Source organism: Pseudomonas fluorescens group sp. PF-69 (assembly GCF_054481235.1).
This window is the reverse complement of the sequence record NZ_JBTMNC010000001.1, coordinates 6,244,776-6,300,152: the sequence shown is the minus strand read 5'-3', so window position 1 is coordinate 6,300,152 and position 55,377 is coordinate 6,244,776. Positions and strand designations below refer to the sequence as shown.

The 55,377-nt window shown below is 60.3% G+C and carries 54 protein-coding genes and 2 pseudogenes (2 of these 56 running past the window's edge); 22 read left to right on the top strand and 34 right to left on the bottom strand.

Annotation, left to right across the window (positions count from 1 at the left end; all coding sequences use genetic code 11):
• On the top strand, positions 1-838 hold the 3' portion of the coding sequence (locus ACX3YF_RS29365) for a pseudouridine synthase (protein WP_458945751.1). 53 nt of this gene lie to the left of the window's left edge; the window shows 838 of its 891 coding nt (coding positions 54-891); the start codon falls outside the window, past its left edge; it ends in the stop codon at positions 836-838.
• Positions 839-999: 161 nt separating this feature from the next.
• On the top strand, positions 1,000-1,278 hold the full coding sequence (locus ACX3YF_RS29360) for a hypothetical protein (RefSeq protein ID WP_130210431.1): 279 nt from the start codon (positions 1,000-1,002) through the stop codon (positions 1,276-1,278).
• 95 nt (positions 1,279-1,373) lie between these two features.
• Here the strand turns inward: ACX3YF_RS29360 and ACX3YF_RS29355 are convergent, their stop codons facing one another.
• Positions 1,374-1,595, bottom strand: coding sequence for a YgdI/YgdR family lipoprotein (locus ACX3YF_RS29355; protein ID WP_047527245.1), 222 nt, complete (start codon positions 1,593-1,595; stop codon positions 1,374-1,376).
• A gap of 77 nt (positions 1,596-1,672) precedes the next feature.
• The gene (mobA, locus tag ACX3YF_RS29350) at positions 1,673-2,272 is read right to left on the bottom strand and encodes a molybdenum cofactor guanylyltransferase MobA (RefSeq protein WP_130210429.1); all 600 of its coding nucleotides are present in this window, start codon (positions 2,270-2,272) and stop codon (positions 1,673-1,675) included.
• A gap of 90 nt (positions 2,273-2,362) precedes the next feature.
• Between mobA and moaB the strand changes: the two genes are divergently transcribed.
• Both moaB and ACX3YF_RS29340 read left to right on the top strand, forming a co-directional pair.
• On the top strand, positions 2,363-2,902 hold the full coding sequence (gene moaB, locus ACX3YF_RS29345) for a molybdenum cofactor biosynthesis protein B (RefSeq protein ID WP_047527249.1): 540 nt from the start codon (positions 2,363-2,365) through the stop codon (positions 2,900-2,902).
• Positions 2,886-4,112 (top strand): molybdopterin molybdotransferase MoeA, encoded by a 1,227-nt coding sequence (locus ACX3YF_RS29340; protein ID WP_458945748.1) that lies wholly within the window; start codon positions 2,886-2,888, stop codon positions 4,110-4,112. Before moaB ends, ACX3YF_RS29340 begins: the two co-directional genes overlap by 17 nt.
• A 64-nt stretch (positions 4,113-4,176) precedes the next feature.
• Here ACX3YF_RS29340 and ACX3YF_RS29335 read toward each other — a convergent pair whose 3' ends face one another.
• Positions 4,177-4,488 carry a hypothetical protein gene (locus ACX3YF_RS29335; protein WP_458974735.1) on the bottom strand — a complete coding sequence of 104 codons (312 nt, stop codon included), beginning with the start codon at positions 4,486-4,488 and terminating at the stop codon, positions 4,177-4,179.
• Between the two features lie 227 nt (positions 4,489-4,715).
• Between ACX3YF_RS29335 and yegS the strand changes: the two genes are divergently transcribed.
• Positions 4,716-5,627, top strand: coding sequence for a lipid kinase YegS (gene yegS, locus ACX3YF_RS29330; RefSeq protein WP_458974734.1), 912 nt, complete (start codon positions 4,716-4,718; stop codon positions 5,625-5,627).
• Here yegS and ACX3YF_RS29325 read toward each other — a convergent pair.
• From ACX3YF_RS29325 to ACX3YF_RS29315, 3 genes are all read right to left on the bottom strand, one after another.
• Positions 5,611-6,270, bottom strand: coding sequence for a response regulator (locus ACX3YF_RS29325; RefSeq protein WP_130210421.1), 660 nt, complete (start codon positions 6,268-6,270; stop codon positions 5,611-5,613). The two genes, yegS and ACX3YF_RS29325, sit on opposite strands and share 17 nt — an antisense overlap.
• On the bottom strand, positions 6,267-7,160 hold the full coding sequence (locus ACX3YF_RS29320; RefSeq protein WP_103406307.1) for a sensor histidine kinase: 894 nt from the start codon (positions 7,158-7,160) through the stop codon (positions 6,267-6,269). The genes ACX3YF_RS29325 and ACX3YF_RS29320 overlap by 4 nt, the downstream gene beginning before the upstream one ends.
• A gap of 492 nt (positions 7,161-7,652) precedes the next feature.
• On the bottom strand, positions 7,653-8,120 hold the full coding sequence (locus ACX3YF_RS29315; RefSeq protein WP_130210419.1) for a hypothetical protein: 468 nt from the start codon (positions 8,118-8,120) through the stop codon (positions 7,653-7,655).
• Between the two features lie 462 nt (positions 8,121-8,582).
• On the opposite strand from ACX3YF_RS29315, the gene ACX3YF_RS29310 reads away from it, so the two are divergent.
• Entirely contained in the window at positions 8,583-9,518 is a 936-nt protein-coding gene (locus ACX3YF_RS29310; RefSeq protein WP_130210417.1) for a chemotaxis protein CheV, read from the top strand.
• 141 nt (positions 9,519-9,659) lie between these two features.
• Positions 9,660-10,466: an MOSC domain-containing protein gene (locus ACX3YF_RS29305; protein WP_198132560.1), complete on the top strand. Its 807-nt coding sequence runs from the start codon at positions 9,660-9,662 to the stop codon at positions 10,464-10,466.
• A gap of 68 nt (positions 10,467-10,534) precedes the next feature.
• Here ACX3YF_RS29305 and ppnP read toward each other — a convergent pair whose 3' ends face one another.
• The 8 genes from ppnP to ACX3YF_RS29265 form a co-directional block, all read right to left on the bottom strand.
• The gene (gene ppnP / locus ACX3YF_RS29300) at positions 10,535-10,819 is read right to left on the bottom strand and encodes a pyrimidine/purine nucleoside phosphorylase (RefSeq protein WP_130210413.1); all 285 of its coding nucleotides are present in this window, start codon (positions 10,817-10,819) and stop codon (positions 10,535-10,537) included.
• A gap of 69 nt (positions 10,820-10,888) precedes the next feature.
• On the bottom strand, positions 10,889-11,431 hold the full coding sequence (locus ACX3YF_RS29295; protein WP_130210411.1) for a 3'-5' exonuclease: 543 nt from the start codon (positions 11,429-11,431) through the stop codon (positions 10,889-10,891).
• Between the two features lie 71 nt (positions 11,432-11,502).
• Positions 11,503-13,464, bottom strand: a complete 1,962-nt coding sequence (locus ACX3YF_RS29290) for an acetyl/propionyl/methylcrotonyl-CoA carboxylase subunit alpha (protein ID WP_458974733.1) — start codon at positions 13,462-13,464, stop codon at positions 11,503-11,505.
• 116 nt (positions 13,465-13,580) lie between these two features.
• Entirely contained in the window at positions 13,581-14,378 is a 798-nt protein-coding gene (locus tag ACX3YF_RS29285; protein WP_198132558.1) for an enoyl-CoA hydratase/isomerase family protein, read from the bottom strand.
• Positions 14,375-15,532: a citronellyl-CoA dehydrogenase gene (gene atuD / locus ACX3YF_RS29280; protein ID WP_047527267.1), complete on the bottom strand. Its 1,158-nt coding sequence runs from the start codon at positions 15,530-15,532 to the stop codon at positions 14,375-14,377. The genes ACX3YF_RS29285 and atuD overlap by 4 nt, the downstream gene beginning before the upstream one ends.
• Positions 15,533-15,554: 22 nt before the next feature.
• Positions 15,555-17,171: a geranyl-CoA carboxylase subunit beta gene (gene atuC, locus ACX3YF_RS29275; RefSeq protein ID WP_458974732.1), complete on the bottom strand. Its 1,617-nt coding sequence runs from the start codon at positions 17,169-17,171 to the stop codon at positions 15,555-15,557.
• Between the two features lie 3 nt (positions 17,172-17,174).
• Positions 17,175-18,044, bottom strand: a complete 870-nt coding sequence (locus ACX3YF_RS29270; protein WP_458945741.1) for an SDR family oxidoreductase — start codon at positions 18,042-18,044, stop codon at positions 17,175-17,177.
• Between the two features lie 12 nt (positions 18,045-18,056).
• The gene (locus tag ACX3YF_RS29265; protein ID WP_448646126.1) at positions 18,057-19,859 is read right to left on the bottom strand and encodes an acyclic terpene utilization AtuA family protein; all 1,803 of its coding nucleotides are present in this window, start codon (positions 19,857-19,859) and stop codon (positions 18,057-18,059) included.
• A 163-nt stretch (positions 19,860-20,022) separates the two neighbouring features.
• Between ACX3YF_RS29265 and ACX3YF_RS29260 the strand changes: the two genes are divergently transcribed.
• Together ACX3YF_RS29260 and ACX3YF_RS29255 are read left to right on the top strand one after the other, a co-directional pair.
• On the top strand, positions 20,023-20,649 hold the full coding sequence (locus ACX3YF_RS29260; protein ID WP_448646127.1) for a TetR/AcrR family transcriptional regulator: 627 nt from the start codon (positions 20,023-20,025) through the stop codon (positions 20,647-20,649).
• A 90-nt stretch (positions 20,650-20,739) separates the two neighbouring features.
• Positions 20,740-21,570: a substrate-binding periplasmic protein gene (locus ACX3YF_RS29255; protein WP_448646128.1), complete on the top strand. Its 831-nt coding sequence runs from the start codon at positions 20,740-20,742 to the stop codon at positions 21,568-21,570.
• 169 nt (positions 21,571-21,739) lie between these two features.
• Here ACX3YF_RS29255 and kdpE read toward each other — a convergent pair whose 3' ends face one another.
• Genes kdpE through kdpF form a run of 6 tightly spaced genes read right to left on the bottom strand, consistent with a single transcriptional unit; the run spans position 21,740 to position 29,687 of the window.
• The gene (kdpE, locus tag ACX3YF_RS29250; RefSeq protein WP_130210393.1) at positions 21,740-22,429 is read right to left on the bottom strand and encodes a two-component system response regulator KdpE; all 690 of its coding nucleotides are present in this window, start codon (positions 22,427-22,429) and stop codon (positions 21,740-21,742) included.
• Between the two features lie 2 nt (positions 22,430-22,431).
• Positions 22,432-25,125 carry a two-component system sensor histidine kinase KdpD gene (kdpD, locus tag ACX3YF_RS29245; protein ID WP_458974731.1) on the bottom strand — a complete coding sequence of 898 codons (2,694 nt, stop codon included), beginning with the start codon at positions 25,123-25,125 and terminating at the stop codon, positions 22,432-22,434.
• A 26-nt stretch (positions 25,126-25,151) separates the two neighbouring features.
• A complete protein-coding gene (kdpC, locus tag ACX3YF_RS29240; RefSeq protein WP_196585593.1) occupies positions 25,152-25,724 on the bottom strand; it encodes a potassium-transporting ATPase subunit KdpC in 573 nt (190 codons plus the stop codon).
• Between the two features lie 12 nt (positions 25,725-25,736).
• Complete coding sequence (gene kdpB, locus ACX3YF_RS29235) at positions 25,737-27,815, bottom strand: potassium-transporting ATPase subunit KdpB (RefSeq protein ID WP_130210387.1); 2,079 nt, start codon at positions 27,813-27,815, stop codon at positions 25,737-25,739.
• Between the two features lie 10 nt (positions 27,816-27,825).
• Positions 27,826-29,598 carry a potassium-transporting ATPase subunit KdpA gene (gene kdpA, locus ACX3YF_RS29230; protein ID WP_458974730.1) on the bottom strand — a complete coding sequence of 591 codons (1,773 nt, stop codon included), beginning with the start codon at positions 29,596-29,598 and terminating at the stop codon, positions 27,826-27,828.
• A complete protein-coding gene (kdpF, locus tag ACX3YF_RS29225; RefSeq protein WP_130210383.1) occupies positions 29,595-29,687 on the bottom strand; it encodes a K(+)-transporting ATPase subunit F in 93 nt (30 codons plus the stop codon). The genes kdpA and kdpF overlap by 4 nt, the downstream gene beginning before the upstream one ends.
• An 817-nt stretch (positions 29,688-30,504) precedes the next feature.
• Here kdpF and ACX3YF_RS29220 point away from each other — a divergent pair.
• Positions 30,505-31,317: an alpha/beta fold hydrolase gene (locus ACX3YF_RS29220; RefSeq protein WP_196585591.1), complete on the top strand. Its 813-nt coding sequence runs from the start codon at positions 30,505-30,507 to the stop codon at positions 31,315-31,317.
• 94 nt (positions 31,318-31,411) lie between these two features.
• Here the strand turns inward: ACX3YF_RS29220 and dsbG are convergent, their stop codons facing one another.
• Genes dsbG through dsbD form a run of 3 tightly spaced genes read right to left on the bottom strand, consistent with a single transcriptional unit; the run spans position 31,412 to position 34,745 of the window.
• Positions 31,412-32,179, bottom strand: coding sequence for a thiol:disulfide interchange protein DsbG (gene dsbG, locus ACX3YF_RS29215; protein ID WP_047527275.1), 768 nt, complete (start codon positions 32,177-32,179; stop codon positions 31,412-31,414).
• Positions 32,155-33,009 carry a TlpA disulfide reductase family protein gene (locus ACX3YF_RS29210; protein WP_047527276.1) on the bottom strand — a complete coding sequence of 285 codons (855 nt, stop codon included), beginning with the start codon at positions 33,007-33,009 and terminating at the stop codon, positions 32,155-32,157. Before ACX3YF_RS29210 ends, dsbG begins: the two co-directional genes overlap by 25 nt.
• On the bottom strand, positions 33,009-34,745 hold the full coding sequence (gene dsbD, locus ACX3YF_RS29205; protein WP_448646132.1) for a protein-disulfide reductase DsbD: 1,737 nt from the start codon (positions 34,743-34,745) through the stop codon (positions 33,009-33,011). Before dsbD ends, ACX3YF_RS29210 begins: the two co-directional genes overlap by 1 nt.
• A gap of 154 nt (positions 34,746-34,899) precedes the next feature.
• On the opposite strand from dsbD, the gene ACX3YF_RS29200 reads away from it, so the two are divergent.
• From ACX3YF_RS29200 to ACX3YF_RS29190, 3 genes are all read left to right on the top strand, one after another.
• The gene (locus tag ACX3YF_RS29200; RefSeq protein WP_047527280.1) at positions 34,900-35,580 is read left to right on the top strand and encodes a response regulator; all 681 of its coding nucleotides are present in this window, start codon (positions 34,900-34,902) and stop codon (positions 35,578-35,580) included.
• Entirely contained in the window at positions 35,577-36,902 is a 1,326-nt protein-coding gene (locus ACX3YF_RS29195; RefSeq protein WP_458945725.1) for an ATP-binding protein, read from the top strand. The genes ACX3YF_RS29200 and ACX3YF_RS29195 overlap by 4 nt, the downstream gene beginning before the upstream one ends.
• A 205-nt stretch (positions 36,903-37,107) precedes the next feature.
• On the top strand, positions 37,108-37,593 hold the full coding sequence (locus ACX3YF_RS29190; RefSeq protein WP_130210375.1) for a GNAT family N-acetyltransferase: 486 nt from the start codon (positions 37,108-37,110) through the stop codon (positions 37,591-37,593).
• A gap of 83 nt (positions 37,594-37,676) precedes the next feature.
• On the opposite strand, the pseudogene ACX3YF_RS29185 reads toward ACX3YF_RS29190, so the two are convergent.
• From ACX3YF_RS29185 to ACX3YF_RS29170, 4 genes and pseudogenes are all read right to left on the bottom strand, one after another.
• A pseudogene (locus tag ACX3YF_RS29185) lies at positions 37,677-38,003 on the bottom strand (hypothetical protein); the annotation flags it as partial.
• Positions 38,000-38,542 (bottom strand): thiamine pyrophosphate-binding protein, encoded by a 543-nt coding sequence (locus ACX3YF_RS29180; protein WP_196585584.1) that lies wholly within the window; start codon positions 38,540-38,542, stop codon positions 38,000-38,002. The gene ACX3YF_RS29180 and the pseudogene ACX3YF_RS29185, both read right to left, overlap by 4 nt.
• Entirely contained in the window at positions 38,539-39,738 is a 1,200-nt protein-coding gene (locus ACX3YF_RS29175; RefSeq protein WP_458945720.1) for a PepSY-associated TM helix domain-containing protein, read from the bottom strand. Before ACX3YF_RS29175 ends, ACX3YF_RS29180 begins: the two co-directional genes overlap by 4 nt.
• Positions 39,739-39,982: 244 nt before the next feature.
• Positions 39,983-40,441 (bottom strand): VOC family protein, encoded by a 459-nt coding sequence (locus ACX3YF_RS29170; protein ID WP_130210370.1) that lies wholly within the window; start codon positions 40,439-40,441, stop codon positions 39,983-39,985.
• A 315-nt stretch (positions 40,442-40,756) separates the two neighbouring features.
• Here ACX3YF_RS29170 and ACX3YF_RS29165 point away from each other — a divergent pair, with 315 nt between their 5' ends.
• From ACX3YF_RS29165 to ACX3YF_RS29155, 3 genes are all read left to right on the top strand, one after another.
• Positions 40,757-41,971, top strand: coding sequence for an SfnB family sulfur acquisition oxidoreductase (locus ACX3YF_RS29165; protein WP_458974729.1), 1,215 nt, complete (start codon positions 40,757-40,759; stop codon positions 41,969-41,971).
• Positions 41,972-41,973: 2 nt separating this feature from the next.
• Positions 41,974-42,639, top strand: coding sequence for a methionine ABC transporter permease (locus ACX3YF_RS29160; RefSeq protein ID WP_130210366.1), 666 nt, complete (start codon positions 41,974-41,976; stop codon positions 42,637-42,639).
• Positions 42,640-42,713: 74 nt separating this feature from the next.
• The gene (locus ACX3YF_RS29155; RefSeq protein ID WP_448646137.1) at positions 42,714-43,484 is read left to right on the top strand and encodes a MetQ/NlpA family ABC transporter substrate-binding protein; all 771 of its coding nucleotides are present in this window, start codon (positions 42,714-42,716) and stop codon (positions 43,482-43,484) included.
• 210 nt (positions 43,485-43,694) lie between these two features.
• Here the strand turns inward: ACX3YF_RS29155 and ACX3YF_RS29150 are convergent, their stop codons facing one another.
• The 4 genes from ACX3YF_RS29150 to msuE all read right to left on the bottom strand — a co-directional run bounded on the left by ACX3YF_RS29150 (position 43,695) and on the right by msuE (position 47,876).
• Positions 43,695-44,798: a sigma-54 interaction domain-containing protein gene (locus ACX3YF_RS29150; RefSeq protein ID WP_047527301.1), complete on the bottom strand. Its 1,104-nt coding sequence runs from the start codon at positions 44,796-44,798 to the stop codon at positions 43,695-43,697.
• Between the two features lie 24 nt (positions 44,799-44,822).
• Complete coding sequence (locus ACX3YF_RS29145) at positions 44,823-46,010, bottom strand: acyl-CoA dehydrogenase family protein (RefSeq protein ID WP_448646138.1); 1,188 nt, start codon at positions 46,008-46,010, stop codon at positions 44,823-44,825.
• Positions 46,011-46,156: 146 nt separating this feature from the next.
• Positions 46,157-47,302 carry an FMNH2-dependent alkanesulfonate monooxygenase gene (gene ssuD / locus ACX3YF_RS29140; protein WP_458974728.1) on the bottom strand — a complete coding sequence of 382 codons (1,146 nt, stop codon included), beginning with the start codon at positions 47,300-47,302 and terminating at the stop codon, positions 46,157-46,159.
• 10 nt (positions 47,303-47,312) lie between these two features.
• Positions 47,313-47,876 carry an FMN reductase gene (msuE, locus tag ACX3YF_RS29135; RefSeq protein WP_047527304.1) on the bottom strand — a complete coding sequence of 188 codons (564 nt, stop codon included), beginning with the start codon at positions 47,874-47,876 and terminating at the stop codon, positions 47,313-47,315.
• A 490-nt stretch (positions 47,877-48,366) separates the two neighbouring features.
• Between msuE and ACX3YF_RS29130 the strand changes: the two genes are divergently transcribed.
• The 4 genes from ACX3YF_RS29130 to ACX3YF_RS29115 all read left to right on the top strand — a co-directional run bounded on the left by ACX3YF_RS29130 (position 48,367) and on the right by ACX3YF_RS29115 (position 52,590).
• On the top strand, positions 48,367-48,636 hold the full coding sequence (locus ACX3YF_RS29130) for a hypothetical protein (protein ID WP_130210358.1): 270 nt from the start codon (positions 48,367-48,369) through the stop codon (positions 48,634-48,636).
• 101 nt (positions 48,637-48,737) lie between these two features.
• Positions 48,738-49,352 carry a LysE family translocator gene (locus ACX3YF_RS29125; RefSeq protein ID WP_130210356.1) on the top strand — a complete coding sequence of 205 codons (615 nt, stop codon included), beginning with the start codon at positions 48,738-48,740 and terminating at the stop codon, positions 49,350-49,352.
• Between the two features lie 204 nt (positions 49,353-49,556).
• Positions 49,557-50,714 carry a cysteine desulfurase family protein gene (locus ACX3YF_RS29120; RefSeq protein ID WP_130210354.1) on the top strand — a complete coding sequence of 386 codons (1,158 nt, stop codon included), beginning with the start codon at positions 49,557-49,559 and terminating at the stop codon, positions 50,712-50,714.
• A gap of 64 nt (positions 50,715-50,778) precedes the next feature.
• Positions 50,779-52,590, top strand: a complete 1,812-nt coding sequence (locus ACX3YF_RS29115; RefSeq protein WP_458945712.1) for an aminopeptidase P family protein — start codon at positions 50,779-50,781, stop codon at positions 52,588-52,590.
• On the opposite strand, the gene ACX3YF_RS29110 is transcribed toward ACX3YF_RS29115, so the two are convergent.
• Positions 52,583-53,503 (bottom strand): LysR family transcriptional regulator, encoded by a 921-nt coding sequence (locus tag ACX3YF_RS29110; protein ID WP_189340468.1) that lies wholly within the window; start codon positions 53,501-53,503, stop codon positions 52,583-52,585. The two genes, ACX3YF_RS29115 and ACX3YF_RS29110, sit on opposite strands and share 8 nt — an antisense overlap.
• Positions 53,504-53,603: 100 nt before the next feature.
• Between ACX3YF_RS29110 and ACX3YF_RS29105 the strand changes: the two genes are divergently transcribed.
• On the top strand, positions 53,604-54,602 hold the full coding sequence (locus ACX3YF_RS29105) for a zinc-dependent alcohol dehydrogenase family protein (RefSeq protein WP_458974727.1): 999 nt from the start codon (positions 53,604-53,606) through the stop codon (positions 54,600-54,602).
• A 40-nt stretch (positions 54,603-54,642) separates the two neighbouring features.
• On the opposite strand, the pseudogene ACX3YF_RS29100 reads toward ACX3YF_RS29105, so the two are convergent.
• A pseudogene (locus ACX3YF_RS29100) lies at positions 54,643-54,852 on the bottom strand (SDR family NAD(P)-dependent oxidoreductase); the annotation flags it as partial.
• Between ACX3YF_RS29100 and ACX3YF_RS29095 the strand changes: the two are divergent.
• The gene (locus ACX3YF_RS29095) at positions 54,846-55,361 is read left to right on the top strand and encodes a TetR/AcrR family transcriptional regulator (RefSeq protein ID WP_458974726.1); all 516 of its coding nucleotides are present in this window, start codon (positions 54,846-54,848) and stop codon (positions 55,359-55,361) included. The pseudogene ACX3YF_RS29100 and the gene ACX3YF_RS29095 overlap by 7 nt on opposite strands.
• A gap of 15 nt (positions 55,362-55,376) precedes the next feature.
• Here the strand turns inward: ACX3YF_RS29095 and ACX3YF_RS29090 are convergent, their stop codons facing one another.
• On the bottom strand, position 55,377 holds a 1-nt sliver of the coding sequence (locus tag ACX3YF_RS29090) for a hypothetical protein (protein ID WP_130210344.1). The gene runs 281 nt beyond the window's last position; only 1 of the gene's 282 nt is visible here; its start codon lies beyond the right edge, outside the window; the stop codon is cut by the window's right edge — 1 of its three bases falls inside, at position 55,377.

Genomic DNA, 55,377 nt, shown 5'->3' with positions numbered 1-55,377 from the left:
GCCCCCTGGCCCGTGGCAGACCGTGCTCGACTGCCTGTGCGAGCACTTCAGTGCCATCGGGCGTGAACAATGGCTGGATCGAATTGCCCGCGGCCGCGTCCTCGACGGCCAAGGTGCGCCCATCACCGTTGATCTGCCTTACAGGGAAGGCCTGAAAATTCACTATTTCCGCGAAATACCGGACGAAAAAACGATCCCGGTGGTCGAGTCGATCTTGTACGCGGATGAGCATCTGGTCGTGGCAGACAAGCCGCATTTTCTGCCTGTGACTCCGGCCGGGGAGTATGTGGAGCAGACCTTGCTCAGACGGCTGATTCGTCGGCTGGATAACCCGCACCTGGTGCCCTTGCATCGAATTGACCGGCATACCGCGGGGCTTGTGTTGTTTTCTGCCAACCCGCAGAGCCGATCGGCGTATCAGTCGTTGTTTCCTGCGCGGCAGATCGAGAAACGGTATGAGGCCATTGCCGGGGCATTGCCTGATCTCTCATTTCCCTTGGTGCACAAGAGCCGTCTTGTCGATGGCGAGCCTTTTTTCCGCATGCAGGAAGGGCCGGGCGCCTGCAATACCGAGACAGCCGTCGAGGTCAGGGAGAAAAACGGGGATCTCTGGCGTTATGGACTTTACCCGGTGACAGGCAAGAAGCATCAGCTGCGGGTACACATGACGGCGCTGGGTGCGAGCATTTGCAATGATCCGTTTTATCCCCGGGTGCTCAAGGATGTCGAGGATGACTATGCCAATCCTTTGAAGCTGCTGGCCCAAGGACTGAAATTTGTCGATCCGGTCACGGGGCAGGAACGAGAGTTCGAGAGCGCCATTACCCTTCAATGGTGATGAGCCAGGGCGTTTTATTTAGCCATGCCTGCAAAAAATATCGAATTTAAGGGCCGCTCTACAGTCAGTTGATAAGGCCTCGCGATCGTGGCTTTCAACGACCTCGGCACAGCAGCCGGATCGCCCGGTAACACCGAGACCTTTCGTGCAAGGAGACACCCATGAAACGTACCGCTTTCGCTGGAATATTCATTTGCGCTGCAATGTTGGCCTCTCCTGCATTCGCCGCAGACAACAATCTCTGCACCGCCAAGCTTCAGGAGCTCAAGGACAAAGTCACGAGCCTGCCAGCCACCTCTGAAAACACCACCATGGAAGTCAGGCGGTTGTTGGCCAGTGCCGAAGCGTCCAAGCGCGCCGGGGATGACACGAAATGCGTTACCGAAGCTACGCAAGCCCTGTCACGCGCGGATAAGCTGAGCAACGAGCCGAATCCGTAATCGCGTCAATCCGGTTTGGCTTCATGATTCTGATGCAGACAAAAAAATGCCCCGACAAATCGGGGCATTCTTGTATCCAGTGTCCGCTGCGCAAATTACAACTCTTTAACGGTGCGAACCTGATCCTTATTGATGCGGGTCTGTTTGCCATCCAGTTGTTCGAATTCGTAGAAGCCCGAATCCTTGTCATAGTGTGGCGTGTCGACGGCCTGGATTTCGCGACCGTCGTTCAAGGTGATCACTGCGGGCGACGCGCAACCGGCCAGGGTAGCGAGACCCAGTGCGAGCATGAAAGTGGCCAGGATCCGTTGAGTCATGGGTGTATCTCCGAAAATGAATTCTTTTGGTTACTGAGCTTGAGACGTATGCAGATCGTGCAAGTTCCTTGATAGGTTCAGTCTGACACAGTGTTGTGCGCGCTTAACAGTTCCGGTGTGTTGAGATTGGCCAGGCGTGGATCATTATCAGGGCACTGCAATGCGGTAGCCCCCAGTTTGCGCATGAGTCGGCCCGGGCTGCGCTCGCCGTCGTTCCAGGCGCTTTCGAAGTCAGCGCGAAGTGCCACGGGAATGACGCACAGAAGAGGTTCCCAATGATCGCCATGGCGCAGCATCAACGGCTTGTCGGGATGCTGGTTGGCGGTTACGCGCATGCTGTTGAGCAGCGCGGCATCGATGCGCGGAACATCACACGGCAAGACCAGCAGATGTGTATGGCGAGCGGCTTTCAATCCCGCACGAATGCCGGCCAACGGCCCGGGAAAGTCACCTTCGTCGTCATGTACCAGTTGGTCGGCATAAGGCGCGTATTTTTCCGGGTTCCGGTTGCAGGAGATGATCAGGTCATCGCTCAGTGGCCGTGTCTTGCGATGCAGATGTGCAATCAGCGGTTCACCGTGCCAGTCCAGCAACCCTTTGTCCTGCCCTCCCATGCGCTGGCCGCGACCGCCTGCCAGGAGCAGAATGGAGCAGGGCGGCAGCTGATTCGAAGTCATGGCAGTTCTCCATCAGACATGGGAGGGCGGCGAAAAAATGAGGCGCTGTGATATAACACCGGGCTGTTTCTCCTACAACTGGACGAGCCTATGAAAGCCAAGGCTGATGTACCTTTCGCGCCGCTCAACATTGCGGTGCTGACTGTCAGCGATACCCGTACCCTGGAAACCGATACCTCAGGCCAGGTCTTCGTCGACCGCTTGACGGCTGCCGGCCATAACCTGGCCTCCCGGGTATTGCTTAAAGATGACCTCTACAAAATTCGCGCGCAAGTCGCCAACTGGATTGCCGATGATGTGGTGCAGGTCGTGCTGATCACCGGCGGCACCGGTTTTACCGGTCGCGACAGCACCCCGGAAGCGGTGAGCTGCCTGCTCGATAAACAAGTCGATGGGTTCGGTGAGTTGTTCCGGCAGATTTCGGTGGCGGACATCGGCACCTCCACTGTTCAGTCCCGCGCCCTGGCCGGTCTGGCGAACGGGACGCTGGTCTGCTGCCTGCCAGGCTCGACCAATGCAGTGCGCACCGGTTGGGATGGCATTCTTTCCGAACAACTGGACTCGCGCCATCGCCCCTGTAATTTCGTGGCTCATTTGAAACAGGCGGCACCCTGTGAATCCCGTGGGTAAACCGGGCAAGACCGGCAGCCTGATGCCGGTCGAGGTGGCGCTGGCACGCCTGCTGGAATTGGCCGACAACTCGCGGATTCATGAGCGTGAACGCTTGCCGTTGGCGCAGGTTCAGGGCCGTGTGCTGGCGGACGATTTGGTGTCGACCCTTGATTTGCCCCCGTGGCCCAACAGCGCCATGGACGGTTATGCCTTGCGCCTGGCTGACTGGACGGGTGAGCCGTTGGTTGTCAGTCAGAAGATATTTGCCGGGCAGGCACCCGAGCCATTGCAGTCGGGTACCTGTGCCAGGATCTTTACGGGTGCCCCTGTACCGGCGGGTGCTGACTGCGTCGAGATGCAGGAAAACGCGGTCATCCAGGCGAATGAGCGAGTACATTTCACCGAAACCATGACCCTTGGGCAAAACATTCGTCCACAAGGCCAGGAAACCACCATCGGTGAACTGATTTTGCCGGCGGGGACTCGTCTGGGGCCTATCGAGCAAGGCCTGGCAGCTTCGCTGGGGTGTGCCGAGCTGGACGTGATTCGCAAAGTTCGTGTTGCGGTTCTTTCCACCGGGGACGAATTGATTGAACCCGGGCAGCCGCTGGGGCCTGGCCAGATCTATAACAGCAACCGTGTGCTGCTCTGCAGTTGGTTACAGCGTTTGGGTTGCGAAGTGATCGATGCTGGCATTCTGCCGGATGACCTGACCACCACGCGCGCGCGCCTTGGCGAGTTGAAGGATGTCGATCTGATTCTCTCGACGGGGGGCGTATCGGTAGGTGAGGCGGACTTTTTGGGCATTGCCTTGCGGGAAGAGGGAGAGTTGGCATTATGGAAACTCGCCATCAAACCCGGTAAACCACTGACATTCGGGCACTTCCGTGGCGTTCCGGTCATTGGCTTGCCCGGCAATCCGGCATCGACCCTGGTGACCTTTGCCTTGCTGACACGGCCCTATCTCCTGCGTCGTCAGGGGGTAAAAGAAGTCGAGCCGTTGAAAGTGCAGGTACAGGCGGGATTTGACTGGCTCAAAGCCGGCAATCGACGCGAGTATTTGCGCGGTCGCCTGGAGAATGGTCGGGCGATCATCTATAGGAACCAGAGTTCCGGGGTGTTGCGCAGCGCCGCCTGGGCCGATGGACTGGTTGAGGTGCTCGAGGATCGTACGCTTGTCGCAGGTGACAGTGTGTACTTCATACCGTTGAGCGAAGTCCTGGGCTGACCCGGTGAACAATCTTCGCCTTGCAAGCCCGGTTGATCGAACCGGGTTTTGCGTTGATGAGGCTTTAATTCGCCAGAAGCAGTGTCACGAGCTGCTCGAAACGACTATTGGCGATCCAGCCGAGAAGCCCGAGGACTACGGCTGTTCCGCCAGCTGAATAGGCGAGTCGGTGCTTGATGGATTTGACGTCACTGCGAATGTCTTCCATGTCCCTTCGGATGGACTTGAGGCGTGTTTCCAGTTCAATGACGCGAGGTTCCATATCAACTTCTCCGTTGGATTTCATGCTGTTTTTGATTTCAGCCGGCTGGTTGGCCTGTTTCTCTGCGAGCGGTGCGACCGGAAACACCGATAGGCTGAAGTGATGGCTCTGCATGGCACGTCCTTGCGTTTGTGTTGCTGATCACTAAAAGCCGAAGGCACCAAAGTGGACCAATCACACTTTCTGGTCAATTGAGCCGATTCCTCACGTTTTGTAAGAAAAATCCCGCTACATAGGGCTCAAGTCGACTCGACTGGAAATAATTCAATGTCCTGCGACTTTTATCGGTAGCGTCGCGGTCAACATCTCCCATAGGCCAATCAATTTCGGGAGTGACACCGATGAGCGAACGCAAGGCGCTGTTGATATTGCATGGTAAACAGGCGCTCAACGAGGCAGTGCGTGCTGCCGTCGAAAGCAAGCGTGAGCAGGGTTGGGAACTGGCTGTCCGGGTGACCTGGGAGGCCGGTGACGCGCAGCGGCTGGTGAATGAAGCACTGACCGCCGGCTACCGGCGAATCGTTGCTGGCGGTGGCGATGGCACGTTGCGTGATATTGCCGAGGCCATGGCGGCGCATTCGACCGAGGCCAGTCTGGTGCTGATGCCTCTGGGAACCGCCAATGATTTTGCCCGCGCCGCCGGTATTCCTCTGGAGCCGGATCAGGCACTGGAACTTCTGGAGCGTGCGCCCAGCGTCATCGATCTGGGGGACGTGGGCGGGCAAGTGTTCCTGAACATGGCCACGGGCGGTTTCGGCAGCCAGGTCACCGCCAATACCTCGGAGGAGCTGAAAAAAGTCCTCGGTGGCGCTGCGTATCTCTTCACGGGCCTGTCACGTTTCAGTGAGTTGCACGCGGCTTATGGCGAGTTGCACGGGCCGGATTTTCACTGGAGTGGCGAGCTGTTGGCGTTGGGCATCGGGAATGGCCGGCAGGCGGGAGGCGGCCATGTGTTATGTCCACAAGCGTTGGCGGACGACGGTCTGCTCGATATCAGCATTTTGCCGGCACCGCAGGAACTGGTGGGCACCTTGAAGAACCTGCTGGCCGATGGCTTTGGTATCGACAATATGTTCGTGCGGGCACGCCTGCCATGGGTCGAGATCAAGGCCTCTGAAGGCCTCTACATCAACCTCGATGGCGAGCCGCTGGAAGGTGACAGCCTGCGATTCTCGGCTCGACCGGGGGCGTTACGGGTGCATTTGCCCGAACATTCGCCGTTGTTGGGCGCCAGCGTTAATCGTCCAGGCTGATGATCTGCTCGCGCACGGCGAATAAAACAAGGCCTGCCACATCGAAGATCTGCAAGCGTTTCATGATCTGCGAGCGATGGGTTTCGACAGTCTTGACGCTCAGGCCCAGGCCGTTGGCGATTTCCCGGGTGGATTTTCCTCGAACAATCAAACGAAGGATTTCCAGCTGACGGGGCGTCAGGTTGTGCGAGTCAGCGGATTCCGTCTGGTTTTTCTGGGTTCGGGTCAGCGCCTGGTTGATAACCGTATGGGCGATGGCCGGGCTCAGGTAACGTTCGTTGTTTCGCAACGCCTCCAGCGCCTGTTCCAGTTCAGTGGCTGTGGTGTCCTTGAGCAGGTAGCCATGGGCGCCCGATTCCAGCGCCTGCATGATCAGTGCCGGGTCGGTGTGCATCGACAGGATCAGCACCTTGGCCTGAGGGCGTATACGCTTGAGCTGCTGCAAGGCTTCAACGCCGCCGATTTGCTTCATGGAAATGTCCAGCAGTACGATATCCGGGGACAGATGCTCGACCATCGCGAGCAATTGCGAGCCGTCATCGGCTTCGCCAATGACCGCGTAGCCAGGAAGGTCGAGCACCAGGGCGCGTACGCCAGCCCTGATCAGCGAGTGGTCATCCACCAGAAGTAAGTTACAAGTCAATGTATAACCTTTTTCGTACTGGCCCGTTCGAGCGCGCGAGGTGCCCAAGGGAGGAGAGCTTCGATTTGAGTGCCTTTGCCCGGTTCGCTGGTCACGGTCAGTGTGCCACCCAACTGAGCGATCCGTTCCGACATCCCGGCCATACCGCGTTGCCCCTCGCGACCGGGATCTGTAGCCGGCGCAAACCCCAGGCCGTCGTCACTGATCAGCAGCGACAGGCCTTGCGGCAAGCGCTGGAGGCAGACCAGAAGGTTTTTCGCTTCGGCATGCCGCAGTATGTTGGTGATCGCTTCCTGAGTGATTCGAAAAGCGGCCACTGCCATTTCTTCCGGGATGCCCGTCAGGCGTTGGTGGCATTCGAGGCTCCAGTGTACCGACGTATTGGTCAGCGTCTTGAGTAAATGCGCACGCAGGCTGGCTTCCAGCCCAAGGCTGGTCAGTTGTCGGGGATTGAGGATGGCCGATACATCGCGAACTTTGGTCAGGGTTTCGTCCAGCGTATCGCAGAGCACCGAGCATTGTCCCTGCAGGTCTTCCGGCATCCGGCGCCTGAGCCAGTCACTTTGAAGCTTTGCTGCCGTCAGCAACTGACCGATGTCGTCATGCAGTTCCCGGCTCAGTCGATGACGCTCGTTTTCCTGAACCTGCAACAAGCGGTCGGCCAACTCCTGAGGCTGAAATTTGATCGACTTGCGCGACAGGTGATACTGCATCCAGACGCAGCCCAGTGCCGCTATGTTGAGCACCAGCAAACCTGGTGGCAGATACGCGGACAGGCTGTAGATCAGCAGATTGCCGAGCGTCGAGGCGGCGCACAGAGCAAGGGTGAACCGACTTGCATTTTCTCTGGAAGGTGGCCACTTGGCGATGGACTTGAGGCTGGCGTGCATAGCGGATGGAGCCAATGGATGTTCGCTGCGGGCAGACCGGTCATGCAAGCTGACGGGTCTATGTTTTTTAGTATCAGGCATCGACTTCAACGGGGCGTATTCTGACTAAGAATCCAGTCTTGAACTTGATCGGATTACGACCGTCTGCAATCACGGTGCCATTACTTGACGCAAACTATTGGGCGGCATAATAACACTTAAGATACCGTTGGTCGCGTACGCGATAGATGTCCTTGGAGTCAGGAAACACGAGTCCAAACCCTGGCTCCAGCCAGCAAAAAGGAGGCTGTTTCGTCGGCGCAGGGGGTGCCGTTTGTCTATAGGTTTTTGTCATTTAATATCAGGCAAAACCCTAGGCTGTCGGCTGTCGAGGAGATTAGTTATTTGTTGGGGGTTGTCGCTTAAATATGCAATAGCCAGTTGCGATGTGTGTTTGCTCAAGTTGCTGAGTCGTCATTGGGGAAAAAAGAAATACGGGGCGTTCTGTCGTTCTTAAGTCTGTTCAGCATAGGAAATGATTGTGAAGGGTTTGGAATTAACCGGTGGCCGAAACTGACTTTGTCCAACCTGACAGGCAAACGCTTCAATCAGGGTGGTCTGTTCACTCTCATCAAGGCTGAGCTGGCCGGTTTTCTGGTCGATGAGTTCGAGTTGCCAGGCAATCAGTGTCAGGCAGTCTTTCAGCGCGCTCAGGGCCTCGTCATGCAGGTCCATATGATTCTGCGCATGATTCAGCAAGCCGTGTATGTGTAAGGAGAATTCCGAAACAGCGGCCAGCGCCAGGGCATCGGCCTTGTTGGCCAGCTTGAGGAGGGTACTGAGCATGCAGTCGATCGCGTCCTTGTCATTGCTGATCAGTTGCAAATGACTCAGGCATTCCTCGGTCTTGGCCAGGAGTGTTTCAGCTTCGACGATAAATTCAGGGATCCGCTGTGCCCATTCATTGCGATTGTTCGGCATGCTTATCTCCACAACGTCATGACTAATGAGGGGATGTCGCGCGTGTCGATCAGGACGGACAGCGTCCCGACGTAACCGTTTGGTCGTGGGATCGCGCTACAGCCGGCTGGAGTGCGGGCAGTAGTAATAGAAAGGGTGGCTGGCCACTTACCTGCAATCGCACACACAAGCCTGACTCCATTCATGCAATGAGAATGGCGTCACATTAATGGCTATTGGATATTGCGAATATCAGGTTTTACCTGATTGATGCTAGGGGAATCCCTTACGCAAAGGAACCGAACGCGAAAGCTGTGGTCGCGTTGCAGGAGTGTAGCAGATGAAATCACAACGCCAGTAAAGCATGATGTTAATGTGACATCAATGCCTGTGCGTGGCATTTTGCAAGGGGTCAAGCTCCGGCAAAAACAGCCGATAACCCTCTATTAGTGAATTCATCAGAACAAGCCCAGGAGTCATTGAATGGCCGGCATTCTCGATACGGTAGACCAACGTACGCAACTGGTGGGTGAGAATCGCCTGGAAATTCTCATGTTCCGGCTGGCCGGACGGCAATTGTTTGCGATCAACGTCTTTAAAGTGCAGGAAGTCCTGCAACTGCCGAAGCTGACCCTGATGCCTCAGCGTCACCCGTTCGTTTGTGGCGTGGTCAACCTGCGTGGCCAGACCCTGCCGGTGATTGACCTGTCCCAGGCCATCGGCATGCGTCCACTGGTGCCGGGCCCGAACAGCACGATCATCGTCACCGAGTACAACCGTTCGGTACAGGCATTCCTGGTGGGTGGTGTGGACCGTATCGTCAATATGAACTGGGAAGCCATTCTGCCGCCGCCGACCAGCGCCGGTCGTCAGCATTACCTGACCGCCATCAGCAAGGTCGACGATCAGTTGGTGGAAATCATCGACGTTGAAAAAGTCCTGGCGGAAATCGTCCCGTACAACGCCAAGGTATCCCGCGACAAACTCGACGATCCGGTGCTGGAGCGTGCCCGTGGTCGTGAAGTGTTGCTGGTGGATGACTCGAATGTGGCCCTGGCGCAATTGCGTGACACGCTCGGGCAGTTGGGCGTGAAGATGCACATTGCCAGCGATGGCTTGAAGGCGCTGAACATGCTCAAGGGCTGGGCCGATACCGGCGTCAACATGACCGACAAACTGCTGATGGTTTTCACCGATGCGGAAATGCCGGAAATGGACGGCTATCGCCTGACCACCGAGATCCGCAACGATCCACGTCTGCGGGGCCTGTATGTGGTGCTGCACACCTCTTTGTCCGGCAGCTTCAACGACTCCATGGTCAAGAAGGTTGGCTGCGATAATTTCCTCTCCAAGTTCCAGCCCGATAAACTCGTCGACGTGGTGCGTCAGCGCCTGATGCTCGACGCCGTGCCGGCCTGACCACGCCCGGAAATAACGTGTAGGAGCCGGCTGAGTCTGTGAAGTCGCTTTCTCCGGCGAGCCGCTCCCACTGTTTTTTGGCCTTTGATTCAGCGATCAAGCTCGTATAGGGTGGCGTTTTTACCTCCCAGGGAGCTGGTCATGTTGCGTCTGAGCGCGCTTTATCGTTATCCGTTGAAATCCGGCAAGGGTGAGCCTTTGCAGCAGGTCAGCCTCGACAAACTGGGGCTGGACGGAGATCGACGCTGGATGCTGGTCGATGAGGCCAGCGGGCGCTTTTTGACCCAGCGTGCGGTGGCGCAGATGAGCCAACTGTCAGCGCTGTGGAATGCTGAAGGCGGCTTGACCCTCAGCGCCCCCGGTCACCCACCGATCGATATCGCCTTGCCCGCAAGCGACGCCGAACTGCGTGGCGTCACCATCTGGCGCGACACCCTGCGTGTGCCCGATGCCGGCGACGAGGCGGGCGCTTGGGTCAGCCAATTCATTGGCAAGCCGACCCGTCTGGTACAAGTGCCATTGGAGCGTGCGCGCATGACCGAGGCCGGTTATGGCAAGGACGACGATCAGGTGGCGTTTGCCGATGGGTATCCGCTGCTGCTGATCGGCCAGGCATCGCTGGAAGACCTGTCGCAAAAAGTCGGACGTGAGCTGGAAATGCTGCGTTTTCGGCCGAATCTGGTGATCGAAGGCAGCGAGGCGTATGCCGAGGATAGCTGGAAGCGCATTCGCATCGGCGATGTCGAGTTCCGGGTGGTCAAGTCGTGCGCGCGTTGCATTTTGACCACCATCGATCCGCAGACCGGCGAGCGCAGCGCAGATCGCGAACCCCTGGCCTCCCTGCAGAAGTACCGGTCCGAAGCCGATGGCGCGATGTTCGGCCAGAATCTGGTCAATGACGGCAATGGCCGGCTGCAAGTCGGTATGCCGGTGACCATCCTCGAGTAACGGCGCTCAATAAAAAATGCCCGTGTCCTTGGACACGGGCATTTTTTTGTTGCTGTGAAACCCGGGGGTTAGCCGCGGTATTCGCACAGGTAAGCGGTGGCGACGGCCACTTTCACCTTGAACTTGCTATTGGCCGGAACGTTGAACTGTTCGCCGGCGTTGAAAGTTTCCCATTCGGTGCTATCCGGCAGTTGAATGGTCAACGCGCCGGACACCACGTGCATGATTTCACGCTGGCTGGTACCGAAGTCGTAGTCACCCGGAGCCATGACACCGATGGTCGCCTGACCTTCAACGTTGTCAAAGGCGATCGACTTGACGTTGCCGTCGAAGTACTCGTTGACTTTAAACATGGGCGATTCCTCGAAAAGGGCTAAAAAGGGCCGGCCAGTATGCACAACGCCCAACGCCGAGTCACCTCTCTAAAGGGGAAGAACCAGTGGCAGCAGCCGTGCGGTATTGCGCGCATCTTCCAGCGCCCGGTGTTGCTGGCCGGTGAACTGCAAACCCGCCAGTTGCAGGGCACCATTGAGCCCCAGCGGGCGCTCCAGGCGTCGGACCTTGGCAAAACGCTGCTTGAGGTTCATGTGTTGCACCTTGGCCAGTGCACTGTCGATGTGCAGGCGCTGCCATTCCTGAAGCAGCTGTTTGCGATCGTAATCGCCCCAACTGGCCCAGCCTTCAAGGTGCGTGCGATGTTGGCCGAGCCAACGCTCGAACGATTCCCATACCTCGTCCAATGGCTGCGCGGCATCGATATTGGCCTGGGTTATGTGGGTCAGTTCCCGGCAAAACGATGTCAGTAACGGACGCCGTCCCGGTTTGACGAAGCGCTGGAAGTGATCCAGCTCCCGGCCCTTGCGGTCCACCAGGGTGGCGCCGATTTCGATGATTTCCATTTCCGTGATGGGCCAGCCACCTTCATCGGTGGTGGCTTCCAGATCAATGACCAGCCAGTGAGGCATTGCAGGGTTCCTGGTATCCGCGTCCTGATAGGGCTTGAGCGTAGCCAAACCCGGCGGATCCGCCTAGCGGCTTATTCGACCTCCAACAGAATCTGCCGGTTTTTCACCTGATCGCCCACCTGCACCTGCAAGCGCTTGAGGACGCCGTCGATGCCCGACTTGAGCGGATGCTCCATCTTCATGGCCTCCAGCACCACCAGCAATTGGCCTTTGCTCACCGGGCTGCCTTCACGGACCAGCACATCGACGATCGCGCCGTCCATCGGTGCCTTGAGGGTGCCGGAACTGACGCTGGCCAGACTGCTGACCAGCGCCTGGGTTCGATCCGTCAGGCTCAGACTGCCCGGACGGGTGAACAGGCACAGTTGCCGCGCCTCCAGCCGGTAGGCATGGCGCTTGCGGATGCCGTCGATTTCCAACGTGGCCCAGCGCCCGTCGCACTCGATGATGTTCAGATCCAGGCTGCGGGTCGCGATCTGAATCCGGTAGGCCTTGCCCGGCATAGCCTTCAGCTCCACCGACCACGTCTGATCCTCCAAACCCAGAGAATACTGGAGCGGCACACTGGCGTTGTTGCGCCAACCGGCCAGCGGGGCGCGATGCGATTGAGCAGAGGCCTGATAGAACAGCGCCGCGGCAATCGCCAGTTCCTCGGCGCTGGGGACATGTGGGTGCAGGCAGGAATGGTCGGCGAAATGCTGCGCGATGAACCCGGTGCTGAATTCGCCGCTGATGAATTGTGGATGATCCAGCAGGCTGGCGAGCAAACGCTGATTGCTCTGCACTCCCAGCAGCACGGTGTCCTGCACCGCTCGCAGTAACTTGCGCCGGGCTTCCTCGCGGGTGGTGCCATGGGCGATGATCTTGCCCAGCATGGGGTCATAGAAAGGGCTGATCTGCTGGCCTTCGATCAGGCCATGGTCGATCCGCACGGCATGTTGCGCTGCAGGTTCCCAAGCCTCGACGTGCCCGGTTTGCGGTAGAAATCCCTGGGCCGGATCTTCGGCATACAGTCGTACTTCCATGGCGTGGCCGTTGAGTTGCACCTGCTCTTGACGCAGCGGCAACGGCTGTCCCTCGGCGACAGTCAGTTGCCAGGCCACCAGATCCAGCCCGGTGATCAGTTCCGTCACCGGATGCTCCACCTGCAGCCGCGTGTTCATTTCCAGAAAGTAAAACTGCCCACGCGCATCCAGCAGAAATTCCACCGTACCGGCACCGACGTAATTCACCGCGCGTCCCGCCTTGAGCGCCGCTTCGCCCATGGCCTGGCGCAACTCGGCGGTCATGACCGGGCACGGGGCTTCCTCGATGACCTTCTGATGTCGGCGCTGGATCGAACAATCCCGTTCGCCGAGGTAGATCAGGTTGCCGTGCTGGTCGCCGAACAGTTGAACCTCGACATGCCGTGGTTCGATCAAGGCTTGTTCGAGGATCAGTTCGTCGCTGCCAAAACCGTGCAGCGCCTCGGAGCGTGCGGTGCGAATCGATTCCAGCAGTTCGTTGGCCGAGTGCACCAGGCGCATGCCGCGTCCGCCACCGCCGGCACTGGCCTTGATCATCAGCGGATAGCCGATGCGTTCGGCTTCGCGGCTCAGGGTCGCGTCGTCCTGTTCGGCACCTTGATAGCCTTTGATGCACGGCACACCGGCCTCGAGCATGGCGATCTTCGACAAGCGTTTGCTGCCCATCAACTCAATCGCCTCGGGACTGGGGCCGATGAAGATGATGCCAGCGTGCTGACAGGCGAGGGCGAAGCCGGCGTTTTCCGAGAGAAAGCCGTAGCCGGGATGGATCGCATCCGCGCCGGTGCGCCGGGCGGCCTCGATGATTGCCGGAATGTTCAGATAAGACTGTTGCACCGTAGCCGGGCCGATGTTCACCGCTTCATCGGCCATCTTCACGTGCAGCGCATCGGCGTCGGCATCGCTGAACACGGCGACGGTGCGGTAGCCCAGGGCCTGGGCAGTACGCTGGATGCGGCAGACGATTTCACCGCGGTTGGCGATGAGAATTTTCTTGAGTGCGGGCATGGGTTTTTCCCTTGGTTTTGCGGTGAAAGTGCTGGCCTCTTCGCTGGCAAGCCAGCTCCCACAGGGTTGTGTGTGGCACAAATCCACCGTGGGAGCTGGCTTGCCAGCGATGTTTTTCAGGAGGCCCACCCCGGTTTACGCTTCTGCACAAAGGCCATCGTTCCCTCGATACCTTCGGCCCCGGTCACCGCCTCGCTGAACCACTGCGCGGCTTCGTTCAGCAGCTCATCCGAGGGTTGTGGAGCACTTGCCAGCAACAGCTTTTTCGTCGCCGCATTCGCTCCCGGCGCACAACACAGCACATGGGCCAGCACCTCATCCAGGCGTTCGGCCAGTGCTTGTGGATCGTGCTCGACAAAATGCACCAGCCCCATCCGTCGCGCCTGGGTCCCATCGAATCGCGCCGCCGTCAGGGCCAGTCGCCGGGCCTGGGTCAAACCGATGCGCTGGACCACGAACGGCGCGATCTGCGCCGGCAGCAGGCCAAGGCTGGTTTCCGGCAGGCCGAACTGCGCCTGATGATCGGCCAGGGCGATGTCACTGACACAGGCCAGACCGAAACCGCCGCCCAGCACGGCGCCCTGCAGCACGGTGATTACCACTTGCGGCGCGTGTTGCACCTCTTGCAGAAGGGCACCGAACAATCGGTTCAAGTCGCGGTGAGCGTCGGGACCCTGGGCACGGGCATTGGCCATGTCCTTGATGTCGCCGCCGGAGCAAAAGTGTCCGCCAGCACCGCCAATGACCAGGGCGCGGGTCCTCCGGTCATCGCGCACCGCCGCCAGCACCGCGCGCAGTTCGCTGACCATCTGCAAGCTCATGGCGTTGCGGCTGTCCGGGCGATTGAGGGTGATGTGCAGCACGCCGTTATGCGGTTCGAGCAGCAAGGTCTGGCAATCCGGCAAGGTGCTCATTTCTTTTTCCCCGGCAGGATGCCCATGAGTTTGCAGATGATCCCCAGCATGATTTCGTCAGCCCCGCCGCCGATCGACACCAGCCGTACATCGCGGTAGGCGCGGGCCACCGGGTTGTCCCACATGAAGCCCATGCCGCCCCAGTACTGCAGGCAGCTGTCGCTGACTTCACGGCCCAACCGGCCGGCCTTGAGCTTGGCCATGGACGCCAGGCGAGTGACGTCATGCCCCTTGATGTATTGCTCGGTGGCCTGATAGACCAGCGCTCGCAGGCATTCGATTTCGGTTTGCAATTCGGCCAGGCGGAAGTGAATGACCTGGTTGTCGATCAATGCACTGCCGAAGGTCTTGCGCTCCTTGCAGTACTCGATCGTGCTGTCGACGCAGTACTCCAGCCCCTTGATCATGTTCGCCGCGCCGAACAGGCGTTCCTCCTGGAACTGCAGCATCTGCATCATGAACCCCGCACCTTCGTGACCGATGCGGTTGCGTTGCGGCACGCGCACGTTGTCGAAAAACACCTGGGCGGTTTCCGAGCTGCGCATGCCGAGTTTGTCCAGGTGCGAGCTGAGGCTGATCCCCGGCGTGTTCATCGGCACCATGATCAGCGATTTGTTGATGTGCGGTTTGTCGTCCGACGTGTTGGCCAGCAAACAGATGAAATCGGCACACGGCGAATTGGTGATCCACATCTTGCTGCCGTTGATCACGTAATCGTCGCCGTCCTTGCGCGCGGTGGTCTTCAACCCGGCCACGTCGGAACCGGCACCGACTTCGGAGACGCCGATGCAGCCGACTTGCTCGCCGCTGATGGCCGGACGGAGGAATTCATCGCGCAATTCATCGGAGCCGAAACGCGCCAGGGCCGGGGTGCACATGTCGGTCTGCACGCCGATGGACATGGGAATGCCGCCGCAATGAATGGTGCCGAACTCTTCGGCGGCGACGATCGAGTAGCTGTAGTCCAGGCCCATGCCGCCGAATTTTTCCGGCTTGGAAATCCCCAGCAGGCCAAGGTCGCCAGCCTTGCGGAAGATCTCGTGGATCGGAAAGCGTCCGGCCTTTTCCCACTCTTCGACGTGGGGATTGATTTCGTTGTCGACGAATTGGCGGACGGTGCGGCGCAGGGCTTCGTGTTCCTGGGTGAAGATCATTCTTGTTGTTCTCCTGATCGCCCTAGAAGCGGGCTACACCAAAACTGTTGGGCTGCAGCGGCCGTACCTCGGCCTCGTGACAGATATCCAGCAAGTAACCGAGCAAGGTCCGGGTATCGCGTGGATCGATCAGGCCGTCATCCCATAGGTTGGCGCTGCCATAGAGCGCCGTGGACTGACTGTCGAGTTTCTGCGCGGTGACCTGTTCCAGCATGTCGAGCATTTTCGGATCGGGCACCAGGCCGTCCTTGGCCTGTTTGGCCTCGGTGACGATGCGCAGCACTTTGCCGGCCTGGGCGCCGCCCATCACCGCCGTTCGGCTGTTGGGCCAGGCGAAGATGAAGCGCGGGTCGAGCCCACGGCCGCACATCGCATAGTTGCCGGCGCCATAGGAACCGCCGACGACGATCGTCAGTTTCGGTACCCGGGCGTTGGCCACCGCTTGAATCATCTTGGCGCCATGCTTGATCACGCCTTGCTGTTCCGATTCGGTGCCGACCATGAATCCCGTGGTGTTATGAAAAAACAGCAGCGGCGTCTGGCTCTGGTCGCACAGCTGGATGAACTGCGCAGCCTTGCTCGCGCCCTGGGGCGTGATCGGGCCGTTGTTGCCGATGAAGCCGCAGGCGCGGCCCTGGATTTTCAGTTGGCCGCAGACGGTTTGCCGGTCGAACTCGCCCTTGAACTCGAGGAAGTTCGAACCATCGGCGATGCGCGCGATGATCTCGCGGACGTCGTAGGGCTTTTTCGGATCATCCGGGATCAGGCCGAGCAATTCATCGATGGGGTAGAGCGGTTCTTCCCAGTGACGTTCCGGTAGTGCAGGCAACCGGTCGTTCCACGGCAACAGGCTGACGATTTCGCGCACCTGACGCACACCGTCGGCATCGTTTTCAGCCAGGTATTCGGCGGTGCCGGCCACTTGCGCGTGCATCTCGGCGCCGCCCAGCGCTTCGTCGGTCGCCACTTCACCGGTCGCCGCCTTGAGCAGCGGTGGGCCGGCGAGAAACAGCTTGGCCTTGCCTCGCACCACCACCACGTAATCCGACAATCCGGGTTGATAAGCACCGCCCGCCGTCGCCGAACCATGCACCACCGTGATTTGCGGCAGGCCCATGGCCGACATCCGCGCCTGATTGGCAAAGCTGCGCGCGCCTTCGACGAAAATCTCCGCCGCGTAGTTGAGGTTGGCGCCACCGCTTTCGGCGAGGGTGATCACCGGCAGTTTGTTTTCCATGGCGATCTGTTGCAGGCGCAGGGACTTTTTCAAACCGCTGGGGGAAATGGTTCCGCCCTTGATCGCACTGTTGTTCGCCACCACCAGGGTGCGCACGCCGGACACGTAACCGATGCCAGCGATCAGGCCGCCACCGGCCGAGCTGCCATCCTTGTCGTCGTGCAGTTTGTAACCGGCCAGGCTCGCCAGTTCGAGGAACGGCGCGCCGGGGTCCAGCAGCAGATTGAGGCGTTCGCGGGGCAGCAATTGTCCGCGCTTGTCGAACTTGGGCTTGGCCTCGGCCGCCTTGTTCAACAGGTTCTGCTCGAGTTCGCGGACCTGCTCGATCCCCACCAGCATGGCCGCGCGATTGCGGGCGAACTGTTCGCTGTGGGGATCGAGTTGCGACTGAATCACCGGCATGGGTTATTCCTTGTCCTTGAGCACTTCTGGAAGGTACGCACGGTGAAAGCCGTTGTACGACTCACTGTTGGTCGCCTTGTGAATCGGCCATGCGCGGCCACCGAGGCTCGCGGCGCCATCGATGCGCAGGGTACTGCCACTGATGAACGCCGCCGCCGGGCTGAGCAGGAAAACGATGGCCGCGCTGACCTCCGACTCGGTGCCGATCCGCTTAAGCGGCACATGTTCGCGCAAGGTCGGGATCACCGCCTTGAACGCGCCTTCATAGGTGTCCATGCCACTGGACGCGATCCAGCCCGGCGCCACGGCGTTGACCCGCACCCCGGCGTAACCCCACTCGAACGCCGCGGTCTTGGTCAGGTTGTCCATGCCGGAACGCGCGGCGCCCGAGTGGCCCATGCCCGGCATGCCGCCCCACATGTCGGCGAGCATGTTGACGATGGCGCCGCCGTGCTTGCTCATGGACTGGTTGAACACTTCCCGGGCCATCAGGAAACCGCCGACCAGATTGGTGCGCATCACCGTTTCGAACCCCTTCTGATTGATCGACGCCAAGGGCGACGGGTACTGCCCGCCGGCATTGTTGACCAGACCGTGGATCGGGCCGTGCTTGCGGATCAGTTCGCCAACCAGGTGCGTCACCGCGTCTTCCTCGCGAATATCGCAGGTGCTCCAGTCGGCCCTGCCGCCGTCTTCGGCAATTTCGGCAGCGACGGCTTTCAACTTGTCGGCCTTGCGTCCGACCAGCAGCACGTGCGCGCCGAGGGCGGCCAGTTCATGGGCGGTGCAACGGCCAATGCCACTGCCGCCACCGGTGACGATGACGGTAAAACCTGCAAACAAATCGGCTTTGAAAATCGAATCGTAGGCCATGGCGGCAGCCCTCTAGTTGACCTGGTCGGCGATGCGCTGAGGCACCGGAATCTGGATTTCCAGCAGTTGCTGGGCGAACGCCTTGCCTTGTGGGTCGATCCGCAGGCTGGCGACACCGCCGCCCCCGAGGGCGTTTTCCAGGAGGAAGTTCAGGCTGTGGGAGGCGGGTAGATACCAGCGCTCGACACGGCCGTGGATCGGGTCCAGCACATGGCTCATCCAGTCGACGAGCACCGCCGGGGTCAAGGCTTCGGCGATCCAGGGCAGGTACTCGGGGTCGCGGGCCATCACGCCGATGTTGCTGTGGTTGCCCTTGTCGCCCGAACGGGCCACCGCCAGTTTGACCAGCGCCACGCTGGCGTCCGCCAGGCCCGCGGGTTTGGGTGGCTCGAACGGCGCGGGCAAGTCGGCGCTGTCGAGCAGATCGACGGCGGGCAGGGCGCACGGATGGCGCTGGCCCATGAGATCAATTTCCAGCGTGCAGGCGGTTTTGTCGATCAGGAACGAGAACAGGCGGATCAGCGGATACACGGTGGGGCGGCCGCCGACAATCCCGGTCAGTCCCGGCGCCATGCCGGTGGCAGCCTGGGCTATTTCCCGGGAGAACACGATCAATGCCTGTTTACTCGGGTGGCGCACGGCGAGTTTGATCACCACTTCGCGGCTGTCGTGGCGCTGGCCGTGGGGGCCGTAAGTGGCCTCGCTGCCGAGCAGTTCGATGTTGACCTCGCTATAGGGCGCCCAGCCGCGCTGGCTGAAGATCTCCGAGGTCTTGTTGATGATCGCTTCGCTGACCCGCCGAGCCTTGTCGACTGCATCGATGCCGGCGATCAGGCAACTGGCGGTGCAGCGAAAACCATCCGGGTAGGTGGCGCTGACTTTGTATTGATCGGTCGGCGGCAATCCCTTCGCGCCGTGCACCTGCACCGCGTTTTTGCCTTGCTGCACGAGTTTGACCCGGGTGAAATCGCAGACCACGTCGGGCAGCAGATAGGCCCTCGGGTCGCCGATTTCATAAAGCATTTGCTCGCCCACCGTCAGCGCGGTGACCAGCCCACCAGAGCCTTCGGGTTTGCTGACGATGAACTGGCTGTCGGCGCTGACTTCGACGATGGGAAATCCGATGTGTTCGTAGTCGGGCACGTCGCGCCAATCGGTGAAGTTGCCGCCGGTGCACTGGGCGCCGCATTCGATGATGTGGCCGGCCAGGGCCGCCTGGGCCAGCTTGTCGTAGTCATGCCACGACCAGCCGAACTCATGCACCAGGGCGGCGCTGACCACAGCGCTGTCGACCACGCGCCCGGTGATCACGATGTCCGCCCCCAGGCGCAGGGCTTCGACAATGCCCGGTGCGCCCAGGTAGGCGTTGGTCGAGACGCACAGGGGCGGCAGGGGCGCGCCGCTGAACATCTCATGGATGCCGCGAGAACCCAGCTGTTTGAACTGCGGTTGCAGGTCATCGCCCAGCAGGACGGCGATCTTCAGTGCGACGCCGGCCTTGTCGCACGCCGCTTGCAGCGCGGCGGCGCAGGCCTGTGGGTTGACCCCGCCGGCGTTGCTGATGACCCGGATCTTTTGTTCGCAGAGTTGGCTGAGCAGCGGACTGAGCACTTCGATGAAGTCGCTGGCATAGCCGGCCTGGGGATCTTTCATCCGTGCGCCGGCCATGATCGACAGGGTGATTTCCGCCAGGTAGTCGAAGACCAGATAGTCCAGGCGCCCAGCTTCCACCAGTTGCGCGGCGGCGGTCGAGGTGTCGCCCCAGAACGCGCTGGCGCAACCGATGCGGATCGTTTTTGGCGCAGTCAACTCCATAACCACCTCCGACAGAAGTGCCTCGAGACTACCAAGCAAGCGCTTGGTTTGTAAACGGCTAAAATAACTTCTGCCCGAGCGCTTGCTTGGTTGCGGGCAGCAGCTTAAATTGCCCGCGCAACCCCGCTGTTTTAGCGGTGATCTCGACTGTAGGAGAAAACGGGTGGACGAGCAAAAAGCCCTGAGGGTCATGCACGAACTGGTCGAAAACGGCCAATTGACCGATCCGGACAGTGCCCGCGGCAAGCTCCTGCAAGTGGCGGCTCACCTGTTTCGCAATAAAGGCTACGAACGCACCACCGTGCGCGACCTGGCCGGTGCCGTGGGCATTCAGTCAGGGAGCATTTTTCATCACTTCAAAAGCAAGGAAGAAATCCTGCGGGCGGTGATGGAGGAGACCATTCACTACAACACCGCGCTGATGCGTGCGGCCATTGCCGACGCCAGCAACGTGCGCGAGCGGGTGCTGGCGCTGATCCGTTGCGAATTGCAGTCGATCATGGGCGGCAGTGGCGAGGCCATGGCGGTGCTGGTCTACGAATGGCGCTCACTGTCCGAGGACGGGCAGGCCAAGGTCCTGGCGTTGCGCGATATTTACGAAGACATCTGGTTGCAGGTACTGGGGGAAGCGAAGAGTGCCGGTCTCATTCGCGGTGATGTGTTTGTCACGCGACGCTTTCTCACCGGGGCACTGTCCTGGACCACCACCTGGTTTCGCGCCGGTGGCAGCATGAACCTCGATCAACTGGCCGACGAGGCGCTGATTCTGGTGCTGGGGGAAAATAATTAGATTGCATTGGTCGGCAGGAAACTGGCTAATTGGGTGAAACCACCTAGCTTGAATGCATTGATGCAGTACTTTTTTGGAGTGGTAGTTTTGATGTCTTCGCCAATTCGGACGGCTTCGCGGCTTTTGCTGATGGCGCTTGTTGCGTTATGGATACTGCCGTCCCAGGCTGCACAGTTGGTGCGTATCGGTGCGGCGCACTTTCCGCCCTACACCGTGCGCCCGGAGTCCGGTGCCGACACCGGTTTGCTGCCGCAATTGGTCGAGGCGCTCAACGCCCTGCAAAGCGACTATCAGTTCGTCCTGGTACCCACCTCCATTCCCCGGCGTTTCGGCGATTTCAAACAAGGCCGGGTCGATATGGCGATCTTCGAAAACCCCGACTGGGGCTGGAAGGACATCCCCCACACCAGCGTCGACATGGGCCTGGAAGACGCCGAGATTTTTGTCGCGCAACGCCAGCGTGAAGGTCAGCCAGTGCGCCAGCAAAACTACTTTGCCGACCTGACGGGCAAGCGCCTGGCGATGTTCAGCGGCTATCACTACGAATTTGCCGGCTTCAATGCCGATCCCAAATTCCTCGCGCAGAACTACAACGCTACGCTGACGTATTCCCATGACAGCAACTTGCTGATGGTGCTGCGCGGGCGCGCCGACATCGCCCTGGTCACGCGCTCCTATCTCAGCGACTATTTTTTGCACAACGACAAGGTTGCCGATCAATTTCTGGTGTCCGAGCGCGTCGATCAGGTCTATCACCATTACGCGATCCTGCGCCCGGCCTCGCCCATCAGCAGCGAGGCATTCGGCAAGTTGTTGCAAGGGCTGCGGGATAACGGTCAGATGCTGAGGATATTCGATCCGTACAAAATTGCGGTGTTGCCGGTCCCGGCGACACAGAGCGCGCCGCAGCTCGCGAATTGACCGACCCCGCTTGAATTTTACGCCCCGGAACCCTTCACTTCGTTGAGCTGCCACAGACCAGATATCTATGTTCATGTGAGCAGCGATCGCCTTTCATATCGCCAGTTAACGACCTCGACGCGCCCAGTTACGTTTGGCCAAAAACTGCCAATATCCTCTATTTGCAGCTTCAAGAAATAAAACGGTATCCAACACCGGTTTCGGTGATGAGGTGTCGTGGCTGGGAAGGGTCAGCCTCGACTTTCTTTCGCAGGCCACCCATGAATACTCGAAGGTAAGGCGTATCAGTGGTGTGCGATGGGCCCCATACCGCGTTGAGCAGTTGCTGGTGTGTCAGGACCCGGTTCGGATGCGAGCAAAGATGGACCAGCAGACGGTATTCCAGTGGCGTCAGGTGTAACGGAGTGCCTGAGCGTTCCACGACGCGGCGTTCGACATCGATTCGCACGTCACCAAAGCACAGTACCGAGTTGTTTTCGGTATCTTTCACGTGTCGGCGTAACAATGCGCGAACGCGGGCGAGTAGTTCCCCGGTGCCAAAAGGCTTCACCAGATAATCGTCTGCACCAGTGTCCAGCGCCAGGATCTTGTCTGACTCAGCACCCCGGGCCGATAACACAATAATGGGCACTGGCGACCAGCTCCTTACGTCCCGGATCAGGTCAATGCCGTCGCCGTCGGGAAGTCCGAGGTCGAGCACAATCAGGTCCGGATGGCGTGTTCCTGCGTCGATGAGGCCACGGTGAAAAGTATCGGCTTCATGAACTTCCAAGCCTTCAGCTTGCAAAGCCATACGCACGAAGCGGCGGATTTCCTTCTCGTCTTCGATAATCAGGACGTGCAGTGCCGACTCGGTCATGGCTATTCCTTGTCGATTTTCTGATCAAAGGGGTCGATGACTGGAGGCTCCTCACGGGGAAGACGTAACGTGAAGCGCGCACCGCCCTCTGGGCGTGTAACACCCAGGATGGTTCCTCCATGAGCTTTTGCGATGGCTCGACAGATGGCCAGCCCCAGCCCGACGCCTGGTATCGAGCTTTCCTTCTTGCCGCGCATGAATTTGCTGAAGATCGCCTCTTCGTGACCATGCGGTAACCCTGGTCCTTCGTCGGCGACCCACAACTCGATGTTGTCAGGCTTGGCCGTGGCTCCCAGCTTGATGGTGGTGCCTTGAGGCGTGTATTTGACGGCGTTCTCGATCAGGTTGATGAGGACGCGTTCGATCAGTACCGCATCGATGTGGACGGGCGGCAAATCATCGTCCATCGCGACCTGCACCGAATGTTTGTCCAAAATCGGCTGGATGGCTCGCAGGGCGCTGCCCACCACGTCTTCGATGGGTTGCCACTGCCGATTCAATATCACTTTGCCGGATTCGAGGCGCGCCATGTCCAGCAGATTATTGACCAGCGTATTCATGCGCAGCGCCGATGCACCCACCGCCGTGGCGATCTCGGCTGCTTCGCCGGTCAGCGGTGGCTTGGTGAGTTTGAGCGCTTCGGCGAGCCCAACCATAACCGACAGCGGGGTGCGCAGGTCGTGGGAAATGGCCGATAGCAACGAGTTGCGCAATCGTTCGGATTCCATTTGAACCGTCGTGTCCTGAGCCACGTTGATGTAGTGAATCCGCTCAAGCGAGATGGCCAGCAGTGATGCACAGGTGTCAAGCAGGCGTCGCTGCTCCGGCACCACCAGCCGGCTCGTGTCGCGCGGTTGCACGGCCAACACACCGCGCACCCGCATTGGGGCTGACAACGGCAGATAGAGCGTAGAACTCGAAGGCAGGGTGTCGGTGCCATACCCGGCCGGTTCGGTTTTGTCGAATGACCACTGGGCGATGGCTACGTCCACTTGCGGTGCATCTCCCGTGACCATGGGGGGCAGCAGTTTATTGTTGTCATCGGCGACCAGCAGGGCAGACCTTGCACCAAACTCGTCGGAGAGAAAGCGTGCGCTGATGTCGGCGACTTGCTCGGTCATCAGCGCTGCGGACAACAGGCGCGACATTTCATACAGCGCCCGCATGCGGTCTTCGCGCTTTTGAGCCACCCGTGCCTGGTAGGTCAGGCCGGCGGTCATCTGTCCGATCACCAGTGCGACCACGAGCATGACGCTGAAGGTCACCAGGTATTGAATATCGGCGAAGGCGAACGAATAGCGCGGCGCCACAAAAAAGAAATCGAATGCGGCCACTGACAAAAAGGCCGCCAGAATCGCTGGGCCGCGACCAAAGCGAACGGCGACGGCGACCACGGCCAGCAAGAACAGCATGACGATATTGGCCTGTTCCAGCACCTGTGCCAGAGGTAAAGCCGCAAGGGTCATCACCGCACAGAGTGCCGCGCTCCAAATATAGGAACGCCACATCACCGGGGTCTCGGTTTTCGTGGACCGGGGCTCGGTCTGAGTACGCGGGCTGGTCGCAAGAGAGACTTGAATCACGTCCAGGTCAGTACCCAGCGCACCAATTCGATCGGCGAGTATCCCCTTCCAGAAACGACGATGAGGGTGGTCGTCGCGCCCCATCACGACTTTGGAGAGATTGTGCTGCCGTGCGTACTTGACCAGCGCCTCGGCAACGTCCTGTCCGGCCAGTGTCGAGATTTGGGCGCCCATCTCCTGGGCCAGTTTCAGGGTCGCCAGAATGCGACGGCGCTTCGTCTCAGGCAGGCGCTGCAAGGCAGATGTTTCGACATACACAGCATGCCACGGCACGTTGAGCTGAGCGGCCAGTCGAGCTGTCGAGCGTACGGTTTTTTCCCCCTGTTCATGCGGGCCGACGCACGCGAGCAGCGAGTCGCGGGTGCCCCAGACAGGCTTGACTGCACTGCTTGTGCGGTATTGCAGCATCTCGCTGTCGACACGGTCGGCGGTACGACGCAACGCCAGTTCACGCAAAGCGATCAGGTTGCCTTTGCGGAAGAAGTTCTGCACGGCACGTTCGGCCTGATGAGGCAGATACACTTTGCCTTCCTTGAGGCGTTGCAGAAGGTCATCCGGCGGCAAGTCGACGATGATCACTTCATCGGCCGTGTCGAACACATGGTCGGGCACGGTCTCCCAGACCCGAATACCGGTAATACCACCGACGATGTCATTCAGGCTCTCAAGGTGCTGAACATTCATGGTGGACCAGACATCGATACCGGCGCTGAGCAGTTCTTCGACGTCCTGCCAGCGTTTTGGATGGCGCGAACCGATGATGTTGGAATGGGCCAGTTCGTCGATCAGGATCAGCTGCGGTTTGCGCAACAGGGCGGCGTCCAGATCGAACTCGGTCAGCGTGCGGTTCTTGTCGATGACCTGTTTGAGCGGCAGCACGTCCAGGCCTTTGGTCAGCGCCTGGGTTTCAGCGCGACCATGGGTTTCGATCACGCCGATCAGTACATCGATGTGCTGTTGTTGCGCCGTTTGGGCGGCCGCCAGCATCGCGTAGGTCTTGCCAACTCCAGCGCTGGCGCCGAAAAAAATTTTCAACCGACCGCGTTTGGCCTGCGCTTCTTCTTCGCGAATCTGGGCCAGGAGCTGATCCGGGTCTGGACGTTGTTCGGCCATCAGGGCCACCGTGTGTGAGTTACCACTCAATGCAGGGCGTCGAGTGCCAGATTCAATGTCAATACGTTGACCCGAGGCTCGCCCAGGAATCCAAAGAGCATGCCTTCAGAGTGCTCGGCAATCAGTTGCCGAACGCGCTCTATGGGCAAGTTGCGCACCCGCGAAATTCGGCCCGCCTGATACTGGGCTGCTGCGATGCTGATATGGGGGTCGAGGCCACTGGCCGAGCTGTAGACCAGGTCGGCGGGGATGGTCGCGGTGTTGCCTGGGTCGGCAACATGCAAGGCATCGATGCGGCCCTTGATCGCGTCTGCAAGTGCGGGATTCAGTGGCCCCAGGTTCGATCCGGATGATGCCGCCGCGTTGTAGGGCATGGGGCTGGTCGCAGACGGGCGACTCCAGAAATGCCCGGGATCGCTGAAGCTCTGACCGATCAACGACGAACCTACGGTTTTGCCATCCCGTTCAATCAGGCTGCCCGCAGCCTGAGAAGGGAAGACCCACCTGGCAATCTCCGTCGTGAGCAGTGGATAGGCCAGGCCGGTGATCAACGACAATGCAATGAACAGGGTAAACGCCGGGCGCAGTAGAGAAGCCATGACAGTGCTCCCTTAAGTCAGACCGACGGCAAACAGCACCATGTCGATCACTTTTATGCCAATGAATGGAACGATCACGCCACCCAGCCCATAGATCAACATGTTGCGGCGCAACAGCGAGGCGGCGCCAACCGGACGGTACTTCACGCCTTTAAGTGCCAGGGGAATCAGGAAGATGATGATCAGAGCGTTGAAGATAACCGCTGACAGCACCGCCGAGTTCGGGCTTGTCAGCCCCATGATGTTGAGTGCCGCGAGCTGAGGGTACGTAGTGACAAAGGCCGCTGGCACGATCGCGAAATACTTGGCGATGTCGTTGGCAATCGAGAAAGTGGTCAGCGAGCCTCGGGTCATCAGCATCTGTTTGCCGGTTTCCACTACTTCGATCAACTTCGTCGGGTTGCTGTCCAGGTCCACCATGTTCCCGGCTTCCTTGGCGGCCTGAGTCCCCGAGTTCATCGCCACGGCGACATCCGCTTGGGCCAATGCCGGGGCATCATTGGTGCCGTCGCCGGTCATGGCCACCAGCCGGCCTTCGGCCTGGTAGTCGCGGATCAACTGCAATTTCTGTTCGGGTGTCGCTTCCGCCAGAAAGTCATCGACGCCAGCCTCTGCGGCGATGGCGGCGGCGGTGACCCGGTTGTCGCCGGTCACCATCACGGTCTTGATGCCCATGCGCCGCAGCTCGAGAAAACGCTCCTTGATCCCGCCCTTGACGATGTCCTTGAGTTCGATCACGCCCAGCACCTTGGGCCCGTCGGCGACGACCAGCGGCGTACTGCCCCGGCGCGCCACCTCCTCAATGCTGTTCTGCACGGCTTCGGGAAAGCTGCCACCCAGGCTCTGGATATGCTTGAGAATGGCCTCGCCAGCGCCCTTGCGTATTTGCCGGTCGCCCATGTTGACGCCGCTCATTCGCGTTTGCGCCGAAAAGTGCACGAAGTGGGCGTCGAGTGCGCCGATTTCCCGTTCCCGCAGATTGAAACGCTGCTTGGCCAAAACGACGATACTGCGCCCCTCGGGGGTTTCGTCGGCCAGGGAGGCCAGTTGCGCCACATCCGCCAGTTCAGCTTCCTTGATGCCCGGTGCCGGTAAAAAGGCCGAGGCATGGCGATTGCCCAGCGTAATGGTCCCGGTTTTGTCGAGTAGCAGAACGTCCACGTCGCCGGCAGCTTCCACGGCTCGGCCGGACGTGGCAATCACGTTGGCCTCCATCATGCGGCTCATGCCCGCCACACCGACGGCCGAGAGCAGGCCGGCAATGGTCGTGGGAATCAGGCAGACCAGCAACGAGATGAGGACGGTGATCGAGACGGGGGTTCCGGATTTGGCCACTGCAACCCCGAACAGTGAGAACGGCAGGAGCGTCACCGTCACCCCCAGAAACACGATCGTCAGTGCGACCAATAAAATCGACAAGGCAATTTCATTCGGGGTTTTTTGTCGCTTGGCGTTCTCGACCATCGCGATCATGCGGTCGACGAAGGTTTCGCCGGGATCGGTGGTCACTCGAACGACGATCCAGTCCGACAGCACCCGTGTTCCCCCGGTCACGGCCGAAAAGTCGCCGCCACTTTCCCGGATAACCGGTGCCGACTCACCGGTAATGGCCGATTCGTCCACCGAGGCCGCGCCTTCGATGACTTCGCCGTCGGCCGGGATCACCGAGTCGGCCAGGTCACCGGCTTCAACGATCACCACGTCTCCCTTGCACAGGTCGGTCGATTTAGCCAGCTGCCACTCTGCGCCGTAGCGTGGCTCGCGCAGTTTCTTGGCCCAGGTTTCCTTTTTCAGTTTGTGCAGGGAAGCGGCCTGGGCCTTGCTGCGTCCTTCGGCCAGCGCCTCGGCGAAGTTAGCGAACAGCACGGTGAACCAAAGCCAAAAAGTGATCGCCAGGATGAACCCGCTACCGGCTTCTCCCTTGCCACTCAGCGCCTGGGCCCATAGGGCGGTGGTGATGATCGCGCCGATGTAGACGACGAACATCACCGGGTTTCGCCACTGGATCCTGGGGCTGAGTTTGCGCACTGAATCGACGATGGCCGGCATTATCAGTTTCGGGTCGAACAAGGAGAACGCTTTGCGTGTCATGTTCGTGATCTCACTTGATCATTATGAAGTGTTCAACGACGGGCCCCAGCGCGAGCGCCGGTACGTAGTTCAACAAGCCGACCAATAACACCGTGCCGATCAGCAGCACCACGAACAGCATCCCGTGGGTGGGCATAGTGCCTGCGGTGACCGCCAATCGCTTCTTCGCCGCCAGGCTGCCGGCGACTGCCAGCACCGGCACGATGACGCCGAACCGGCCGAACCAGGTCATGATGGCCAGCATCGTGTTGTAGAACGGGGTGTTGGCCGACAGCCCGGCAAATGCACTGCCGTTGTTGTTGGCCGCGGAGGTGAAGGCGTAGAGGATTTCCGAGAAGCCATGGACACCGGGGTTGGCGATCCCCAGTCTCCCAGCCTCGGCCATGACAGCGATGGCCGTACCGAATAGCACCAGCAATGGCGTCACCAGAATCGCGATGGCCACCATCTTCATCTCGTAGGCTTCGATTTTCTTGCCCAGGTACTCGGGTGTGCGGCCGATCATCAGACCGGCGATAAACACCGCGAGGATGGCGAACACCAACATGCCGTACAGACCCGAGCCGGTTCCGCCGAACACCACCTCACCCAATTGCATGAGTATCAGTGGCACCGCCCCGCCCAGCGGCGTAAACGAATCATGCATTGCGATAACGGCGCCGCACGACGCTGCCGTTGTCACCGCCGCAAACAAACTGGATGCACTGATGCCGAAGCGCAGTTCCTTGCCCTCCATGTTGCCCGCCGCCGTGTCGATACCCAGCGCCGAGAACTGCGGGTTGCCAAGTTGTTCGTAGTGGGTGACCGCCACTACCGCGATCACGAAGATGATCGTCATTGTCGCCAGCAACGCCCAGCCCTGACGTATGTCACCGACGATGTGGCCGAAGACAAAACACAGAGCGGTCGGGATCAGGAAGATCGCGAGCAACTGAAAGAAGTTCGTGACGGCGCTGGGGTTTTCATAAGGATGGGCCGAGTTGGCGTTGAAGAAACCGCCACCATTGGTGCCCAGCATTTTGATGGCTTCTTGTGATGCTACAGGCCCCATGGCAATCGTCTGCTTGTCGGTGCTGACGCTCTTGGTCACCGGATTGCCCTGGGCGTCGAGGGTTGGTTGGCCGGCATCATTGAGTACCGGGGCCTGGTACTGCGTGACCTCCAGCGTCGTGACTTCCTTATACGGGTCAAGATTCTGAATCGCGCCCTGGCTAACCAGAAACAGTGCAAAAATCAGCGACAACGGCAACAACACCCACAACGTGACGCGCGTGAGGTCGGCCCAGGCATTTCCGATGCTGTTCGCGTTGTGGCGCGCGAATCCCCGGATCAGAGCAACCGCGACGACGATACCGGTCGCGGCGGACAGGAAGTTCTGTACCGTCAGCGCGAGCATCTGGGTCAGGTAACTCATCGTCGCTTCCCCGCTATAGCCCTGCCAGTTGGTATTGGTGACGAAACTGGCGGCGGTATTGAACGAGGAGTCTGGAGTGACGGCACCGAAACCTTGGGGGTTAAATGGCAGAACGCCCTGCAGCCGTTGCAGGGCATAGACGGCCAGCAATCCCAGGGCGTTGAACAGCAACAAGGCCAGGGCATACTGGAGCCAACTCATCGGTGTTTCGGGCTTGACGCCGGCCAAGCGATACAGCGGCGACTCAAGGCGTGCACCGAAGGCAAATCGGCCCTCCATCACCGTGGCCAACCAGCGCCCGAGAGGCCAGGCCAGAATACCCAGCACCAGCAGAAAGGCCACGAGCAAGCCCCAGGCTTGAGTAGTCACAGGAAGTCCTCCGGAAAAAGCAGTGCGCAGATCAGGTAAATCAGTAAACCTGCCGCTATCAGCCCGCCGAAAAGATAAAAGCCAGTCATGACCGCCTCCTGTTAAGCGCGGCACAGCCACGAGCAAGGCCGACGAAGACGAAAAAGAACAATGCGCCGAGCACTAAAAAGACGAAGTCCATGGCATTCCCTCCAGCGATGGGGGAAGCCTAGTTGGCCTTTTAGTAAATTGTTAAAAGGATTGGGGGCAAAAGAATAAAGATCTTATAAAAATCCGATTAAATAGTGCCGCTTGGGTGTTGTTGCGTTTCCCCTCAAGACTGAAGTCACAAGACGCTCACTTTCCATTACCTGGGGAACACTCCACACAGAACATATCCTTCGTAACCGTGCACGAAATGTCCCATGAACATAAATGGACCGCAGGCATAAAATGGAGTAGTCAGAGATTGATCCTTGTAAAGTTCGCAGACGGGCAGTTTGAGTGGAATGGGTACGACCACCGCCCAGAGTGTTACACCGCACCAAGCTCGCGTGGTCACCTCTTTGTTGAACTGTTGGTAGGTTTCCTTTTCTGGTACTGAAACCGTGACCCCGACACAGCTAACGAGGCACAGAAACATTGTTGTCATGGCCGTGATTTTTTTTAGAAGATTCTGAAGAGACATTGTTGAGCTTATCTAATTGCGCAGGCGTTCTGCTGAAGGGGTAAGGCGAGCAAGATTGCCTCTCTTAACGGCCCCGGAACGCAACCCTAACAAGGCTGCCAATAAATTGATGTCAGACACTTCCTAAATTGACGTTACAAATTCTGGCTATAAACTTGCGCTCGTTGCTTCCAGGCAATTGACTATCGATAACTCTCGGATCAGCCTTCCGGCTCCATTTTTTCAAGCGGAGTCATCCGATGCCCTTCCTGACCATAGACGGACAAGCCCTTCACTATATTGATCAAGGCACTGGCCCGGCGGTGCTGCTGGCCGGCAGTTACCTGTGGGACCAGAACATGTGGGCGCCGCAGATTGCCGCGTTGTCGCAACAGTATCGGGTGATTGCGCCGGACCTGTGGGGTCATGGTGAATCCGGGCGACTTCCGCAGGGCACACGGTCGCTGGACGATATCGCCCGTCAGGCGCTGGCGTTGATCGATCATCTGGAAATAGAACGCTTCACGCTGGTGGGGCTTTCGGTCGGTGGCATGTGGGGCGTGCGGTTGGCGTTGTCGTCAGCGCAACGGCTCAACGGCCTGGTGCTGATGGACACCTATGTCGGCGTCGAGCCGGAGCCAACCCGGCAATACTATTTTTCGCTGTTCAAGATGATCGAGGAAAGCGGCGAAATATCGCCGCAACTGCTCGACATCGTGGTGCCGATCTTTTTCCGTCCGGGCATCGATCCGCAGTCGGCACTGTACCGGGACTTCCGCGCCAAACTCGCCGCGCTGCCGCCTGAACGCCTGCGCGAAAGCATCGTGCCGATGGGGCGGATCACCTTTGGCCGAGAGGATCTGTTGCCACGCCTGGGCGAATTGAACGCCGCGACGACGCTGGTGATCTGTGGCGATCAGGACAAGCCACGTCCACCCGGCGAAGCGCGGGAAATGGCCGAGCTGATCGGTTGCCCGTGTGTGTTGGTGCCGGACGCGGGGCATATTTCCAATCTGGAAAATCCGCAGTTCGTCACTGAGGTGTTGCTCGGGTTTTTAGCCGAGAGAAACTAATCGGTTGCAATGGCCCCATCGCGAGCAGGCTCGCTCCCACAGATGATCGTATTTCCCTGTGGGAGCGAGCCTGCTCGCGATGGGGCCGATGAGGTCACTTGGGTCCGAGAATCTTCACCAGTTTGTCCGGCGACGGCGCCCCTTGCTGCTGTTGCAGCTCGCCCTTGTCATCCATGTAGAAGATCGCCGGGGTGGCTTGCAACTCCAGGTCTTCCATCAACTGCATGTTCGCCGCGAGTTTCGCTTGAATCGCCGGTGGTACATCCTTCAACGCCTTGAGCGAACTGCCCTTGCCAGCGGCTTCGTGGTCCGCCAGGGCCTTTTGCGGGTCCTTGGCGGCGAGCAGTGCGGCGGACTTGCCCGGACTGTCTTCGCGAATGATACCGACCATGATGTGGCGCAACTGCACCTTGCCAGCCTTGACCCATGGCCGCGCCTGCTCCCAGAACAGGTTGCAGTAGGGGCAGTTCGGATCGCTGAACAGGTAGACGATGCGCGGGGCATTCTTGTCGCCGTCGCCGATCCAGCTGCTCGCCTCGAACTTGCCCCAGACCTCCTTGGACATTGGCCCATAGACCAGTTTCTGCAACGGCGCGCTGCTCAGGTCATTGCCCTCGGCGTCGTACAGATTGCCCAGCAGCACGTGCTTGCCATCCGGTGTCAGGTACAGCGCCATGCCGCGGTTCTGGTATTGCGCCGCATAACCGCGCAGGCCATCGGGAGCGTCGAACTGGCCGACGATTTTCGCGCCCTTGGCTTCGATCTTCTTGATCGCCTCGGGCAGCTCTTCAGCCTGCACCGATGGCAGGTGCAGCAGGGCGGCACCCAGGCTCAGGGTCAGCAGGTGGCGGAGGCGGGGCATGGCAGTTTCCTTGAGGAGGTGGCAGGAGCGGTATCGAAATTTTCCAGGGCGCGAGCCAGGCTGGCTTGCGACAACTCGCCCAGATGGCTGCCCAGCAGGCGACCCTCAGGGCTATAGAACAGCGTAGTCGGCAGCGCCATGGAGCCGACGGCGTGGCCCAGGCGGCCGCTGCCGTCGAACAGTACGTTGGACAGGCTCAGGCCCTGGGTTTCCAGAAAGGTGCTGACACTTTGCATGCTTTCGGCCTGGTTGACGAACAGGAAGGTCAGGTCCGGACGCTGTTGCTGGGCGCTTTCGAGCACAGGCATTTCCCGGCGACACGGTGGACACCAGGTGGCCCAGAGATTGATGACCAGCGGACCGCCCTTGTAGTCGGCCAGTTGCACGGTTTCACCGGCGGCGTTGCGCAGGGTGATGTCCGGCAGGCGCGTGCCTTGTTCGTAGATACTCAAGGAGAACGTCGCCAGCAGCCAGAAGGCCAGGCCACTCGCCACGCCAAAGCCCAACGGGCGACGCAGTCCCGGACGGCGCCAGGCGCGGTACAGCGTGGCAAGTACCAGCGCGATCACGCCCGGCCAGGCGAGGAAACCGCCGTCGCGCAGGTCGATGATCTGCCAGGGATCGTTGCGATAGTGCATCCAGTAAACGGCGACGAAACTGATCCGCGCCGCGAGCATGCCGATCAGGAACAGACTGAACAGCACCGACTCGGGGTTTTCGCCACCGCGCTTGGCCACCCGCCAGCCGACGAATGTCGCCAGTGCCAATGCACTGATCAGCAGTAGATGGTTAAGCGCGATGGCAAAGGTGCCGAGGGTGAATGTCAGCATTAACGGGCGTCTCGGGTGGTGGTCCAGCGTTGCAGGAAAGTGGTGGCATCGACCTCGCCAGTGATGCGCTGGCTGCGACGCTCGTTGCCATCGGCACCGATCCACAGCAGGCTCGGCGGTCCCGGCACTTTATAGCGGCCGAGCAGTTCGCGACTGGCAGCATTGTCGGCGGTGACGTCCAGGCGGAGCAAGCGCACGTCGCTCAGGGCTTGGAGCACCTCCGCTTTGCCGAACACCTGTTTTTCCATGACCTTGCACGACACGCACCAGTCCGCATAGTAATCGAGCAGCACCCACTGGCCCTGAGCCTGTGCCGCGTCAAGTTGCCGTTGCAGTTCGGCGGGATCCTTGAGGGTGGTGAAGGCGTCGTGGCCGACCGGGTCAGTGGCGCCGCGCGCGTTGGCGACGCTATAGACCTGCAACGGCTTGAACAGATCATCCGCGCCACCCGCCGCACCGATCATCAACAGACTGCCCCACAACCCGAGCAGCAGCGAACTGGCGCCGAACAGATGAGCGACACGGCCAAAACCTTCCGACTGTTTCCAGGCGCTATACGCCGCAATCAACAACAACGCCCCGCACAAGCCGACCCACAGCGATTCATCCAGCACCGGGCGCAGCATCAGCAACGCGGTGGCGAGGAACAGGAAGCCGAAGATGCCTTTGAGCAGGTTCATCCAGGCGCCAGGTTTGGGCAGGAAGCGATTACCGACGGTCACCAGCAACAACAGTGGCACACCGATGCCGATGCCCATGGCAAACAGGATCAACCCGCCATGCAACGCGTTACCGCTTTGCGCGATGTAGAGCAGGGCGCCGGCCAGCGGAGCGGTCATGCACGGGCCGACCAGCAGGCCCGACAAGGCCCCCAGCACACCGGCGCCGACCAGACTGCCACCCCGCTGATTGCGCGAAACGTTTTCCAGGCGATCGCGTACGGCCACCGGCAACTGCAGTTCGAAGAAACCGAACATCGGCAACGCCAGCAGGACGAAAATCGCCGCGAAACTGCCGAGCAGCCACGGGTTCTGTAACAGCGCCTGCAGGTTCGCACCGAGCAGCGCCGCGAGCACACCCATCGCCGCATAGACCAGCGCCATGCTCACCACATAACTGCTGGCCAGGGCAAAACCGCGCTTGGGCGAAGCGCCGCTACCGACGATCAGCCCGGCCAGGATCGGCAACATGGGCAGCGAGCAGGGGGTGAAGGCCAGCAGCAGCCCCAGGCCGAAGAACACCAGGAGACTTAAGCCGAGTGCCCGCTGCTGCAGGCCATTGGCCAAGGCTTGATCCGTGGCTTCGTCTGGCGCGACGCTGGCAGCTTTACCCCCCAGATCGACGACTTGGGTCTGCGGCGGATAACACAAACCGGCATCGGCACAGCCCTGGAACCCCACCTTGACCTGGCCACTGGCACCGGCGGGGATTTTCAGTTCCAGGCCCTGGCGATAGACCTGCTGATCACCGAAAAACTCGTCGCTGTGAGCTTCGCCTTCCGGCAGCGCTGGATGCTGTTCAGTAGGCAATCCATCGAATTTCAGGCGCTTTTGATACAGGTAATAGCCATCGGCAATCTGCCAGAACAGTTGGGTTTCACCGGATTCCAGGCGTTCAGAGGTGAAAGTGAAAGCTTTGCCGACCGGAAGAAAGTCGGGTTTGGTTTCAAACGGATTGGTTCCCGCCTGGGCCAGACCCGAGATCAGGAGAAAAAAAAGTAAAAACAGACGACGCATGAATAAGCCTTGGTTCTGTGCAAGTGAAAGGCACAATGGGCGGTAGCGATTAACCGATGATTAACCCTGGCAGCCTTGTGGCCGCAGCACTTGCGGCATAATGTCCGCTTAATCGGTCACCGGCCTAATCCGCTTTATTTCTGCGAGGCTTTTCATGCACGTTCTGGTTTGCGAAGACGATGAGTTGATCGCCAGCGGCATCGTCGCCGGCCTCTCCGCCCAGGGCTTGACCGTGGAGCACGTGGCCACGGCGTCCGCCGCCCGGGCGATGCTCAAGGTCGCGGAGTTCGATGTGATGGTGCTCGACCTCGGGTTGCCTGACGAGGACGGTCTGAAGTTGTTGCAGCAACTGCGTCACAACGGCCTGGAGTTGCCGGTGTTGATCCTCACGGCCCGGGACTCGGTCACCGACCGCGTCGACGGCCTGCAGGCCGGTGCCGACGACTACCTGCTCAAGCCTTTTGACCTGCGTGAACTGGCCGCACGCCTGCACACCTTGTTGCGTCGGGTGGCGGGCCGCAGCGTCAACCTGATCGAACACGGTGCCCTGACCTATGACCCGAGCAGTCGCGAGACCACGCTCGCCGGCCAGCCGGTAGACCTGTCGCGTCGTGAACAGTCGCTGTTGCAGGCCCTGTTGCACAACCGTGGCCGCGTATTGTCGACCGAGCAGCTCAAGGACAGCGTCTACGGGTTCAACGACGAATTGGAGAGCAATGCCCTCAATGTCCACATCCATCACCTGCGGCGCAAACTCGGCAATGGCATTGTCGAGACCGTGCGCGGCCTGGGCTATCGCCTGGGACCGGCTGATGGCGGAGAACCACAGAAGTGATGAGTTTGCGTTTGCGCCTGAGCCTGACGCTCGGTGCCGCGTTTGCGCTGATCTGGGCGCTGGCTGCGGCCTGGATGCTCAGCGACCTGCGCAATCAAATGATGTTTTCCCTCGACCAGCGGCTGGTGGCCTCGGCGCGGATGGTGGCCGGGTTGATGGAGCAATTGCCGCCCGTGCCGAGCAAGGGCGAGGGCACCCATTTCAGCGCCGAACAACTGAATATCCCCGGTGGCATGGCCTGTCAGGTCAGTTCGTTGCGCGGGGAAATTCTTGCCCGTAGCCACAGCGATCCGGGGCAAACCCTGGAAGCGGAGAAAATGGGCTTCCACGATCAGATGATCGATGGCGCGCCGTGGCGCAGTTTTACCCTGGCCCGTGGCGATCTGCGGATCACCACCGCCGACCGGCAGATCGAGCGCGAGGCGTTGAACATGTCGATCCTGCTGGCTGCTTCCGTGCCGGTGGGCGTGGCGCTGCTCGTTTGCCTGTGCCTGCTGTGGCTGGGGATCGGCCAGGGGCTGGCGCCGCTCAACCGCATGCGCGATGCGCTGATGCGGCGCAGCCCTGACTCGCTCGAGCCCTTGCAGGTCCAGCCTTTGCCCAGCGAACTGCAACCCTTGCTGGATACGCAGAATCAGTTGTTCCAGCGAATCGGCAAGACCATCGAGCGTGAGCGTCGCTTGACCGGCGATGCGGCGCACGAGCTGCGCAGCCCTTTGACCGCGATCAAGACCCACCTGCAGGTGGCGCGCATGACCGACGGCGCCGCGCGGGATCAGTCCCTGGCCCGGGCCGAAGAGGGGGCCGACCGCCTGCACCGGACCCTGGAGCAATTGCTGCTGCTGGCGCGGGTCGAAGGCAGTCTGTCGTTCGATGACGGTGTGCAATGCAGCGCCGAGCAAGTGGCGAAACTGGCGATACAGGATGCGGCCGGCGGTGATCGCGAGCGTATCCGGTTCGAGGTGCCGGCCAGGGTTTCGCACGCCCCGGTGCAAATGCCCGCCGTGCTGTCGATTGCGGCGTTGCGCAACCTGCTGGACAACGCCCTGCGCCATACCTCCGGCAAAGGTCCGGTGGAGTTAAGTTTGCAAACCAGTGGCGATCGCGTGCAGTTCGTGGTGCGGGATCACGGGCCGGGCATTGCTCAAGACGATCTGCAGCACTTGACCCAACGCTTCTGGCGCAACGGTCAAAGCACCGGCTGCGGCCTTGGCCTGGCGATTGTCCAGGCCATCGTCCAGCGCTGCGGCTGCACCCTGCGTTTCGACAGTCGACCGGACGGGTTGCGGGTTGAGTTGACGATGCCGCTGCAACCGGTCTGATCAACACTATAAGACCCTGTGGGAGCGGGCTTGCCCGCGATGAGGCCCTTACATTCAATATCCATGTTGGCTGTTTCACCACCATCGCGGGCAAGCCCGCTCCCACAGGTTTTTGTCGCACATCAAATGTAACTTCTCTTCATTGGCCGCCCGAATCTCTCGGGACTATGGTTGCCCACACTCAATGGATTGAGGGCAAAGCGCCATGGAAGCATCCATACAGATCTGCAAGGCCACCCCGGCCGACGCCGGCATCATCAGCCGGATCATCGATCGCTCCATCCGCGTCGGTTGTGCACTCGACCATCGCAACGACCCGCAAACCGTTGCCACCTGGACCCACAACAAAACCATCGAACATATCCAGCCCTGGTTGAGCGACCCAAGGCTGTACCTGAATATCGCCCTGTTGCAGGACAAACCCGTTGGCGTCGCCATGGCCGCAAGCAACGGCAAGGTGGTGTTCTGTTATGTACAACCGGAGTGGTTTCGTCGCGGCGCGGGGCAAGCGCTGGTGCAAGATCTCGAGGGCTGGTTGATCAATCAGGGCCAGCAGCAGGCGCGTCTCAATAGCACCAGAACCGGCGAAGGGTTCTACCGGCATCTGGGCTATCGGCCCTGTTCCCGGAGCTTCATGGTCGCGGGTCTGTGCGCCATCCCCATGCACAAAGGCCTGGTACTGCCGGCATAGAAAGCTGATCGAGAGTGCGGTCAGCGGGCTTTTTCAGGTTCAGACCCGGTCGGGCGCACGATTGGCGTGGTCGGGCTGCTCATGGGGGGGGCGATGTCCGCCTGATCGATTTCGACCGCATGGCCGGGACCCACGTCGAACAACACATAAAACTCGGTCTCAGGCTGCCTGAAGGTCAGGGTCGAATCGGCGCCGAGCTTGCCCGCCACGAGAATGGTTTCGTCGTAACCGATCACATCCAGGGTCACGCCAGGCGCGCCGCTGCCATCGGAAAAACCGCCCGTGCACTTGATCTGCCCGGCGTCGATGGCCTTGCATTCGCACATCGGGTTGTGGGCCAGGGCGCTGGCGCTGAAACCGGCGCAGAACATCAGCAGTGCGGCGCTCAGCGGGCGAATAAGGTCGATCATGGTGTACCTCTTTGTGTGCTCAGCCAGGCGAGGGTGGCGGGGGAGGCCTGGCTCAGAGGAATGGATGCCTGGTGCATCGCGCCGTCCCAACCTTCCATGGTGATCCACAGTTCCGCGTCGGCCCTGGTTCTGGCCGGGATCGGCAACATCGCGCCCATGCGGTACGGCGTGCCGAAGAAAATCACCCCGGCGGCGCGCAGGCTGCGCGGTTTGCCGATGCGCAGGTAAGTCGCCTTGACCTGTTCGCGGCAGCTGGTGCACAGCGCCGCGTTGAAACTCTTCATGTAGCCGGCCGGGCCATCGAGCTGTGGGGCCTCGTCGTGCAACTCGGCCAGGCGCAGGCTCCACGGGCCGACGGTGACTTCGCCGATGTCCCGTTCGCCCAGGCCAGTGTCACCCCGGGACAGCGCAGCGTCGGCGAAATACTCGGGCATGAAACCCAGCGGCACCAGCAACAGCAGAACGTTGAGGTGAAAGCGCCACTTGTGCCAGAAACGGCTCAGCGGCGAACGCGGTTTTTCAGCGGTGACCGGGTTCATTGGCTGACCTGCGTGGACTCGTGGCGGATGGCCGCAGCCGTCTGGCTGCGTGACGTTTTGTGGTTGCGCCTGAGGGCATTGGCCGTGGCCAGGGCGGTTCGCTTGGTCCAGATCAACAGGCCGCTGAGCACCATCATGCTCAGCAGCAGGCCGAAGAAAAACCAGATCAGCTTGATCCAGATCCCGCCAAAGTCTCCGGTGTGCAACGGACGCATGGACTCGGTCACCCACTCCAGGCCCGAGCGGTCCGAGAGCAGGCGTGTGGCCGCGACGTCGCCGGTATAGGGGTTGATGTCCGCGGTCTGGTACATCAACGGATACCCGCTGCGACCGCCCACCGACAGATAGCCGTAGGCATTGTCGGGCAGGCTGACAAAACCCTCGTCGAGTCCGGGAATACGTGTCCTGGCCTGGCGGATCGCGGTCTCCAGGCTGATCATCGGTGCCGGCGAACCATCGGCGCTGAGCGGTACGCTTTCACGGGGTACCACGGCGGCGACCGGTTCGGTGGAGATCGAAATCCGGTTATCGAACAGGAACGCCTGGATCAGGAACCAGGTACTGGTGATGGAAATCACTGCGATGAACCAGATCGACCAGATGCCGCTGAGGCGGTGGAAATCGCCCCAGAAAATCCGTGCACCTTGACGTATCCGCAGGGTCGGACGAAAAAAACCTTTCCAGAAACGCTTGTACACCACCAGTCCGGTTACCAGGGACGCCAGCATCGGCAGGCTGAGGAACGACACCAGGTACCAGCCCCAACTGTAGCCATTGGTGAACGGCACCAGCCACCAGCCATGCAGGGCTCGGGTAAAGGCCTTGAAGTCAAAGGGCGGGGCCGTGCCTTGAATGGCGCCGGTGTACGGATTGACGTAGACCGTCGCCGAACGCCCGTCGGGGTAGCTGACTTCCACGTCCAGGGCAAAGTGCGACTCGTCGGGCCGGCTGATGCTTTCGATCAGTGTGTCGGGCTCGGCTTTCTTGATGGCGGCGACAATCTGGTCGTAGTTGAGCCGTGGAGCATCGTCCGAGGGCTGGCTGGCGCGCATGGGCGGGTTGGCCAGCCAGACGATTTCCTGACTGACCACCGCCAGGGTGCCGGTCACACAGACGATCAGGACAAAAAACCAAATCGGCAGCGCCAGCCAGCTGTGGACCAGAAACCAGAGTTTGGAACGGGATTTCTTCGACATGATCAAGGGTCTTGGTTCGATGAGAAGGCCTCTGCCACGGGCTTCGCAGCGATGAGGTCGATCCAGGTCCGGTCGCCGCTTTTAACGGCGCGACAGGACTGTATCTAGATAAGACGGATGAGCATGGGAAATCCCGAAGAGGGATATGAAAGAAAATATTTCGTATTTCGAGAGGGCGTTTCTTTCGGGAGGCGTGTTGCTACCTGTGGCGAGGGAGCAAGCCCCCTCGCCACCCATGAAATGACTAACCCTGCTGAAACATCTCCTTTGCCCGCTGCTCGATCTGCTCCTGGGTCAAATCCTCCTTGCGCGTGGCCAGGAACCACAGATGGCCATAGGGGTCTTTCAACGTCCCTGAACGGTCGCCATAAAACTGATCCTTGACCTCCGACACCACAGTGCCGCCCGCCGCGATGGCCTGGTTATACGACTTGTCCACATCGGTCACATACAAATGCAGTCCCACGGACGGCGACTGGTCCGGATTGCTCAACGGGCCTTGATCGCACGGTGTACCGAGCATGATCGGGCAGTCGCCGATGCGCAGTTCGGCGTGACCGATGCCGCCGTCCGGCATGGACAGGCGCATGACCTCAATCGCGCCGAAGGCTTTCTTGTAAAAGTCGATGGCTTCGGCCGCTTTTTTGATGCCCAGGTACGGGGTGATGCTGTGGTAACCCTCTGGAATGGGTTTGACGCTCATGATCGTTCTCCCTGATTTTGTTGTAGATGGAAGATCTCACTCGCTGCTTTTCAGCAGGACTTCCCAGTGTAGGTCCTGACGAAAAAGGCGATGTCTTGTGTTTGATCTTCAGCACTCGCCGAGTTCACAAAAAAAGATCACAGCGCTCGGCAGCAGCGCCACTGTCCGGCAATCAACAGTGAAGCAACAGATTGCCTTGACTTCGGCATTGTCGAACCCGCCAGAACCCGTTGAAGTGCCCGGAAACACGGGCTCTCGCAGTCAGGCACAGAAGCTGCAATGACCTTCGGTAAACACTGGTATCGAGAGTCTTGTATGTCTGAATCTGCCGTTTATCCGATCAACCCGCCGGCCGCCCACCGGATCGCCAGCGAAGCCGAAGCCCTGCGCGTGGCCGAGCATGTCGCCACGATTCTGCTGGAGCAGGACGCCGAACGTGATCGCACCCGCCAGGTACCCGCCGATGTCGTCGATCTGTTCTCCAACAGCGGCCTGTGGGGCATTACGGTGCCCAGGGAATTTGGCGGAGCGCAGGTGTCCTCCGCGGTGCTGGCGCAGGTGATCGCAATCATCTCGGCGGCCGATCCGTCCCTGGGGCAGATCCCGCAAAACCACTACTGCCTGCTGGAAGACATCCGTCTGCAGGGCACCCCGGAGCAGCAGGCGCATTTCTTTGAGTTGGCACTGCAGGGGCATCGGTTCGCCAACGCCTTGTCGGAAACCGGCGGCAAGAATGTGCAGGACATTCAGGCGACCATCCGCCGTTACGGCGACGGCCATGTGATCAACGGGCGCAAGGGGTATTGCACGGGTTCGTTGTATGCGCACTGGCTCGCGGTGCTGGCGCTGGATGAAGAGCAGAAAGGCCAGTTGGCATTCGTCCAGCGAGGCACTCAAGGGCTGGTGATCGTCGACGACTGGGACAGCATCGGCCAGCGCACCACCTCCAGCGGCACCGTGCTGGCCGAAGATCTGCACGTCTCGGCGTTCAACCTGTTCCCGACGTATCGTTCCTATGAAAGCCCGACCCTGGCCGGCCCGTTCGCCCAGCTGACCACCGCGGCCATCGATGCCGGCATTGCCCGCGCCGCCCTGCGCGACACCATCGCCTTTGTCCGGCAATTCGCCCGGCCATGGATCGACGCGGGTGTGGAAAGGGCCAGCGAAGATCCGCTGACCATCATTCAGGTCGGTGGCCTGGACATTCGCCTGGAAGCCGCCGAAGCCTTGCTGGAAAGGGCAGGACGGGCACTGGACGCGGCGCGCCCGGCACCGGATGAGGACAACGTGGCCCTGGCATCCCTGGCCGTGGCCAGAGCCAAGGTGCTGACCACCGAGATCGCCATTGAAGCGAGTAACAAGCTGTTTGAACTGGGCGGCACTCGTTCGACCCTGAAGAAACACAATTTCGACCGCCACTGGCGCAACGCGCGGGTGCATACCCTGCACGATCCGGTGCGCTGGAAATACCACGTGGTCGGCAACTGGCTGCTCAACGGCGTGAAACCGCCGCGTCATGACTGGTCGTGACCATGGCTGAATGGTTCAAGAACATTTATTGGGCCGACATCGGCCAGGCCTGCCTCGACACCCTGAGCATGCTCGGCGCGGCCCTCGGTTTCACCGTGTTGCTGGGCCTGCCGCTGGGGGTGCTGCTGTTCCTTACCGGCAAGCGCCAGTTGCATGAAGCGGTCGGGGTTTACCGGGTGCTGTCGGTGATCGTGAACATGCTGCGTTCGCTGCCGTTCATCATTTTGCTGATCGTGCTGATTCCCCTGACCACGTTACTGGTGGGCACGTCCCTGGGCGTGCCGGGGACCATTCCGCCGCTGGTGGTCGGTTGCACGCCATTCTTCGCGCGGCTGGTGGAAACCGCGTTGCGCGAAGTCGATCGCGGGGTGGTGGAGGCGACCCAGGCCATGGGTGCCAACACCTGGCAAATCATCCGCTTCACCTTGCTCCCCGAGGCGAGAGGAGGGCTGCTGGCGGCGGTGACAGTCACTGCCATCGTGCTGGTGGATTACACCGCGATGGCCGGGGTGATCGGCGGCGGTGGTCTGGGTGACCTGGCGATCCGCTATGGCTACCAGCGTTTCCAGACCGACGTGATGGTGGTCACCGTGGTGCTGCTGTTGATCCTGGTCCAGGCCCTGCAAATGAGCGGCGACCGACTGGTGGCGCGCTACAGCCATCGATAAACATTCTGTTCAAAACCAACAATCGGCCCCACGTCCGCCCCACGACGGCCACTCTATCTGCCTAGGAGCACAACATGAAAAAGACCCTGGCCGTTCTGGCTGCCTTGATTTCGCTGAGCGTACACGCCAACGAAAAACTGACCGTCGGCGCCACGCCGGTGCCGCACGCGGAAATCCTCGAATTCGTCAAACCGACCCTGGCCAAGGAAGGCGTGGACCTGGACATCAAGGTCTTCACCGATTTCATCCAGCCCAACCAGCAGCTTGCGCTGAAGAACCTCGACGCCAACTACTACCAGTACCGGCCGTTTCTCGATGATTACAACAAGACCCGCCACACCGACCTGGTGCCGGTGGTCGGTGTGCACATCGAACCGTTCGGGGCTTATTCGACCAAGATCAAAAACATTTCCGAGCTCAAGGACGGCGCCACCGTGTCGATCCCCAACGACCCGGTGAACACCGGTCGCGCTCTGGTGCTGCTGCACGAAGCGGGGCTGATCAAGCTCAAGGACCCGAGCAACACCCTGGCGACGCAACGGGACATCGCCGAAAACCCCAAGCACCTGAAAATCCGTGAGCTGGAAGGCGCGCTGCTGGCGCGTTCGGTGAGTCAGGTGGACCTGGCGTTCGTATTCGCCAACTACGCGCTGGAAGCGGGGATCGACACCAACAGTGCGTTGATCGTCGAGAAGGGCAAGAATCTGTACGTCGAATTCCTGGTGGCGCGACCGGACAACATCAACGATCCGGGCGTGCAGAAACTGGCCAAGGCGTTGAACTCCGATGAGGTTCGGCAGTTCATTTTGACGCGCTACAAGGGGCAGATTGCGCCGGGGTTCTAAGCTTCGGTTGATCTTGAGGACGCCATCGCGGGCAAGCCGCGCTCCCACAGGGTTTGGGTCGTTCACGAAATGTGCAAACGACCCAAACCCTGTGGGAGCGCGGCTTGCCCGCGATGGCCGCGCCACAATTTCAGATCTGTCCCGGATGCCAATAGCCGAGCCCCGAGCACATCAGCAACCGAAATCCGCAGCAGTCGGCCCTGGCGCCTGTTAGATGGACAACTGCATCAAGCGCTCGCCCTGCACGTTTTCCGTCGGTCGTCGCTTGTTCACCGCCAGTTCGCCGATCTTGATCAGGCGCGTGCGGGTCACGTTGCGGCTCAAGCCCAGCAGCGCGGCGGTGTGCACCTGGTTGTAATGGCTGAAGCGATAGGCTGCCCTCAGCAAGGCGTCCTCGACTTTTTCGTGCAGCGCGCCGGCCTGTTCCTCGAACAGCTTTTGAAACGCCCGGTCGAGCAGGGCCTCGGCGCAATCGTCGACCTGGGTGTGGTGATCGTCCTGGCGTTCGATGCGCATGTTGGACAGGCGCAGGTCATCGCGTTCGATGATGCCGTTGCGGCAAATCAGCAGGGTGTGGTGAATGACGTTTTCCAGCTCACGGATGTTGCCCGGCCAACTGTAGCTGCGCAGTTTCAGTTCGGCTTCTTTGCTGATGGTGATGCTGCCGTAACCGAGGCGCTGACTGTAGGCGTCGATGAAGTGACGGGTCAGGGGCAGGATGTCGCCGGGGCGATCTCGCAGCGGGCTCAGCTCCAGGCTGACCACGTCCAGCCGGTAGTACAGATCCTCGCGGAAATGGCCGGCGTTGATGGCTTTCTCCAGTTGCACGTTGGTCGCTGCCAACACCCGCACGTCGATGGGAATGCTCTTGCGCGAACCCAGGCGCACCACTTCACGCTCCTGCAGCACCCGCAACAACTTGACCTGAATGGCCATCGGCAAATCACCGATTTCATCGAGGAACAGGGTGCCGCCGTCCGCCTCCTCGAACCAGCCGGCCTTGGCGCTGAGGGCGCCGGTGAAAGCGCCTTTTTCGTGGCCGAACAGCTCGGCCTCGACCAGTGATTCAGAGAACGCACCGCAGTTCACTGCCACAAACGGCCGGTTGCGCCGGGCACTGAGGTTGTGGATATGGCGCGCCACCAGCTCTTTGCCGGTGCCGGTTTCGCCAATGATCAACACACTGGCTTCGCTCGGGGCGACTTGTTGCAAGTGGGCGAGCAAGGCCTGGGATTTCGGGTCTTCGAACACCTGGGCCGTGGCGCGGATCGACGTGGCCAGAGCGGGCGAGGGCGGTAAGGTCAGCAGTTGCATGGGGCACGCTCCTTGGTTGGGAAGCTATGAATAGAAAGTCGGAATCGGCAAGGCCTGGTTCAGCGCCCAGTCACCCAGTTCATGGAGTTTGTAATCCACCGGGTCGTGCAGGGTTTGCGTGCGCAGGTTGCGCCAGTGGCGGTCCAGGCGCAGCGAGGCGTGGGTCGAGCGAGCGCCGGTGACTTCGAACAAGCGGCTGCACAGTTCCAGGCCATTGCGCGTGGCGGCGACCTTGGCCGTGGCGATGGCGGTGGCCAGATGTCCGCGCTCTTCGGCGCTAAGGTTCGGGCCTTTCGCCCAAGCCTTGTCGAGCAAATCAGCTGCGCGCTCCACCAACAGCCGCACCCCTTCGAGGGCCACCCAGAATTCACCGTAATGGCCGAGTACATAAGGGTCTTGGCTGACTTCCTGGGCACTGGATTTGTGCCATGGCCGAGTCTCGGTCAGCGTGTACTGGCGCGCTTCTTCGAACGCTCCCTCGGCAATGCCGAGGAACATATGGGTGAACGTCAGCTGGGCAATCAGTGGGCGCAAGCAGGCGAACGGCGTGCTCAACGGCCCCGGATCAAGCAGCAGTTCCGATTCTTCGACCCGCACCCGTTCAAAGGTGGCGCTGCCGCTGTCGGTCTGGCGCTGGCCCATGTTGTTCCAGTCATTGTGCAAGGTGATGCCGCTGCGACCGCAGGGGATGGCGGCGATCAACAGCTTGCCGCCCGCACTTTCGTCCACCGCCGAAGCGATCAGCATCTCCGAATCGCTGGCGCCGGAGCAGAAGCTTTTCTTGCCGGAAAACTCGCGCCAGCCATCAAGCTTTTTCACCACGGTGCGGGTGTCCAGCGGGTTGAGGGCATTGCCCCAGAACCAGTTCTTGCGCGCCGTTTGTTCAAACCATGGCTGCCATTGTTCGGGGCGGGCGAACAGGCGCACGGTGGCGAGCATCAGGTGATGGAAGCCGAACACATGGGCAATCGAACTGTCGACCTTGGCGAATTCACGCACGATGGTCAGGGTTTCACTCCAGCTGGCGCCGAGGCCGCCGAACCGGGTGGGAATGCTTAACGCGAGCAGCCCGCTGTGGCGCAGCGCATCACGCTCGGCCTTGGGCGTACCACCGCGTTCGTCGCGCTCGACGGCGGTCAGGGCAAATTCGGCGGCCAATTGACGGGCGGTCTGCAATGGGGGGATCAGGGCGCTTTGCGGCTTGGCAGTCACGCTGTTTTCCTTTTTAAAAGACGCAGGTCCCCTGTAGGAGTGAGCTTGCTCGCGATGGAGAACAACGATTACGCGGGATGTCTGAATGACAGCGTCATCATTGACGACCATCGCGAGCAGGCTCGCTCCTACAGGTAGTGCGTGGGTCAGGCCGTGGTTTTGGTCGGCAGCACATCATTGGCGATCATTTCGCCAAACGGCCCGGTGAGATTGGTGACGCCACGCCCGGCGAGACTCGCGTACGGCTCGGGCAGCAGCGGGAAGACCAGTTCGGCGAAGCGATACGCCTCTTCGAGATGCGGGTAACCGGAGAAGATGAAGCTCTCGATCCCCAGGTCCGCGTACTCCTTGATGCGCGCGGCGACCTGCTGTGGGTCGCCGACCAGCGCCGTCCCGGCACCGCCACGCACCAGGCCGACACCGGCCCACAGATTGGGCGAGATTTCCAGGTTGTCGCGACGCCCGTCATGCAGCGCGGCCATGCGCCGTTGACCCTCGGAGTCGAAGCGCGAGAACGACTTCTGCGCGGCGGCAATGGTTTCGTCGCTGATGTGTTCGATCAGTTTGTCTGCGGCTTTCCACGCTTCTTCGGCGGTTTCGCGGACGATCACATGCAAGCGAATCCCGAACTTCACCGTGCGCCCGTGACGGGCGGCACGTTCACGGACATCGGCGAGTTTCTGCGCCACGGCGGCCGGTGGTTCGCCCCAGGTCAGGTAGACATCGACCTGCTCGGCAGCCAGGTCGTGTGCGGCATCGGACGAGCCGCCGAAGTACAGCGGCGGATAAGGTTTCTGCACCGGTGGATAGAGCGCCTTGGCGTTCTGTACCCGCAGGTGTTTGCCTTCGAAGTCCACCGATTCGCCTTGCAATACCCGGCGCCAGACTTTCAGGAACTCGTCGGTGACTTCATAGCGTTCGCTGTGATCGAGGAAGCTGCCGTCGCCACGGTTTTCGTCCGGATCGCCGCCGGTCACGACGTTGATCAGCAAGCGGCCACCGGATAGTCGATCCAGGGTGGCGGCCATGCGTGCCGACACGGTGGGCGAGATAATGCCCGGACGGATCGCCACCAGATAACGCAAGCGTTCGGTGAGCGGCACCAAGGCTGAAGCGATCACCCAAGAGTCTTCGCAGGAGCGCCCGGTGGGAATCAATACGCCGTGGTAGCCGAGGCTGTCCGCGGCCTGTGCCACTTGTTTCAGGTACTTGAGGGTGACCGGGCGTGCGCCCTGAGTGGTGCCCAGGTAATGCCCGTCGCCGTGGGTCGGCAGAAACCAGAAAACATCCATGACGAATTCCTTAAGCGATTTTCAGCAGATTGTTGGGGTGCACGCCGAACAACGGCGCCGCGCGTTCTGCAGCCAGTTGAATGCGGGCCCTGAGCAGTTCGCTGGTGATCTGGTAATTGGAGAAATCGGCTTCGGTGGCATAGACGCCAATGGGCAAGGTCAACGCCTGGAAGAAACTGAACAGGGGGCGCAGCTGATGATCGAGCACCAGCGCATGACGTTCGCTGCCACCGGTGGCGGCCAGCAGTACCGGGGTGTTGACCAGTGCATTCAGATCGATCAGGTCGAACAGGTGCTTGAGCAGGCCAGGGTAGGAGCCGCGATAAACCGGTGCGGCGACAATCAGCAGATCGGCGTTTTCAATCGCTTGCAGTTCGGCTTCGACGTCCTCACTCAGTTCCTGGCGAGACAGCGCCGCGCCCAATGGCCGGGCGATGTCACCCAGTTCGATCAACTTGCTCTCGATCGGCAGTTGCTCGGCCAGTTGCGCCAACAGCGCTTGGGTCAGCACCAGGGTGCGGGAGGGACGCCAGGTGCCGCCGGAGACGGCAACGACTTTCAATGGACGCGACATGATCAGTTCCTTTTTAAACAGTTGCTGTGGGAGCAGTGAGTCATCACTGGGCTTTTCCCCATTGAGCAAGAGCTGTACCAATCCCTCGAAGCCACGTTTTACGGGGCTTGCAGCGAGTTGATCAGACCGCGCTGTTGATTTCCAAGGGCTGTTTGTTGATTGACTGTTGCCTGGCGAACAGTTGCGTGAGCAACAGTGCGTCAGGGGATGCAGTTGTTATAAAGGCAATTTGTTATTCCTCAAAAGATCGTTGATTGATATTTATAGATCATTTGGAAATATAAAGATCCCAATAGAGCTGGCTTGTCGGCGATGTCGGCACCTGGAACAGCGCAAGGTTCAAGGTCGACACGCCCCCGAGACGGCGCCTACGGTCTGGCAACATCAGGAAAACTCGATAGCGACTATCGAGAACGATGATTTTTACCCGGCCAGAGACGCGAGTAGCCTGTGTTCATTGCCCCGAACCCAGATGCCAGGACGCCTGAACATGAAACCTCTGATCGCCACTTTGCTGCTGCTGACTGTCTCCGTTCTCGCCGGATGCGCCAGTCAGACTTCGCCGGAGTTGCGCCCCTACACTGCTGAAGAAACCAGGGAGCTTGCGCTGGAGGCGTTGAATCGCCGGGGTCTGTCCTTTGACGAATACCAGGCGAAAAAAGCTGAATTGCTCGGCGAACCGCAAAAATCGTTCGGCTTCGACAAGCAGGGTGAGATGAACGCTGGACGCGCTGTACAGCTTCACGGTCGTCCTAGCTAAGCGAAAACTGTACTGCCGGAAGTTTTACCCAACTGTCCGTGGGTTTCTCCCGGGGTGTGCGATAGGGTCGTTACTTGATCGACCCTGATGGACTGCCACCCATGACACTCTCGCTTGATCTGCTGCTGGGCTTCGCCCTGTTCGCCCTTGTCACCTCAATCACGCCAGGCCCGAACAACACAATGTTGCTGGCATCCGGGGTGAACTTCGGCTTTAACCGCACCATTCCTCACATGCTCGGCATTACCTGCGGATTTTTCGTGCTGGTCGTGGCGGTGGGCTTTGGCCTGGGCGCGGTGTTTCAGACGTATCCATTGCTCTACACCGCGCTGCGTTATGTCGGCGCTGCGTATTTGCTGTATCTGGCGTGGAAAATCGCCCATTCCGGGCCGGTCTCGGACGGCGAACAGGCTGGGGGGCAACCCATCAGCTACTTCGGCGCCGCTGCATTCCAATGGGTCAATCCCAAAGCCTGGATCATGGCCATTGGTGCCATCAGTACCTACACGCCGATGCAGGGTTACTTCACCAATGTCATCGTGATTGCCGCGGTATTCGCCCTGATCAACCTGCCGAGCGTTGGCGTTTGGGCTGCGTGCGGCACGCTGTTGCGCAATGTCCTGAAGGACCGTCGCTGGTTGCGCCTGTTCAACTGGGGCATGGCCGCGTTGCTGGTGGCTTCGCTGTATCCGCTGCTGCTCGAAAGCTTTCGCTGACGCATTGCTTCAACCGGTCGCCCGATGCCTGTTAAGCTCGCTTTTCAGGAGCGTTCCTACGCACTTTTAATGAAGTGGTACTTCTTTAACAGCATCCGATCAGGTATTGGTAACGTTCTGAAACCGGGCGCCGCTCACGAGGCTGCGTGTTGATGTTTACAGTGACGAGCCTCCTGATCCCGGAACACGCTCTGCGAGTCTTTTATGAATAAACGTCCGTTGTATTTCGACTATGCCGCCACCACGCCGGTGGATGAGCGGGTCATCAAGGTCATGGTCGAGTGTCTGGGTTTCAGCGGTAACTTTGGCAACCCGGCATCCAGTTCCCACGCATTCGGCCAGCAGGCCCGGCAAACCGTCGAGCAGGCCCGGCGCCAGGTTGCAGAACTGGTCGGCGCCACGCCTGAACAGATCGTCTGGACTTCCGGCGCAACCGAATCGAACAACCTTGCCCTCAAGGGTGTTGCCCAGGCCCGCGGCGTTGCCGGCGGCCACATCATCACCAGCCAGATCGAACACAAGGCCATCCTCGATACCGCAAGACAATTGCAGGACGCGGGTGTGGCAGTGACCTATCTGGTGCCGGACGGCGACGGCCTGATCACCGCGCAAGCCGTCAGCGAAGCCATGCGCGAGGACACCTTCCTGGTGTCGCTGATGCTGGTCAACAACGAGCTGGGCACGGTTAACGACATCCCGGCCATTGGCCAGGTGGTGCGTGATCGCGACGCCTTGTTTCATGTCGACGCGGCGCAGGGGGCAGGCAAAGTGCAGATCGATCTGGCGCAATGGCCGGTGGATCTGATGTCGTTCTCGGCGCACAAAATCTATGGGCCCAAAGGCATTGGTGCGTTGTATGTCGGGCCGCGCGCGCACCAGCGTTTGCAGGCGCAGATTCATGGTGGCGGTCACGAGGGCGGCTTGCGTTCCGGGACCCTGGCCACCCACCAGATTGCCGCCATGGGCGCGGCATTCGCTCTGGCGGCGGCTGCGTTCGATGAAGAAAAAGCCTTGATCGTGCGTCTGCGTGAACGCCTGCTCGATCAATTGCTGGGCATTCCCGGCGTACGCCTCAATGGCAGCCCGACCCGACGCATCCCCCATACCCTGAGCCTGACCTTCAGTGAGGGCGAGTTCAATTCGGCGGCGTTGCTCGCGTCGATCGCGTTTTCCGCGACCTCGGCCTGCAATTCCGCGAGCAATGCTCCGTCCCATGTGCTGCTGGCCCTGGGGCATGACGCTCGTTCGGCGAGTCGCACCATTCGCTTGAGCCTGGGGCGTTTCACCACCGAGCAGGATATCGATCAAGCGGTACAACTGATTAAAACGGCCTGCGCCAGTGCTCCGGCATTCTGGCAGTAGTGCCTCGAAGCGCCGACACTGATCGGCGCTAAACAATAATGATGAGTGGTTAGCAGGAGTCATGATGAGTACGCAGTCTTCGATCAATGGATCGGTGCCCCAGCGCCTGGTGCAAACCCGTGAACTGATGAGCCGCGAGGGCATTCACGCCCTGCTGGTGCCGTCGGCCGACCCGCACCTGTCCGAATACCTGCCGGGCTACTGGCAGGGGCGGCAGTGGTTGTCCGGCTTCCATGGCTCGGTCGGCACCCTGATCGTGACTGCGGACTTTGCTGGCGTCTGGGCCGACAGCCGTTACTGGGAGCAGGCGACCAAGGAACTCAAGGGCAGCGGCATCGAACTGGTCAAGCTGCAACCGGGTCAGCCGGGGCCGCTGGACTGGCTGGCCGAGCAAACCCCGGAAGGCGGTGTGGTCGCGGTCGATGGCGCGGTGATGGCCGTGGCCTCCGCACGTACCTTGAGCGGCAAGCTGGAAGAACGCAGCGCTCGTCTGCGCACGGATATCGATCTGTTGAGCGAGGTCTGGAGCGACCGCCCGAGCCTGCCGAACGAGCCGATCTATCAGCACTTGCCTCCGCAGGCGACCGTCAGCCGTGGCGAAAAACTCGCCAAACTGCGGGAAACCCTGCAGACGCGCGGCGCTGACTGGCACTTCATCGCCACCCTCGATGACATCGCCTGGCTGTTCAACTTGCGCGGCGGCGATGTGTCGTTCAATCCGGTGTTCGTTTCCTTCGCCTTGATCAGCCAGCAGCAGGCAACCCTGTTCGTGGCACTGAGCAAGGTCGATGCCGAACTGCGTGCGGTCCTTGAACAGGATGGCGTGACCCTGCGCGATTACAGCGAAGTGGCCGAAGCACTGCGCGCCGTACCGAAAGGGGCGAGCTTGCTGGTCGACCCGGCGCGGGTCACGGCAGGATTGCTGGATAACCTCGACAGCGGCGTCAAGTTGATCGAAGGCTTGAACCCGACCACCCTGGCCAAGTCGCAAAAAAGCCTGGCTGACGCCGAGCACATCCGTCAGGCCATGGAACAGGATGGCGCGGCGCTTTGCGAATTCTTCACCTGGCTGGACTCGGCACTCGCGGGCAGCGAGCGCATCACCGAGCTGACCATCGACGAGAAACTGACCGCCGCCCGTGAGCGCCGTCCGGGTTATGTGTCGCTGAGCTTCAACACCATCGCCGCGTTCAACGCCAACGGCGCCATGCCGCATTACCACGCCACCGAAGAAGAACACGCGGTGATCGAAGGTGATGGTCTGCTGCTGATCGATTCCGGCGGCCAGTACCTGGGGGGCACCACGGACATCACGCGGATGGTACCGGTCGGTACACCGACGGCCGAGCAGAAGCGCGATTGCACCCGTGTGCTCAAAGGCGTGATTGCCTTGTCCCGTGCACAATTCCCGAAAGGCATCCTGTCGCCGCTGCTGGACTCGATCGCCCGTGCGCCAATCTGGGCCGAAAGCGTCGATTACGGCCATGGCACCGGTCACGGCGTTGGCTACTTCCTCAACGTTCACGAAGGTCCGCAAGTCATTGCCTATCAAGCCGCACCTGCACCGCAAACCGCGATGCAACCGGGCATGATCACCTCTATCGAACCAGGCACTTACCGTCCGGGCCGCTGGGGTGTGCGGATCGAAAACCTGGCGATGAACCGCGAAGCAGGCACCAGCGAATTCGGCGAGTTCCTGAAATTCGAAACCCTGACCCTGTGCCCGATCGACACTCGTTGCCTGGAGCCGTCGCTGCTGACGGAAGAAGAAAAGCAGTGGTTCAATGCTTATCACGCCGAAGTGCGCAAGCGCTTGAGCCCGTTGCTCGACGGTGCGGCCCTGGAATGGTTGAACACGCGCACCGCGGCTATTTGATCGCCTGCAAGTCGGGCGCTGCTTCCAGCGCCTGGCTCATGTAGTCGACAAAGGCTTTGACCCTGGCGGATTGACGACGATTCGCCGGGGACACGGCGTGTATCGGCAGCGATTGCGCAGTGTAATTCTGCAGAATCGCGGTCACTCTCCCGGCTTTCAGATCCTCGCTGAACAGCCACACCGGCGACATCGCAATGCCCAGGCCACCCAGCACCATCTCGCGAATCGCCTCGGAGTTGTTGCTTTGGGCGTTGCCCTTGATCCGCACCTCATGAAGTTGTCCATCGCGCTGGTAAACCCACAGGTTCTGACTGTTCAGCAGGTTGAATAGCAGGCAGTTGTGTTCGCTCAATTGCTGCGGTGTTTGTGGTTCACCGTGTTGCTTGAGGTAGGCGGGCGTTGCGACGGTTACCCGGTGGGTGGTGCCGATGTGACGAGCGATCAGGCCACTGTCATTCATTTGTCCGATCCTGAACGTCACGTCCAGGCCTTCGCTGACCAGGTCCTGGTTCTGATCATTCAGTTGCAGGTCGATTTCAATCTCTGGATATCGCTTGAGGAATGCCGGCAGGCGCGGAGCAATCTGCAAGCGCCCGAAGCTGACCGACGAGCCGATGCGCAGATGACCGGCAATCGTTTCCCTGCCGGATTGGAAGCTGTGCTCGGCTGCATCGACGGCGGCGAGGATTTGTCGGCACTCGTTGTAGTAGCGCTGGCCTTCATCGGTCAGGGATAACCGACGGGTACTGCGTGCGATCAGCTTTCCACCCAGCTCGATTTCCAGTGCGCGCAGTACTTTGCTGATGGTCGGCTGGCTGGTCTGCATTTCCCGGGCGACGGCGGAAAAGCTGCCGCGTTCGACCACCCGGACGAAAATCGCCATTGCATGGAGTTTGTCCACGGGATTTCTCATTGATGCCAGATGGGAATGGTCACTATAGCTATTCGGCGTCTTATCGGCATGAGTGGCTTGCTGGAAGATGGCTCTACCACCTTTGACGGGAATAGCCGAAATGAATGACTCAATGCATATGCGCGCGCTGATTGTTGACTCTGCTAATGCACCTCTGCGCCTGGCTTCGATTCAGCGACCGGTGCCTGGAGCGGGACAGGTACTGGTGCGGATCGCGGCCAGCGGGGTCAATCCGTTAGACGGGAAAATTCGTTCGGGCCAGGCTGCCCATGCTCGCCAGCCACTGCCAGCGGTACTGGGTATGGATCTGGCGGGCACCGTCGAAGCGTCAGGCGAGGGCGTCAGTGACTGGCTGCCCGGCGATGAGGTGTATGCCATGGCGACAGGAATCGGCGGTGTCCAGGGTTCGCTGGCTGAGTACGCGGTGGTCGATGCGCGTTTGCTGGCGCGCAAGCCGGCCAATCTGAGCATGCGCGAAGCGGCGGGATTGCCATTGGTGCTGATTACGGCGTGGGAAGGATTGGTCGACCGCGCTCGGGTGCGTGCGGGTCAGAAAGTGCTGATTCACGGTGGTGCAGGAGGTGTCGGGCATGTGGCGGTGCAAATCGCCCGCGTGTTTGGTGCCGAGGTGTTCGCCACCGGGTCGGCGGGGCAGCAGGAAATCATCGAAGGCTTGGGCGCGACCTTCATTGATTACCGAAAGACGTCGGTGGAGGCCTACGTGGCTGAGCATACGGACGGGGAGGGTTTTGACATTGTCTATGACACGGTAGGCGGTGAAACCCTGGATGCGTCCTTCAAGGCGGCACGGGTCTATCACGGTCATGTGGTGAGTTGTCTGGGTTGGGGGCAGCACAGCCTGGCGCCGCTGTCCTTTCGCGGGGCAACCTATTCCGGCGTGTTCACCTTGTTACCGTTGTTGACCGGGAACGGGCGTGAGCACCATGGCCGGATCCTTCAGGAGGCGGCGCGACTGATCGAAGCGGGCAGTGTGGTGCCCATTCTCGATCCACACCGGTTCAACCTGGAATCCGCCGAGGCCGCCCATGAGCTGCTCCTGTCGGGAGCGGCGCAAGGGCGGTTGGTCATCGACATTTAACTCAGAGCGTCCAGGACGACCTCCAGACGATCCTGGCCGAAGAACAACTGATTATCTTGAATACGAACGCCTCGATGGGGCCAATTTCGCTTTCGATCTGTTCGACCCGTGCGATCACGTCATCTTCCTTGCGTGCATCGCAGGCAAAACCATGGGCCTCGTGACCATTGGCTTTGATGGCATCGACCAGTGGCTGGAGTTTGTTCGCACTGCGCCGGGTGAGGCAGGCGATGAAACCTTCCTGTGCAAAGCAGTTCGGTGTCGGCCAAGAAGTGTGGTTTTTCCGCCGTGGGCATGGACGGCTTGATGAAAGCGATCGGTTTGAGCGGCGGCGCGTTCTACAACCATTTCTCGTCGAAGGACGAGCTGTTCGCGTCCATTGTCGAGCGTGAGCTGCGTCAAAGCCTGGAACGGCTGGGGGCTGATCAGGACCGGGATAGACTCGAGCGATGCTTGAAGCATTACTTGAGCATGTCCCATGTCGATCATCCGGAAACCGGTTGTGCATTACCGGCCCTGGGTGCCGAGATCGCCCGTTCCGACGTAGTGATACGGCAGCAGGCAGAGCACTGGATCTGCCAGCTTCAGGAAAGCTGGGCGCAGGTGCTGGAGAGCGACAGCCTGGCTTGGGCCATTCTGTCGCAATGCATCGGGGCGTTGGTGGTGGCGCGGATGCTCGTTACTCCGGAGCTGCAGCGCAGGGTGCTGAAGTCCAGTTACGATGAGACCAGCCGCCAGATTGCAAGTCCGAGAGCCTGACACGGAGGCTTCAAGC

Excerpts from the sequence above, each read along its gene's own strand:
- ACX3YF_RS29360 (WP_130210431.1), top strand. The coding sequence starts at position 1,000 with ATGAAACGTACCGCTTTCGCTGGAATATTCATTTGCGCTGCAATGTTG.
- ACX3YF_RS29355 (WP_047527245.1), bottom strand. The coding sequence starts at position 1,595 with ATGACTCAACGGATCCTGGCCACTTTCATGCTCGCACTGGGTCTCGCT.
- mobA (WP_130210429.1), bottom strand. The coding sequence starts at position 2,272 with ATGACTTCGAATCAGCTGCCGCCCTGCTCCATTCTGCTCCTGGCAGGC.
- moaB (WP_047527249.1), top strand. The coding sequence starts at position 2,363 with ATGAAAGCCAAGGCTGATGTACCTTTCGCGCCGCTCAACATTGCGGTG.
- ACX3YF_RS29335 (WP_458974735.1), bottom strand. The coding sequence starts at position 4,488 with ATGCAGAGCCATCACTTCAGCCTATCGGTGTTTCCGGTCGCACCGCTC.
- yegS (WP_458974734.1), top strand. The coding sequence starts at position 4,716 with ATGAGCGAACGCAAGGCGCTGTTGATATTGCATGGTAAACAGGCGCTC.
- ACX3YF_RS29320 (WP_103406307.1), bottom strand. The coding sequence starts at position 7,160 with ATGCACGCCAGCCTCAAGTCCATCGCCAAGTGGCCACCTTCCAGAGAA.
- ACX3YF_RS29315 (WP_130210419.1), bottom strand. The coding sequence starts at position 8,120 with ATGCCGAACAATCGCAATGAATGGGCACAGCGGATCCCTGAATTTATC.
- ACX3YF_RS29310 (WP_130210417.1), top strand. The coding sequence starts at position 8,583 with ATGGCCGGCATTCTCGATACGGTAGACCAACGTACGCAACTGGTGGGT.
- ACX3YF_RS29305 (WP_198132560.1), top strand. The coding sequence starts at position 9,660 with ATGTTGCGTCTGAGCGCGCTTTATCGTTATCCGTTGAAATCCGGCAAG.
- ppnP (WP_130210413.1), bottom strand. The coding sequence starts at position 10,819 with ATGTTTAAAGTCAACGAGTACTTCGACGGCAACGTCAAGTCGATCGCC.
- ACX3YF_RS29295 (WP_130210411.1), bottom strand. The coding sequence starts at position 11,431 with ATGCCTCACTGGCTGGTCATTGATCTGGAAGCCACCACCGATGAAGGT.
- ACX3YF_RS29290 (WP_458974733.1), bottom strand. The coding sequence starts at position 13,464 with ATGCCCGCACTCAAGAAAATTCTCATCGCCAACCGCGGTGAAATCGTC.
- ACX3YF_RS29285 (WP_198132558.1), bottom strand. The coding sequence starts at position 14,378 with ATGAGCACCTTGCCGGATTGCCAGACCTTGCTGCTCGAACCGCATAAC.
- atuD (WP_047527267.1), bottom strand. The coding sequence starts at position 15,532 with ATGATCTTCACCCAGGAACACGAAGCCCTGCGCCGCACCGTCCGCCAA.
- atuC (WP_458974732.1), bottom strand. The coding sequence starts at position 17,171 with ATGCCGGTGATTCAGTCGCAACTCGATCCCCACAGCGAACAGTTCGCC.
- ACX3YF_RS29270 (WP_458945741.1), bottom strand. The coding sequence starts at position 18,044 with ATGGCCTACGATTCGATTTTCAAAGCCGATTTGTTTGCAGGTTTTACC.
- ACX3YF_RS29265 (WP_448646126.1), bottom strand. The coding sequence starts at position 19,859 with ATGGAGTTGACTGCGCCAAAAACGATCCGCATCGGTTGCGCCAGCGCG.
- ACX3YF_RS29255 (WP_448646128.1), top strand. The coding sequence starts at position 20,740 with ATGTCTTCGCCAATTCGGACGGCTTCGCGGCTTTTGCTGATGGCGCTT.
- kdpE (WP_130210393.1), bottom strand. The coding sequence starts at position 22,429 with ATGACCGAGTCGGCACTGCACGTCCTGATTATCGAAGACGAGAAGGAA.
- kdpD (WP_458974731.1), bottom strand. The coding sequence starts at position 25,125 with ATGGCCGAACAACGTCCAGACCCGGATCAGCTCCTGGCCCAGATTCGC.
- kdpC (WP_196585593.1), bottom strand. The coding sequence starts at position 25,724 with ATGGCTTCTCTACTGCGCCCGGCGTTTACCCTGTTCATTGCATTGTCG.
- kdpB (WP_130210387.1), bottom strand. The coding sequence starts at position 27,815 with ATGACACGCAAAGCGTTCTCCTTGTTCGACCCGAAACTGATAATGCCG.
- kdpF (WP_130210383.1), bottom strand. The coding sequence starts at position 29,687 with ATGACTGGCTTTTATCTTTTCGGCGGGCTGATAGCGGCAGGTTTACTG.
- ACX3YF_RS29220 (WP_196585591.1), top strand. The coding sequence starts at position 30,505 with ATGCCCTTCCTGACCATAGACGGACAAGCCCTTCACTATATTGATCAA.
- dsbG (WP_047527275.1), bottom strand. The coding sequence starts at position 32,179 with ATGCCCCGCCTCCGCCACCTGCTGACCCTGAGCCTGGGTGCCGCCCTG.
- ACX3YF_RS29210 (WP_047527276.1), bottom strand. The coding sequence starts at position 33,009 with ATGCTGACATTCACCCTCGGCACCTTTGCCATCGCGCTTAACCATCTA.
- dsbD (WP_448646132.1), bottom strand. The coding sequence starts at position 34,745 with ATGCGTCGTCTGTTTTTACTTTTTTTTCTCCTGATCTCGGGTCTGGCC.
- ACX3YF_RS29200 (WP_047527280.1), top strand. The coding sequence starts at position 34,900 with ATGCACGTTCTGGTTTGCGAAGACGATGAGTTGATCGCCAGCGGCATC.
- ACX3YF_RS29190 (WP_130210375.1), top strand. The coding sequence starts at position 37,108 with ATGGAAGCATCCATACAGATCTGCAAGGCCACCCCGGCCGACGCCGGC.
- ACX3YF_RS29180 (WP_196585584.1), bottom strand. The coding sequence starts at position 38,542 with ATGAACCCGGTCACCGCTGAAAAACCGCGTTCGCCGCTGAGCCGTTTC.
- ACX3YF_RS29175 (WP_458945720.1), bottom strand. The coding sequence starts at position 39,738 with ATGTCGAAGAAATCCCGTTCCAAACTCTGGTTTCTGGTCCACAGCTGG.
- ACX3YF_RS29170 (WP_130210370.1), bottom strand. The coding sequence starts at position 40,441 with ATGAGCGTCAAACCCATTCCAGAGGGTTACCACAGCATCACCCCGTAC.
- ACX3YF_RS29165 (WP_458974729.1), top strand. The coding sequence starts at position 40,757 with ATGTCTGAATCTGCCGTTTATCCGATCAACCCGCCGGCCGCCCACCGG.
- ACX3YF_RS29160 (WP_130210366.1), top strand. The coding sequence starts at position 41,974 with ATGGCTGAATGGTTCAAGAACATTTATTGGGCCGACATCGGCCAGGCC.
- ACX3YF_RS29155 (WP_448646137.1), top strand. The coding sequence starts at position 42,714 with ATGAAAAAGACCCTGGCCGTTCTGGCTGCCTTGATTTCGCTGAGCGTA.
- ACX3YF_RS29150 (WP_047527301.1), bottom strand. The coding sequence starts at position 44,798 with ATGCAACTGCTGACCTTACCGCCCTCGCCCGCTCTGGCCACGTCGATC.
- ssuD (WP_458974728.1), bottom strand. The coding sequence starts at position 47,302 with ATGGATGTTTTCTGGTTTCTGCCGACCCACGGCGACGGGCATTACCTG.
- msuE (WP_047527304.1), bottom strand. The coding sequence starts at position 47,876 with ATGTCGCGTCCATTGAAAGTCGTTGCCGTCTCCGGCGGCACCTGGCGT.
- ACX3YF_RS29130 (WP_130210358.1), top strand. The coding sequence starts at position 48,367 with ATGAAACCTCTGATCGCCACTTTGCTGCTGCTGACTGTCTCCGTTCTC.
- ACX3YF_RS29125 (WP_130210356.1), top strand. The coding sequence starts at position 48,738 with ATGACACTCTCGCTTGATCTGCTGCTGGGCTTCGCCCTGTTCGCCCTT.
- ACX3YF_RS29120 (WP_130210354.1), top strand. The coding sequence starts at position 49,557 with ATGAATAAACGTCCGTTGTATTTCGACTATGCCGCCACCACGCCGGTG.
- ACX3YF_RS29115 (WP_458945712.1), top strand. The coding sequence starts at position 50,779 with ATGAGTACGCAGTCTTCGATCAATGGATCGGTGCCCCAGCGCCTGGTG.
- ACX3YF_RS29110 (WP_189340468.1), bottom strand. The coding sequence starts at position 53,503 with ATGAGAAATCCCGTGGACAAACTCCATGCAATGGCGATTTTCGTCCGG.
- ACX3YF_RS29105 (WP_458974727.1), top strand. The coding sequence starts at position 53,604 with ATGAATGACTCAATGCATATGCGCGCGCTGATTGTTGACTCTGCTAAT.